Source organism: Hymenobacter duratus (assembly GCF_014698995.1).
In the GTDB taxonomy this organism is placed as follows: domain Bacteria; phylum Bacteroidota; class Bacteroidia; order Cytophagales; family Hymenobacteraceae; genus Hymenobacter; species Hymenobacter duratus.
The window spans coordinates 114,947-172,617 of the sequence record NZ_JACWZZ010000004.1 but is presented as its reverse complement, the minus strand read 5'-3'; the positions used below and the strand labels follow the sequence as shown (position 1 = coordinate 172,617).

General features: G+C 60.4%; 48 protein-coding genes and 1 riboswitch (1 of these 49 cut by a window edge). Of the genes, 26 read left to right on the top strand and 22 right to left on the bottom strand.

Translation table 11 applies throughout. The annotated features are described in order from the left end of the window. Positions 1-197 precede the first annotated feature (197 nt). The 6 genes from IC231_RS16790 to IC231_RS16765 all read right to left on the bottom strand — a co-directional run bounded on the left by IC231_RS16790 (position 198) and on the right by IC231_RS16765 (position 4,117). Positions 198-815 (bottom strand): hypothetical protein, encoded by a 618-nt coding sequence (locus tag IC231_RS16790; protein ID WP_190785653.1) that lies wholly within the window; start codon positions 813-815, stop codon positions 198-200. Positions 816-1,033: 218 nt separating this feature from the next. After that, a complete protein-coding gene (locus IC231_RS16785) occupies positions 1,034-1,825 on the bottom strand; it encodes a hypothetical protein (protein WP_190785652.1) in 792 nt (263 codons plus the stop codon). Next, on the bottom strand, positions 1,782-2,816 hold the full coding sequence (locus IC231_RS16780; protein WP_190785651.1) for a hypothetical protein: 1,035 nt from the start codon (positions 2,814-2,816) through the stop codon (positions 1,782-1,784). Before IC231_RS16780 ends, IC231_RS16785 begins: the two co-directional genes overlap by 44 nt. Beyond that, a complete protein-coding gene (locus IC231_RS16775; protein ID WP_190785650.1) occupies positions 2,813-3,415 on the bottom strand; it encodes a hypothetical protein in 603 nt (200 codons plus the stop codon). Before IC231_RS16775 ends, IC231_RS16780 begins: the two co-directional genes overlap by 4 nt. A gap of 139 nt (positions 3,416-3,554) precedes the next feature. Beyond that, complete coding sequence (locus IC231_RS16770) at positions 3,555-3,857, bottom strand: MerR family transcriptional regulator (RefSeq protein WP_190785649.1); 303 nt, start codon at positions 3,855-3,857, stop codon at positions 3,555-3,557. Positions 3,858-3,859: 2 nt separating this feature from the next. Continuing rightward, positions 3,860-4,117, bottom strand: coding sequence for a hypothetical protein (locus IC231_RS16765; protein ID WP_190785648.1), 258 nt, complete (start codon positions 4,115-4,117; stop codon positions 3,860-3,862). 166 nt (positions 4,118-4,283) lie between these two features. Here IC231_RS16765 and IC231_RS16760 point away from each other — a divergent pair, with 166 nt between their 5' ends. The 3 genes from IC231_RS16760 (at position 4,284) to IC231_RS16750 (ending at position 6,383) form a co-directional block, all read left to right on the top strand. Further along, positions 4,284-5,078 (top strand): S24 family peptidase, encoded by a 795-nt coding sequence (locus IC231_RS16760; protein WP_211539136.1) that lies wholly within the window; start codon positions 4,284-4,286, stop codon positions 5,076-5,078. Positions 5,079-5,292: 214 nt separating this feature from the next. After that, complete coding sequence (locus IC231_RS16755; RefSeq protein ID WP_190785646.1) at positions 5,293-5,763, top strand: hypothetical protein; 471 nt, start codon at positions 5,293-5,295, stop codon at positions 5,761-5,763. Between the two features lie 365 nt (positions 5,764-6,128). After that, positions 6,129-6,383, top strand: coding sequence for a hypothetical protein (locus IC231_RS16750; protein ID WP_190785645.1), 255 nt, complete (start codon positions 6,129-6,131; stop codon positions 6,381-6,383). Positions 6,384-6,452: 69 nt separating this feature from the next. Here IC231_RS16750 and IC231_RS16745 read toward each other — a convergent pair whose 3' ends face one another. From IC231_RS16745 to IC231_RS16735, 3 genes are all read right to left on the bottom strand, one after another. Then, on the bottom strand, positions 6,453-6,680 hold the full coding sequence (locus IC231_RS16745; protein WP_190785644.1) for a DUF551 domain-containing protein: 228 nt from the start codon (positions 6,678-6,680) through the stop codon (positions 6,453-6,455). Between the two features lie 126 nt (positions 6,681-6,806). After that, positions 6,807-9,227, bottom strand: a complete 2,421-nt coding sequence (locus IC231_RS16740) for a DUF349 domain-containing protein (protein ID WP_190785643.1) — start codon at positions 9,225-9,227, stop codon at positions 6,807-6,809. Positions 9,228-9,296: 69 nt separating this feature from the next. Further along, the gene (locus IC231_RS16735; protein ID WP_190785642.1) at positions 9,297-9,863 is read right to left on the bottom strand and encodes a YqgE/AlgH family protein; all 567 of its coding nucleotides are present in this window, start codon (positions 9,861-9,863) and stop codon (positions 9,297-9,299) included. Between the two features lie 307 nt (positions 9,864-10,170). Between IC231_RS16735 and pdxH the strand changes: the two genes are divergently transcribed. The 4 genes from pdxH to IC231_RS16715 all read left to right on the top strand — a co-directional run bounded on the left by pdxH (position 10,171) and on the right by IC231_RS16715 (position 14,630). Continuing rightward, positions 10,171-10,821 carry a pyridoxamine 5'-phosphate oxidase gene (gene pdxH, locus IC231_RS16730; RefSeq protein WP_190785641.1) on the top strand — a complete coding sequence of 217 codons (651 nt, stop codon included), beginning with the start codon at positions 10,171-10,173 and terminating at the stop codon, positions 10,819-10,821. Between the two features lie 93 nt (positions 10,822-10,914). Next, the gene (locus IC231_RS16725; RefSeq protein ID WP_190785640.1) at positions 10,915-12,234 is read left to right on the top strand and encodes a DUF1015 domain-containing protein; all 1,320 of its coding nucleotides are present in this window, start codon (positions 10,915-10,917) and stop codon (positions 12,232-12,234) included. 46 nt (positions 12,235-12,280) lie between these two features. Beyond that, a complete protein-coding gene (locus IC231_RS16720; protein ID WP_190785639.1) occupies positions 12,281-12,865 on the top strand; it encodes a Maf family nucleotide pyrophosphatase in 585 nt (194 codons plus the stop codon). 31 nt (positions 12,866-12,896) lie between these two features. Then, positions 12,897-14,630 (top strand): hypothetical protein, encoded by a 1,734-nt coding sequence (locus IC231_RS16715; RefSeq protein ID WP_190785638.1) that lies wholly within the window; start codon positions 12,897-12,899, stop codon positions 14,628-14,630. Between the two features lie 15 nt (positions 14,631-14,645). Here IC231_RS16715 and IC231_RS16710 read toward each other — a convergent pair whose 3' ends face one another. From IC231_RS16710 to IC231_RS20095, 7 genes are all read right to left on the bottom strand, one after another. Then, entirely contained in the window at positions 14,646-15,080 is a 435-nt protein-coding gene (locus IC231_RS16710) for an EamA family transporter (RefSeq protein WP_190785637.1), read from the bottom strand. Between the two features lie 5 nt (positions 15,081-15,085). After that, positions 15,086-15,493 (bottom strand): DUF4259 domain-containing protein, encoded by a 408-nt coding sequence (locus IC231_RS16705; RefSeq protein ID WP_190785636.1) that lies wholly within the window; start codon positions 15,491-15,493, stop codon positions 15,086-15,088. A 54-nt stretch (positions 15,494-15,547) separates the two neighbouring features. Then, complete coding sequence (locus IC231_RS16700) at positions 15,548-16,537, bottom strand: NAD(P)H-dependent glycerol-3-phosphate dehydrogenase (RefSeq protein ID WP_211539134.1); 990 nt, start codon at positions 16,535-16,537, stop codon at positions 15,548-15,550. Positions 16,538-16,742: 205 nt separating this feature from the next. After that, complete coding sequence (locus IC231_RS16695; protein WP_190785635.1) at positions 16,743-18,164, bottom strand: efflux RND transporter periplasmic adaptor subunit; 1,422 nt, start codon at positions 18,162-18,164, stop codon at positions 16,743-16,745. A 90-nt stretch (positions 18,165-18,254) separates the two neighbouring features. Next, positions 18,255-19,796 (bottom strand): TolC family protein, encoded by a 1,542-nt coding sequence (locus IC231_RS16690; RefSeq protein ID WP_190785634.1) that lies wholly within the window; start codon positions 19,794-19,796, stop codon positions 18,255-18,257. Between the two features lie 100 nt (positions 19,797-19,896). After that, entirely contained in the window at positions 19,897-20,577 is a 681-nt protein-coding gene (gene sdaAB / locus IC231_RS16685) for an L-serine ammonia-lyase, iron-sulfur-dependent subunit beta (RefSeq protein ID WP_190785633.1), read from the bottom strand. Between the two features lie 295 nt (positions 20,578-20,872). Further along, positions 20,873-23,077, bottom strand: coding sequence for a sensor histidine kinase (locus IC231_RS20095; protein WP_211539133.1), 2,205 nt, complete (start codon positions 23,075-23,077; stop codon positions 20,873-20,875). Positions 23,078-23,525: 448 nt separating this feature from the next. Between IC231_RS20095 and IC231_RS16675 the strand changes: the two genes are divergently transcribed. Both IC231_RS16675 and IC231_RS16670 read left to right on the top strand, forming a co-directional pair. After that, complete coding sequence (locus IC231_RS16675; RefSeq protein ID WP_190785632.1) at positions 23,526-24,506, top strand: tryptophan 2,3-dioxygenase family protein; 981 nt, start codon at positions 23,526-23,528, stop codon at positions 24,504-24,506. 58 nt (positions 24,507-24,564) lie between these two features. After that, complete coding sequence (locus IC231_RS16670) at positions 24,565-24,765, top strand: hypothetical protein (protein ID WP_190785631.1); 201 nt, start codon at positions 24,565-24,567, stop codon at positions 24,763-24,765. A 95-nt stretch (positions 24,766-24,860) separates the two neighbouring features. Here the strand turns inward: IC231_RS16670 and IC231_RS16665 are convergent, their stop codons facing one another. Together IC231_RS16665 and IC231_RS16660 are read right to left on the bottom strand one after the other, a co-directional pair. After that, entirely contained in the window at positions 24,861-25,430 is a 570-nt protein-coding gene (locus tag IC231_RS16665) for a DUF2911 domain-containing protein (RefSeq protein ID WP_190785630.1), read from the bottom strand. Positions 25,431-25,647: 217 nt separating this feature from the next. Next, entirely contained in the window at positions 25,648-26,985 is a 1,338-nt protein-coding gene (locus IC231_RS16660) for an MFS transporter (protein WP_190785629.1), read from the bottom strand. 96 nt (positions 26,986-27,081) lie between these two features. After that, a riboswitch (cobalamin riboswitch) is annotated at positions 27,082-27,275 on the top strand. A gap of 170 nt (positions 27,276-27,445) precedes the next feature. Between IC231_RS16660 and IC231_RS16655 the strand changes: the two genes are divergently transcribed. From IC231_RS16655 to IC231_RS16610, 10 genes are all read left to right on the top strand, one after another. Next, positions 27,446-27,838, top strand: a complete 393-nt coding sequence (locus tag IC231_RS16655; RefSeq protein ID WP_185889840.1) for an acyl-CoA thioesterase — start codon at positions 27,446-27,448, stop codon at positions 27,836-27,838. A gap of 189 nt (positions 27,839-28,027) precedes the next feature. After that, the gene (locus tag IC231_RS16650) at positions 28,028-28,306 is read left to right on the top strand and encodes a hypothetical protein (protein WP_190785628.1); all 279 of its coding nucleotides are present in this window, start codon (positions 28,028-28,030) and stop codon (positions 28,304-28,306) included. 259 nt (positions 28,307-28,565) lie between these two features. Further along, positions 28,566-30,329: a patatin-like phospholipase family protein gene (locus tag IC231_RS16645; RefSeq protein ID WP_190785627.1), complete on the top strand. Its 1,764-nt coding sequence runs from the start codon at positions 28,566-28,568 to the stop codon at positions 30,327-30,329. A 182-nt stretch (positions 30,330-30,511) separates the two neighbouring features. Next, a complete protein-coding gene (locus IC231_RS16640; protein WP_190785626.1) occupies positions 30,512-32,092 on the top strand; it encodes an NAD(P)/FAD-dependent oxidoreductase in 1,581 nt (526 codons plus the stop codon). Positions 32,093-32,178: 86 nt separating this feature from the next. After that, on the top strand, positions 32,179-32,538 hold the full coding sequence (locus IC231_RS16635; RefSeq protein ID WP_190785625.1) for a CoA-binding protein: 360 nt from the start codon (positions 32,179-32,181) through the stop codon (positions 32,536-32,538). Between the two features lie 219 nt (positions 32,539-32,757). Beyond that, positions 32,758-35,655: a caspase family protein gene (locus tag IC231_RS16630; protein WP_190785624.1), complete on the top strand. Its 2,898-nt coding sequence runs from the start codon at positions 32,758-32,760 to the stop codon at positions 35,653-35,655. A gap of 75 nt (positions 35,656-35,730) precedes the next feature. Further along, a complete protein-coding gene (locus tag IC231_RS16625; RefSeq protein WP_190785623.1) occupies positions 35,731-39,141 on the top strand; it encodes a CHAT domain-containing protein in 3,411 nt (1,136 codons plus the stop codon). 288 nt (positions 39,142-39,429) lie between these two features. Next, positions 39,430-40,011: an RNA polymerase sigma factor gene (locus IC231_RS16620; RefSeq protein ID WP_190785622.1), complete on the top strand. Its 582-nt coding sequence runs from the start codon at positions 39,430-39,432 to the stop codon at positions 40,009-40,011. Further along, on the top strand, positions 39,992-40,816 hold the full coding sequence (locus tag IC231_RS16615; RefSeq protein ID WP_190785621.1) for a hypothetical protein: 825 nt from the start codon (positions 39,992-39,994) through the stop codon (positions 40,814-40,816). The genes IC231_RS16620 and IC231_RS16615 overlap by 20 nt, the downstream gene beginning before the upstream one ends. 13 nt (positions 40,817-40,829) lie before the next feature. Next, positions 40,830-41,969 (top strand): outer membrane beta-barrel protein, encoded by a 1,140-nt coding sequence (locus IC231_RS16610; protein ID WP_190785620.1) that lies wholly within the window; start codon positions 40,830-40,832, stop codon positions 41,967-41,969. Between the two features lie 100 nt (positions 41,970-42,069). Here IC231_RS16610 and IC231_RS16605 read toward each other — a convergent pair whose 3' ends face one another. Further along, complete coding sequence (locus tag IC231_RS16605; protein ID WP_211539132.1) at positions 42,070-42,801, bottom strand: TrmH family RNA methyltransferase; 732 nt, start codon at positions 42,799-42,801, stop codon at positions 42,070-42,072. 50 nt (positions 42,802-42,851) lie between these two features. On the opposite strand from IC231_RS16605, the gene tamL reads away from it, so the two are divergent. After that, positions 42,852-45,371, top strand: coding sequence for a translocation and assembly module lipoprotein TamL (tamL, locus tag IC231_RS16600; RefSeq protein WP_190785618.1), 2,520 nt, complete (start codon positions 42,852-42,854; stop codon positions 45,369-45,371). A gap of 207 nt (positions 45,372-45,578) precedes the next feature. Beyond that, positions 45,579-49,739, top strand: a complete 4,161-nt coding sequence (locus IC231_RS16595) for a T9SS type A sorting domain-containing protein (protein ID WP_190785617.1) — start codon at positions 45,579-45,581, stop codon at positions 49,737-49,739. Between the two features lie 108 nt (positions 49,740-49,847). Here the strand turns inward: IC231_RS16595 and IC231_RS16590 are convergent, their stop codons facing one another. Then, complete coding sequence (locus tag IC231_RS16590; protein WP_190785616.1) at positions 49,848-52,046, bottom strand: alpha-ketoacid dehydrogenase subunit alpha/beta; 2,199 nt, start codon at positions 52,044-52,046, stop codon at positions 49,848-49,850. Positions 52,047-52,143: 97 nt separating this feature from the next. Between IC231_RS16590 and IC231_RS16585 the strand changes: the two genes are divergently transcribed. From IC231_RS16585 to IC231_RS16575, 3 genes are all read left to right on the top strand, one after another. Then, positions 52,144-52,665 (top strand): GNAT family N-acetyltransferase, encoded by a 522-nt coding sequence (locus IC231_RS16585; protein WP_190785615.1) that lies wholly within the window; start codon positions 52,144-52,146, stop codon positions 52,663-52,665. 454 nt (positions 52,666-53,119) lie between these two features. Beyond that, positions 53,120-54,061 carry an oxygen-dependent coproporphyrinogen oxidase gene (gene hemF, locus IC231_RS16580; protein ID WP_190785614.1) on the top strand — a complete coding sequence of 314 codons (942 nt, stop codon included), beginning with the start codon at positions 53,120-53,122 and terminating at the stop codon, positions 54,059-54,061. Continuing rightward, positions 54,058-54,639, top strand: a complete 582-nt coding sequence (locus IC231_RS16575; protein WP_190785613.1) for a phosphatase PAP2 family protein — start codon at positions 54,058-54,060, stop codon at positions 54,637-54,639. Before hemF ends, IC231_RS16575 begins: the two co-directional genes overlap by 4 nt. Positions 54,640-54,656: 17 nt before the next feature. Here IC231_RS16575 and IC231_RS16570 read toward each other — a convergent pair whose 3' ends face one another. Both IC231_RS16570 and arsS read right to left on the bottom strand, forming a co-directional pair. Next, positions 54,657-54,920: a hypothetical protein gene (locus tag IC231_RS16570; RefSeq protein WP_190785612.1), complete on the bottom strand. Its 264-nt coding sequence runs from the start codon at positions 54,918-54,920 to the stop codon at positions 54,657-54,659. A gap of 88 nt (positions 54,921-55,008) precedes the next feature. Continuing rightward, positions 55,009-56,055 carry an arsenosugar biosynthesis radical SAM (seleno)protein ArsS gene (gene arsS, locus IC231_RS16565; protein ID WP_190785984.1) on the bottom strand — a complete coding sequence of 349 codons (1,047 nt, stop codon included), beginning with the start codon at positions 56,053-56,055 and terminating at the stop codon, positions 55,009-55,011. A 285-nt stretch (positions 56,056-56,340) separates the two neighbouring features. Between arsS and IC231_RS16560 the strand changes: the two genes are divergently transcribed. Both IC231_RS16560 and IC231_RS16555 read left to right on the top strand, forming a co-directional pair. Beyond that, entirely contained in the window at positions 56,341-57,159 is an 819-nt protein-coding gene (locus tag IC231_RS16560) for a DUF547 domain-containing protein (RefSeq protein WP_190785611.1), read from the top strand. A 125-nt stretch (positions 57,160-57,284) separates the two neighbouring features. Beyond that, positions 57,285-57,671, top strand: partial view of a PAS domain-containing sensor histidine kinase gene (locus IC231_RS16555; RefSeq protein WP_190785610.1) — the 5' portion only. 1,614 nt of this gene lie beyond the right edge of the window; the window shows 387 of its 2,001 coding nt (coding positions 1-387); it begins with the start codon at positions 57,285-57,287; its stop codon lies beyond the right edge, outside the window.

The following is a 57,671-nucleotide window of genomic DNA, read 5'->3' as shown; positions in this document are numbered from 1 at the left end:
GTAGCCAGTAAGTAGAATGGCAAAGACACGAGGGTAAATCTATGCAATGCGCCAGTGTGCAGCACCACTTGAGGCGGCTGTTTGCAGTATTTTTCAGGGTATCGGATATATGTCGCTCCTTCTTCCTCTGGCAGGGAAAGGAGCCCGTCAGTGTATAGCAACGGAAAAAAACGTATAGCTGCTACAGTTATTGCCAGCTATATACGAACCCGTTTTATGTAAACTTTATTAACATCCAATGCTACAGGTGCGGTGTCTTCCAAGAGGCAAACCTCCTTGCCGAGCGCGGCTACGCTTACCTTGAAGTTGCGTGATTCCATCAGCTTCTTAATAGCGTTATCTGTTCGTTCCACTAAATCAAGTATGAAGAGGATCTTGATATAAGCGTCAGTGCCCGGAACAGACTTTTTACCGATGATCAGCTTCCTAATGTCATTTATTATAGAATCACTTTGATTTTGTCCAAACTTCATCCCGTTGCTGACGGGCACAATTGATTTAACCTCCGCCACTATGGCTGGCGTGTTAATATGGATATCGAAACCATTAGAGTTTGGCTTTGCCCCATCAACTGTGTCCATTACCTCTTGTATAGCTGTCTCATTAAGTTGAAAGTGCGTGCCTAGCCATTGGGCGGCTGCAATAGTTGCTTTGAAAGTCAAGACATTATTTATATCAGCAACTGCGCTCTTAAGCTCAAGTAGATCATCTTGCGTGAGGGCTGCATAAAAGTCCTTGTCTACCCCTGTCAACTTAGTCAGGTGATAATTTAGCTTCCTTCGCAACTCAGTTAGACGGCCATTATAGTTTTTCATATTTCACACTTTACCAGAGCCCGATACAATAGAATCTATCCATAAACAGATTAGGCTTGAAGTTAGGGCTTTGCGAGAAGATGCTATCTAAGTGTTTGGGCTCTTGAGGCAAATAATGGATAAATTCTATATTTCTTTTACTGGCTGGGAGCTGGTGAAAGGCAGTATAATCACGCGGTGAAATCTACCGCAGCTGGCATGATGGCAACAGATGGTATTCACGCGCCGAGGTGCTTCGGGTTATCAATTCCCAGCTTGTCGGCGAAGCGGTGGGTGGCCTGTTGGTGGCGGCGGGTTATGTACTGCTGGACGGCTTCGGAGGGCTGCCAGTCGGGCCGGGGGTGGCGGTGGATGGCCTGCTGCACCTCGTGGCGCTGCTGCTCGGCCTGCTCGTCGGTTAGCAAGCCACGGCGGTGCTTCTGCTTGATTAGCGTGAGCTTGTCGCGCAGGTGCTGGGCGTTAGGGTGGCTGTCGGGAATCATCAGGGCCACGTTCTGCACCAGCGCGGGGGCGGCCTGCTGCAGGTGGTGGAGGGTGACGGCCTCTTGGCTGATGGCCTGGGCTTTCTGGTCGAGGTGGTGGTTTTCGAGGTGGCGGGCCTTCTGGTCGAAGTATTTGTTGAGCAGGCCGTAGATGGTAGCCGGGTCGAGGGCGTTGTAGAACCGGGTGCCGCTGGTACGGGCTTGCTTGAAGGCCAGAATAATATCCTTTACGCTGTCGTGGGTGTAGGTCTGGGCCAGGGTGTCGGCCATTTCCAGAATGTCAGCGGCATCGGGCTTGTCGGCTACCCGCACGCTGTCGACGAAGGCGCGCAGGATGATGACCAGCAGCCGGACTACGACGTCCTCGCCCAACTGCTTCTTCAGCTGGAACAGCTTGGCGGCGGCGGCGGCCCGGGCCGGCGTGAGGCCCACCGACACCTCGGCCAGCATCAGGCGCGCGTCGGGGTTGGAGGTTCTGGCCAGCTCACCTATCCCACTTGGAGACGTAGCCAGTGCCAGCAGCGACACTTCCGGCCGGTTGCTGGTAGAGGGAGCCGTCAGGGCGGCGCTGGACGTTTGGAGCGAGTTTGAGGCGGTTATCGGCGGCGTCATTGAGCATGAAGCGTTTGGCGGTGGCAACCCAATCTTTGCGGCGGGGTTCTTCGCCGGTTTTCCGGTCGCGCCAGGTGGCAACGAGCTGGTGGTAGTGGCGCAGGTCAGCCAGCTCGTAATCGGTGCCCTGGAAAGCCTGGACGAAGGCCGACACGTCGGCAAGGGGGCTCTGGCTGAAAGGCAGATCGGGTAGCGTGGTGCGGCCCCGGCCAGCAGCGGCGCGGGGAGCGGGGGCCGGTGGGTACTGCCCTACCGCCTCCAAATGTCTGCTGCGCACTTCCTTTGGCGCGCCCGGCTTGATGCGCGGCGGCATTTTGGGTGCCAAGCCAGCACCATCAGGCGGAGCAGTGTTGTCGAGCAGCTCCGCGCCTGAAAGCCATTCGCCTTCGAGCACCTCTATTTTTTTTTGGTGCAGAGCGACGTCGCCGTTTACTACTACAAGGTTTACATCTACTGTTTTAGCATATAAGGTGTCTTGGGGCTCTTTTGCCCCCGATGAAGGCGTCATATAAGGCACATCTGCTCTAAGTGCTTTGGCCACTTCTGCCCTCGATAAAGTGGTATCAGGTGGGGCAGAACTGCCCCCGGTGCCGGCTTTCATTAGGGGCACATCTGCCCCCGATAGGTTGAGTAGAACGCACCGGCTTTCCTGGTAGCGAGACTGGCTGGGTTGGTAGGTGAGCAGCCCCCAAGCGTCAAGGTCGTAGAGCGTGGCGCGGTAGGTGCGGCGGTTGCCGATGCGAGCGGCTAGCATTAGCTGCTCGTGGTTGAGGTCGAGGCGGGCGGGAAAGCGGGCGGCGTTCCATTCAAAAAACAAGGCCCAGTAGAGGCTGACGTGCTGGGGCCGGGCCCCGGGGCAGGTGCGCAGGTGCTCGTGAGCGGCGCGGGTGTGAGCCACATAGTTCATGCATGGGATACAGTCAGGGGAATAAAGGGCTCGTCGATGGCCGTAAAGCCGGATACCGACTCGAAGAAATCGAGCTGACGGCCGGCGGTGCGGTGCTTACCACGCAGGGCGGCTTCCACTTCAGACAGGGCATCTAACACCGCCGATTCTAGCAGGCCGGCGTAGCCATACTCGGAGCCAGTTTCAGCGTCGTAGGCCACGTAGGGGCTGATGAGGTTGAGGACCCGGTTGCCGGACAGATGGCGCTGGCCAATGAGCGTGACCCCTCCCCCGTTGCGGCCGATGCTCAGGCCGGTGACGCGGAAGTTTTCGAAGTGCGCAGGCAGTTCTTGGGCCTCGTCATCGGGCCAGTAGTCGGGGGTTTCAGTTAGTTGCTCACACAGCAGGCACATATGCGGAACAAGGCGTTCAAAGCGGTGCTGCAGGTCGGGGTGAATCAGCTCTGGACTGGTGAGCGTGAAGCTGCGGGGCGGCGCGTCCTGGTCGCGCTGCTCGGTGAATTCGGCCAGTAGCTGGCAGTCTTTTATGCGGGCCTTCTGAATGCGGATGATGGACATAACGGCCGCAGGGCCAACGGTGGTGGCGAGTTGCTGGTGCATACCGGTTGGGAGGCAGGATGATGAGTGTGAAAAACAGTGGTGGAATAGCGTTGCTCTGGAGGGGTTTCTCAAGAGGCTGCGGGTGTTGACGCGGTTCCTCGAGCCGGGCACCTCGTCCGCCGTGGAGCCTTTGCCTGACTCATGCCGCAGCCACCTGCATGGTGTGACGATGGTAGCGGCGCGGGTATGCGTCGAGCACGGAGCTACGAAAGCCCCAGTCCCGTTCATTGAGCCGCACGCCCTGGATGCGGCCGGCACGGCGGGCGCGTAGCAGCGCATCAACAGAGAGGCCGATGTAGGCGGCAGCCTGGGCGGTGGACAGCACCTCATCGGGTTTAGCGGTGGTGGCCAGGAGGCGAGCTGCCTCAGCCTGTTCGAGTTTATCGAGGCGGGCCAGATGCTGCCGCCACTCCGTTTCGGGAATGATGATAACGGCTTGCATAGCTAGGCGTCGGCGAGCTGGCGGGCGCGCTCCTGGAGCTGCGCACGGCGAGTGAATTCTTCCTCGGCTACTTCCAGGAAGGTTTCGGCTACGTCGTGGCGCTGTACCTCACCATTTATCGTCTTGTAGATCAACGATACGCTGGCCTTTACGCCACGCTCCCGCAGTCGCGCCAAAGTGGTTTGCACTACTGACGATTTTTGGCCTAACCGTTCCAGCACCTTCCGCATTGGGGTGGCCTCTTTATCCGATACTTTCATGATGTTTGTAAGATTTATGTATATTGTGGTAGCAAAAGCGCTGACACCTACAGTAAACTTACAAAATCTTTACTGTAGCAGTTACAGTATAAAGTAATAAACAATGAAACACACTGAAAAACAGGCAGAAAAGACGCCAGCAGTAGTTTCCAGAATTCAGGAAGTCATGCAACATTACAGCCTCAATGCCAACAGTCTCGCCAAGCGACTGGGGTACGTGGCTACAAGTAAGCTGTATGGAATTTTACAGGGTTCAGCCCCTTCGTTCGGCACGCTTACAGATATCTTGGAGGAATTTCCGGAGGTATCGTCGGACTGGATGGTGCTGGGCCGAGGGCCAATGCTGCGCGGTGCTACGGATGCCGCGCCGATGCAGCTGCAGAAGACGCGAGGCGGTAAGGTGTCAGTAGTAACCGTAGATGATCGGGGCAACGAAAACACGGTGTTCGTGCCTATTCCCGCCCAGGCGGGCTACACCGTGCAGCACAACGAAGCGGTATATTTCGAGCAGCTGGATAACTACCGCCTGCCTGGATTCGAGCGGGGCGAGTTCCGGGCGTTTGAGGTAGCCGGCGACAGTATGGAGCCCACCATCAATCACCGGGACGTGGTCGTGTGTAGCCGGGTTGAGGAGCTGCGGCTGTTGGAACCTGGAGAGGTGTACGTGGTGGTCACGTCGGAGGCAGTGATGCTGAAGCGGATCAAAGTGCAGCTGCGGGCGGCAGACACGGAGGTTACGCTGTACTCAGATAACCCACACCGGTACCCCTACGTGCTGGAGACGCGCGACATTCAGGAGTTGTGGCGGGTGCGTGGCTACGTGTCGAGCTACATTCCCAGTGCGCCGGACGTGACAGTGGAGCGACTGTGGGAAGTCATCGAGCACCTGGGCTTTGACCGGGGCGAAGTGCGGCGCCATCTAGAGGAAAACGCTCCCTCTGACGCCCCCCCTAGAATATAGACAGCTTGTAGAAAGGCTCGTTTTCAACTGATAAACAGATAGTTACCGAGCATTCCGTAGTGCGGTAAAGAGCCCCGACAGGAGGCTCATGATCCTGAAACCGCCTTGTAAATCATTGATTTGCAAGGCGGTTTTTTTCATTTTCCTAGTGCTGCGTGTAGATGAATCCTTGCACGCTGCCTAACGCTCGATTGCGCCTGCGTATATTTAACCTATGAAACGACTCCCTATCTTCAGTTATCCGGTTGCAGCACTGCTTTGCTGCATTATATCGGCGTGCAACGAGAGTGACGCCAAGAAGCAGGACGATCCGAAGCCGACAGCTACCCAGCATACGGTGCAGGTGCGTTATAGCGGCGCCAATATCGAGGGTCTCGGGGCACGTATTTCGGGAGCCGCCATCAGTACTGACGGCCAAACGGTAGTGAACAACTTCGACACGCTGCTTCCGGAAGCAAACGTTTCGGACGTACTGAGCATAGGCCAGGTGCTAACCGTGTATGAGTTCAGCACAACCATCAGTTTTGAGAACCTGCGGACGGCCCGTGCCCCGCTAAATAGCTATCTGGAAGCGGATATTCTGGTAGATGGCCTCGTGAAACGTTCTATACGCATTGACCACGCCACTGCCCCAGGTACAACGTTTGTCACGGCTAAGGCTACAATTAAGCCTGACAGCTGGTAGGCTCTACTGGTCTTTATAAAGCAAACAGGAACAGTCTCTCCAAAACGGGGAGACTTTTTTTATGCACTACCTCATAAATGAAACCGCAGATGAATTACAATCCAGTTTCAAATCTGTAGCCGGAAATAATTAGGATAAATAGCCATTCGCTCAGCAGCAAGTATTTTTGATAGCTCTAATTCCACACAGGCAGCTTTGAATGCAGACTTGCCAGATAATACATCTGCATCAATTTCGGAGACTGTATCCTGATAATACCTAAAACAATTGGATGCTGGCAGCGTACTGAAAAAATATTTGGTAGGTTTGCGCGGTTTGCAATTAAGCCTACTGCTCTTTTTCACTCGTCACAACACCCGATAAACATGGCCCTGGACCTCAGCCAACTCGAAGAAGTACTCAAAAACGCTAAGAACAGCGACATCGTAAAAAAAGAGTTGCGCAAAGCATTGCGCACTGTTTCTACTGCCATTCGCAACCTTAACCAGGCAGTTGAGGAAATGGACACCATTCTTGCTGACGACTACCAGCCAGCTGTGAAAGAGCGTAAGCCCCGCACAGTAACGCCGGGTGGCGCCAAGCGCGGCCGTAAGCCCAAGAACGCTACTCCTGCCGCGTAGCTTTACGCACTCCAACCGATATAAAAAACGCCCTGCCATGATCTAAAGGCAGGGCGTTTTTTATATCGGTTACACTGGCGTTTCCGGCAACGGCATCCAATGCGTTACGCCCTTAATGTAGCGGTCTACACCTTGATGATCCGGCTTAACAAACATGTGCTTGGCCCCTGCATTATCTGGCTTATAAGTCGCGACGGTAATATCCTGCCAGGAGAAAGGAGCATACACCAACACTCGCTGGTTAGCCTCTGGCAGTCGTTCAGTTCGCAAAATCCATGTAGGAGAATCGGTAGCCATGTAGTTGAAGGTGTGGCAATTTAACTTTTGCTTTGAGTAGCAGGTGTAATTACCAAAAAAAGTGGGCAGCCCGCAAATTGCCGGCTGCCCACTTACATGCTACCCACGCTAAGGGTAGCCAACACATCAGCTCCGAATTACACGCAACTGCTTTTTTAAGCCTTCAATCCGGCTTTGTGCTTCGTCGATGCGGCCTTGGTATTCTTCACGAAGCTGCGCCGCATTCTTAGAGCGCGCAAAGAATTCCAGGTTTGTCTTCAGCGTCGAAATATCATTCTCCAGCTCGTTAATTTCCCGACGCAGTGCCTGCTCCTTTTTATAGAGTTGCTGCTGCGAGTCCGGGCTGGACTTGAGCCGTTCCACCTGCAGGTTGAAAAGCAGGTCTGACCGCTCCTCATAAGCCAGGCCGGGTACCATGTCGAGGTATTTGCCCATCAGGGTCTGGAACCGCTCATCGGCACGCTCGGTCGCGCCGAAGGCCTGCCAATCCTGCACGTGCTGCCGGAAGCCTTCCACCGTCCCGGGCTCATCGGCGGAAAGCGTGGCAATGCGGCCCGCCAGCTCATCCAGGAAAGTGGTTTGCTCCTGACTGAGTTGCTGAGCTTTTTCCTGGCGCTGTTTGTGCTCCTGGTTTTTACGGTCAAAGAATGAGTCACACGCTGTACGGAACCGGTTCCATACTTTGTCAGATTGCTTTTCCGGTACGCGGCCGATGGTTTTCCAGTCTTTCTGAAGCCGGATAACTACCTCGCGGCCCTGCTCCCAGTCGGGGTTGGCCAGTGCCGCCTCGGCCTGCTCTATCAGGTCCAGCTTACGCTTCAGATTGGTGTTTTTTTCTTCATCAAGCGCCTTGAAGAACTGGTTTTTGCGCTGAAAGAACCCTTTATACGCGCCCCAGAACTGCTTATTCATGGCTTCTGCCTTGTCGCGGGGAACAAGACCGGCGGCATCCCACTCCTCCTTCAGCTTCTGCAGCTCATCGGTTTTGGCCCGCCACTCGTTCACGCGCTCCGTCTGGAAGTCGCCGAACGGCTTCAGCTGCTCCAGCAGCGCTGCTTTACGGGTCAGGTTGGCATTTTCCTGCGCCGAACGGGAGTCCAGGAATTCCTTTTTGCGGTTGTGCACCTGCTCCGAGGCCTGCAGGAAGCGCTGCCACAGGGGCTCGCGCTGCTCATTTGGCACCGGGCCGATATGTTTCCACTCTTCGTGCAGCTGCCGCAGATCCGTCAGGGCCTTGTTGATGCTTGACTGCCCGGCCAGCGCCTCGGCCCGCACAATAAGGGCTTCCTTCGCCTCCAGATTCCGGCGGCGGTCCAGCTCCTTCATCTCAAAGAACAGGCCGCGGTTGTTATAAAAGATGTCGAGCAGCGCATGATAGGAGTTCCAGAGTTCCTGGGCAGCCTGCTGCGGCACGGGGCCGGTAGCCTTCCAATCGTTCTGCAGCGCCTTGATGCGGGCCGAGCTGTCCTTGGTTTCGGCCGACTCTACCAGCAGCCGTAGCTGCGACAGCAGATGCTCCTTGTGCACCAGATTGCGGGCCCGCTGCTCATCTTCTGCCTTGGCGTCGCGCACGCGGCTTTCCCGGAACTCCTGCATGGCTTTGCTGAGTTCCTGGTGGCTTTCCGGACCGTTATAGGCAAAATCGTCGCCCTCGTTGCCGGCTTCCGTGAAACGCTGGCGAGCAGCAGTCCGGTCCGCCTGAACTGCGGTATCATACTGGCGGTACAAATCCGTAATCTGCTTGCGATTCTGACGCGCATCGGGGCGGCGCAGTAAGGCGAGCAGGTACGAACTCTGTGCCGCCAGATCCAGCGAAGCAAAATCCGGCGCGGCCGTTTCGGGCACAAATTCCTCCTCGTCCTCCAGAGCATGATGCTGCGCTTCGGCAGGCATGTTGTCGGGCGTGGCCGGGGTTTCGGAAGACGTCGGTAGTGTAGCGACTCCCTCTGGCGCGGCTTCGATTTCAGCTGCGGCATGAATGTCTGCTACTGGCAGGTCGGCATCAGGGGTAGCGGCTGGCTCCGGCTCGCTGGGGCCGGTCAGGGCTTCCGGCTCGGGCGCTACGGTAGCGTCCACTGGCTGCGCCGTGGGCGCACCAGCCAGCGCTTCCGGCTCGGGCGTAAGCGGAGTGGCCGCGTGGGCCGAAGCATCCAGCGCCTCCTGAACATGTGCGCTGACTACCCCCGGATTGTCGTTGCCATAATGCGCTTCGGCGCGGGCCTGCGGCTCGGACACGTTCGGATCATGGCTGGGAGGAGCCACTTGCTGCGTCGCGGAAGCAGAAGCCGCCGGCTGAAGTACCGGTGTCTCGGCCGTACCGGCGTCGGCAGGCTGGCCGGGCTGCGGGTGTGTTTCCGTGGCCGGGCGCTCCAGGATGTCATCATCGGCCTGCACGGCCGGAGCAGGCGCAGAAACCGGCGCGGATGGAGCCGGGTCCACGCCCTGCTTCGACCGGATTTCGGCGAGCCGGCGCTCCAGAATGCTCATCGGCGACTCCTGATTGGCATCGGAGCTTGCGGGGACGGGATTATCGTTTTCGGGTAGCATAAGTTCAGATGGTATGGCCTGGCCGGTGCCAGAGTAGCGCGGCAACAGGCGACGGAGGAAGAAAACAGGTTAGTTCAGACGCGGGTCCAGCGGGTAATTGGACAGGGCGCGGTACCGGCCACCCTTCTCGCGCAGAATAGCCTGCCAGAAGGCATCATTGTCCAAAGTAAAGACTTTCCCGGCAGCATTCGGATGCACAATCCAAACATTTTCCCCTACCTCAGTAGCCAACTGACCGGCAGTCCAGCCCGAATAACCCGCATAAAAGCGTACCGATTCGGGTGCCAGCTCGCCGCTGAGCAGCAACCCCAGCAGTACCGGAAAGTCGCCGCCCCAGTACACGCCCTGGCCCAGCGCAATGGCTTCGGGAACGTCAGGGCGCTGGTGCAGATAATGCAGCGTATCGGGCTGCACGGGGCCGCCCAGCAGCAGCGGCTGCTGGGCCGGGGGGGTGTCATCGCCGCCCGGAAGCTGCAGCACGTCGCCCAGGCGCAGGCTGGAAGGCCGGTTCAGGACCAGCCCGAATGTGCCGTCCTCCTCATCGTGGCGGCAGATCAGCACCACAGTCCGTTCGAAATTAGGGTCGCCGAGAAAAGGCTGAGAAATCAGGAGGCTGCTGGAGCGAAGCTGGGGCATGGCAATAGAGCAGTTGCAGTGAAGTAGAAAACCCGGCACTGGCAAAGAGACACCGGAAGTGCCACGCGGTTGGCAGGCACCCGCCGGCGGCACGCACAAAGCACGCCACCAGCAACGAACCGGCAGGTACCTGGTTGGTTTACGTCAGAGCAGGTAGCCCAGGTTCCCGCATGCCGGCATTATGCTACCTTGCAGCGCTATTCACCCCCAACCAACCGCCGCAAGGAAGTATCCGAGCCAAGTTGCTCTGGCAACAGCTCCCGGTAGCAAGGTGGCCCCTGCGTTGGTTACTAATTACTAGCCCCCGATGATAGACCCGCATCTGGCTGACCTGCGCAAGACCTACGCGCAACGCACCCTTTCTGAAACCGACGTGCTGCCGGCCGCGGTACCGCAGTTCCGGCTCTGGCTCGACGAAGCCCTGCAGGCCCAGCTGGACGAGCCTACGGCCATGACGCTGGCCACGGCCAGTGAAACGGGACAGCCCTCGGCGCGGGTAGTGCTGCTAAAAGGTCTGCCCGATGAGGCCGGCTTTTTGTTCTATACCAACTACGAGTCGCGCAAGGGCCACGAGCTGGCGGCCCGGCCACTGGCGGCCCTCACCTTCTTCTGGCCCGGTCTCGAGCGGCAGGTACGGGTAGAAGGCCGCGTGGAAAAAGCCCCGGCCACTCTGTCTGATGAGTATTTTCAGAGCCGCCCCCGGGCCAGCCAGATTGGGGCCTGGGCTTCGCCGCAGAGCCAGAAGATAGCAAGCCGCCACGAGCTGGAGCAGCAGGAAACAGCCATGCTCGACCGGTTTGGCGACCAGGACCCGTTGCCTCGGCCAGAACATTGGGGCGGCTACATTCTGCGGCCGCACCGTGTGGAGTTCTGGCAGGGCCGCCCTAGCCGCCTCCACGACCGGATAGTGTACGAGCTGGAAGGCGAAACATGGTGCCTGAGCCGACTGGCCCCCTAAGGAGAGAAAGTAACTGGAGACCGAAGCGTTTCATATCGTTGTTACTCTTCTACTTGATTCTGTATCCCTTCATTATCTCATCTGAGAAAAGATTTGGCTGAAATTCAACCCTTACGCGGCTGGCGCTACAACCCAACCCTGGGCCAGCACATAGACGAGTATGTATCTCCCCTGTTTGACGTGGTATCGGCGCGGCAGCGAGAAGCCCTCTACCGTAACCCGCTCAACAGCATTCATCTTTCGGTGCCCCGCGGCGACGACCCGGCGGGAGAAGCCCTGCACCGGCTGCAGCAGTGGCAGCAAAGCGGCGTGCTGCGCCAGGATGAGCTGCCGGGCATCTACGCCTATTACCAGTATTTCCGGCTGCCGGGCAGTACCCGCGAGTATTGCCGCAAAGGCTTTATGTGCCACATCAGGGCCTACGACTGGGCCGATGAGGTGGTGCTGCGCCACGAAAACACGTTGCCGGCCGCCGTCAACGACCGGGCCGAGTTGCTGGCCCGCACCGAATTCCAGACCAGCGCCACGCACGGCCTCTACCGCGACGACGCCTTTGAGCTGGAGCGGTACCTTGATGAGGCTATCCGGACCCCGCTCTACCAGACGGAGGAGGATTACCAGGGAGCCCGCGACGTGCTGGCCGTAATTCAGGACGCTGCCGTTATCCGGCGGTTTCAGCAGGTACTGGCTTCGCGGCAGGTAATTCTGGCCGATGGGCACCACCGCTACGAAGGGTCGTTGGCGTACCGGCAGGCCCGTTTGGCGGCCCAGCCGGAAGCTACCGGGCGTGAAGGCTGGAACTTCCACCTTATGTACCTGACCAACGCCGCCGCCGACGACCTGCGCATTCTTCCCACGCACCGCCTGCTGCTGGAGCTGCCCCCGGGCCTGACCGACGCGGAATTCCTGACCCGGCTGGAGCCGTATTTCACGGTGCTGCCCAAAGAAGACCCCTACGACCTGCCCGAGCTGATAGCGGGCAAGCAATGGGCATTTGGGCTGTACCTGCAGGATGGACAGGCTTATAAAATCCGGCTGCGCCCGGAGGTGCACGAGCAGCTGAGCTGGCACACAACCCCCGAAGTAAAAGCGCTGGACCTGACCGTGCTACACTTTTTCGTGCTGGAAAAAGTACTGGGCATTGTCGGGCCCGATGCGCAGCGGCAGTGGCCGGGCGTAGCTTACGTGCGCAACTTCTTCGAGTGCCTGCAGCGCGTGGACCACGGCGAAGCCCGTGCCGCTTTCATTACCAATGAAGTGACCATGGACGAGGTGGAGCGGGTCTGCCATTCCGGGGCCGTGATGCCGCCCAAATCCACGTTCTTCTATCCGAAAACCATTGGGGGCTTCCTTTTCAGCAGTGTTCGGGCGGAAGAAACCACTCACCCGTTTCTAGCGGAATTTTCGCGCTGAACCAGCCAGCCAGCCTTTCCTATTAACAACCCTATTGCCTGACAAGATGAACCTCGTGCTGGCCTCCAACTCTCCGCGCCGCCGGCAGCTACTCTCCGACCTGGGGCTGCAGTACACGGTGCGGCTGCAGGAAGTCGATGAATCGTATCCGGAGCATTTGCGCCGCGCGGAAGTAGCCGAATACCTGGCGGCGCACAAAGCCGCCGCTTACCGAACCACCCTGGCCCCCGATGAGGTGCTGCTGACGGCCGATACCATTGTCTGCCTGGGTGAGGAAGTGCTCAACAAGCCCGCCGACGAGGCCGAAGCCATCCGGATGCTGAGCAGGCTGCAGGGCCAGGCCCACGACGTTTTCACCGGCGTATGCCTGCTGACCGGCGACGGGCGGCAGGTGGTTTTTTCTGATCAGACACGAGTTCATTTTCGCCACTTATCCGACTCAGAAATACGCTTCTACGTCCAGCAGTATAAACCTCTGGATAAGGCAGGTGCCTACGGCGCGCAGGACTGGATTGGGATGGTCGCGGTAACCCGGCTGGAAGGCTCTTATTTCAACGTAATGGGCCTGCCAGTACACCGCGTGTGGGAAGAGCTAAGCCTGCTGACCGGCCGGCACCTGTTGCCGTACTAGTCTACCCTTACCGTATTACGTTTCCGCCTTTATGCCTTTCCGAGCACTTCTGGCAGTGAGTCTGGTTTGCCTGCTCCTGGGCAGTCTGTTTCTGCTGCTGATTTTCGGGCTGACTCCCTACCAAAAGGTACAGGCCCTGGGCAATATCACCTACCATGAAGGCAGCTACCATCATCTGCGACTGGCCCTTACTCCGGCGCGCTATACGGTACTGCGGGGTACACTGGCCGGGGTGATGCTGCTGAGCGGCGGCCTGCTACTGGCCTTTCGGCGCTACGGGTTGCTACGGCAGCAATGGCAGCTGCTGCAACTCGAAATCAGGCAGGCAGGCGCGGCTTTGCGCCATCAGCTGCTGGCCCTCAGCCGCACGGAAAAATGGGCAGGAAGCTGCTTATTGCTGGCATTGCTGCTGGTGCGGATCTGGTATCTGGCGGTGTACCCCATCAGCACCGATGAGGCCGCCTCCTTCGACTATTTTATTCACGAAGGTCCGGTGGCTATCAGCAGCTTCTATCCTATTCCCAACAACCACCTGCTATTCAATTTCCTCTGCTGGCCCTTCAGCCTGGTTAGCGCCGACTTACGCCTGGCAATGAGGCTACCAACGCTGCTGGCCGCTACTGCAGGCACTGGTGTGGCCTACCTGCTTCTCACGCGTGCCATCGGTTTCAGGGGTGCCACGCTGGGTGTTGGCCTGTTTGGCTTTTCTCCGCTGGGCCTGTACTATGCGGTAGCAGGCCGCGGCTATTTTCTGCAGCTGGCTCTGCTGCTGGTCGCGTTTTTTGCAGCGTTAGCACTGTGGCGGCAACCGAACGGCCGGCGGCTGGCGTGGGTCGTTTTTATCGGAACCGGCATTCTGGGGCTGTATACCATTCCCACGTTCGTGTACCCGCTGGTGGCGCTGGGCGCTGGGCTGTTGCTGGGTTTCGCCAGCCAGCGACGCTGGCCGGATATAGGCCGGCTGGCACTCGCCGCCGCTACCATTGGCACCACGGCAGTACTGCTGTATTCGCCTGTTATCATAGTTTCGGGTCTTTCGCAGCTGCTTGGCAACCGCTACGTGGCGCGTCTGGCGGCGGCCACCTTCTGGCCCCATTTTGCCGGCTACCTGCACGTATTGGCCGATACGCTGGCGGGAGGAGAAAATCTTGGGCTGGCAGCAGTGGGTGCTCTGAGTGTAGCGGTGCCCCTGCTGTGGTGGCGGCAGCCGCCGCTGCGGCCCATCATAACCCTTATGGCTTTGCTATTACTCGTGCCGGTTGTGTTGATGGCATTACAGCAGGTACTGGTACCGGAGCGGGTACTGCTGTTTGCGGCATGCTTCAGCAGTATCTTACTGGGCCTGGCAGGTAGCAAGGCACTGAATTTCTGCCGAATTACAGCCGGAGCGCAACTGGCCGTTATGCTGCTCCTTATCGGCGGCTACGCGGGCTACGTCCAGTGGCGCCAGCTGCCGTCCTGGCGGGCAGAGCAGCAGCGCCAGCAGCAAATCGAGTCTTCGTATGAATGGCTTACAGGTTGGGGAGCCCAGCGGGTGTTTCTGGCGTCCCCCTGGCACGAGCTGTTCCTGCATCACTACGCCCTGCTGGAAAACCGGAATATCCTGCTCCAGACCACAGCAGCCCCTGATGTGACGTATGACTTCGTCGTGCTGGAACGCGGCGCTGCACTGCCTGCCTGGGCGGCCTCGTCCTACTCGCCGGTCTACGAAGACGCGCTGACCGTAATTTACGGCCCTGCCAACGCAGCACAGCCAGTTCGCTAACCAGGCAAAGCGTGGTCAGTGCCCCCGAGCCAGCAGTGCAATACCGCCCACTATCAGTAGCATCCCCAGGGCTTGTGGCCAGCTAAGGGCCTCACGCAGCAGCAGCACGCCCAGCACGGCCGTCAGCAGCACCGACCCGCCCACGATAAGCGGAGTCCCGACCGAAGCCGGCGCCCCTTTTCCATACACGGCAAACGTCAGAATTTCGGCCAGCCCGATGAACAGCCCGGCCAGGGCTGCCATCGAAAAGCCTCTGCTGGTGGCCAGCACGGGCGGCAATGCGCCGCGCAGATACAGCAGCAGCAGCAGCCCCGCTCCTACCAGCGCCGCTACCACCTGCAGCACAACGGCACCCACCATTTCGTGCACCTGCCCGGCCGCAGCCTTGATGAACAGGTTGTAGAGCGCCATGCAAAGCGCGGCGCAGGCCGCCAATACCAACCAATTCATCGGCGCTATTCGTCGTCGTCTTTCAGGCGCGCCAGCAGGTTCTGCTGCAGGCTCTGCCAGTTGGCGTAGTCGCTGCGGCCGGCCCATTCCTCCTGCAATTCCGATTTTTCCAGCACTACCGTCACGGCGGCTTCGGCCAGTTCGCGCAGGTCTTCGCTGTCACCGGCGTCGAGGTGCGCTACGGCGGGCAGCAGACCAGGCGGAATATCCGAGGCCGGCCGGCCCAGAATAGCCGCTACAATTTCGGCCGCAGCCAGCGCCTCACTAGCGGCACCTGCTTCCAGATGGCCTTCTTCCTCTGCCGCCGTGGCCAGCGCCTCGTAGAGCACGGCTTCATTGGGGTTTTCCAGAAATTCCTCGGCGAAGTCTGCGGCCGAGTCGTTGTCGAAATTGTAGTAGTCCCAGGTGCCCATAGTGTCAGGTTTCAGGAATGCGTCCGCCCGAAGCGGTTGAATGTAACAAGGCTTCTATCTGAATTTCTCCTTCAGCAGTTCAATTTCCACGGCCGGCGCAATCTTCTCATATAGAATATGGTAGGCTGCTGACGTAATCGGCATAGGCACCTGCAGGCGCTTGTTCATTTCGTAGATGCTCTTGACGGCGTAGTAGCCCTCGGCAATCATGTTCATTTCCAGCTGCGCTGACTTCACGCTGTAGCCGCGGCCTACCATGCTGCCGAAGGTGCGGTTGCGCGAAAACTGCGAATACGCCGTTACAAGCAGGTCGCCGAGGTAGGCGGAACCCGAAAGGTCGCGGGGCTGGGGGTTGAGGGCATGCACAAAGCGGCGCATTTCCTGCACCGCATTGCTCACCAGCACCGCCTGAAAATTGTCGCCGTAGCCGAGGCCATGCGCAATGCCGCTGGTCAGGGCAATAATGTTCTTCATGACGGCGAAATACTCGATACCGTCGAGGTCGGCGGCGGGGTTAGCCTTCACGTAGCGGTTGCGCAGCAGTCGGCAGAAGTCTTCGGCCAGCGTAGGGTCCGGCGAGCCGATGGTGAGGTAGCTCTGCTTTTCCAGGGCCACTTCCTCGGCGTGGCAGGGCCCGGCTACTACGCCCAGCCGCGAAGGCGGCAGCCGGAACCGGTCGGCTACGTAGTCAGTCACCAGCACGTTTTTGCCCGGAATCATGCCTTTAATGGCCGAAATGACCCGTTTGTTTTTCAGCGCATCCCGGTCCAGCTTGTCGAGCACGCCCTGCACGAAGGCCGCTGGCACGCCCAGCACCAGCCAGTCGGCATCCTTTACAACTTCCTCCAGGTCAGTGGAAGGAAACACACGGGTCAGGTCATGAGCTACCGACGACAGGTACCGGGGATTGTGGCGCGTGGTGCGCAGGTGCTGCACATCGTCTTTAGAGCGCAGCCACCAGCCGACACGTGCGCCGTTTTCGGATAGAATCTTGGTGAGTGCCGTGGCCCAGGAGCCACCGCCCAGCATTGCTATTTTTTCCAAGGTGGGAATGAGTAGATGAGGGTGCGGAAGAAGCGAAAACGCCGGAAACCCGGCAGCAGAGCACACGCCGAAACGGCATTTTCAGCCTTTAACGGGCAGTTTAGCTAAAAAAAACGAGAGGCGACTGTTGGAGTTCAACGGTCACCTCTCGTATGTCAGCCGCGCAGAAACCAGCTAGCTGGCTTTCTGCGAAGTCTGGACTAGCCTACTTGTTTTCCTCGGGCCCTTCTTTCAGGGCTTCCTTGTTGAGGCTCTTGGCATCTTTTATTACTACTGCCTCATTCGCTTTCAGCGTTTTGGCTACAGCCCGGAACGGGCCACTTACTACCTGGTCGCCGGCCTGCAGACCACTCAGGATTTCGATGTTCTGAAAGTCGCTGATGCCTGTTTTAACCGGCGTAATAACAGCCTTTCCATTGCGAATGACAAAAACTACTTCCTGTACGTCGCTGGTTTTTGGAGTCGTTTCAGCTTCTGCGCCGCTACGCCCTTTTCCACCTACTCCACCCACCCGCACGCGGGGACCGGTGCTGGCAGTAGCACCGCTGGCTGCCATGGCGCTGTCGGAGCGGGTTGTTACGGCGGAAAGCGGCACGCTCAGCACACCAGTTTTACGGTCGGTGATGATATCAACGGAAGCCGTCATGCCGGGCCGGAAAGGCACCACCGTGCGGCCACTTACCGTGCGCAACAGGTGGCGGTAAGAGTCGGGCAGCAGCCGGATACGCACTTCAAATTCGGTTACGGCTTCCGCCGTCAGCGCATCTTTGGCCGTGTTGGCAATGCTGGTCACGAGGCCGCGGAACTTCTCGTCCTTGCTGGCATACGAGTCCACTTCCACCTCCACCGAGTCGCCGAGGTGCACATTGATGATGTCGTTTTCGTTGACGTTCACGCGCACCTCCATCGAATTGAGGTTGGCAATCCGCATGATTTCGGTGCCGGCCATCTGGGAAGTACCCAGCACCCGCTCGCCTTTCTCCACGTTCAGCTTGCTTACGGTGCCGCTTACCGGCGCGTAAATAGTGGTTTTGTTGAGGTTTTTGCGGGCATCTTCCAGCGAAGCCTGCGCACTGGCCACGTTGCTCTGCGCCGCCCGGATGCTGGCGCGGGCGCTGTTCAGCTCTTCCTGCGAAGCGTCGTAAGCAGCTTTGGCGGCTTCAAAGTCGGCCTGCGAAATCACCTTCTGCTTATAGAGCGAGGCGTTGCGGCGGTAGGTCAGCTCCGTCTGCTTGGCATTGGCAATCAGCTGCTGCAGGCGCGCCTGGGTCTGGCCCACGTTGGCGCGCTGCGTATTCACGGCCGCGCTCTGCTGGTTTACCAGGGCCTGGTAGTTATCGGGGCGGATACGCAGCAGCAGCTGCCCTTTCTTCACCGAATCACCTTCCTGCACATAGAGCTCGATAATCTCGCCTGATACGTCGGGAGAAATTTTCACCTCTGTTTCGGGCTGCACTTTGCCCGAGGCACTCACCTTCTCCACGATGTTGACGGTGGCGGCTTTGGCAGCCGTTACTTCCGTGCCGGTGGGCTTGCCCCACCACCCCTGTTTCTTGCCCACCACGTAGCCTCCTATCAGCAAGATAATGACGGCCAGCAATATGTAGAGTAAGCGGTTGTTTTTCATTTATTCCGATGCGTGAATGAGTAGATGGGTAGATGAGGGCCGGGCAGCCGGAAGCGGGCGGTTTGCTCCGCTGCCTGGTCACTCATGAGGCTACAGGGCCAGCGGACGACCCTGGTAGAAGTCGAGGACTTTACTGCGGAAGATGAACTCGTATTTGGCCTGAATCATAGTCGACTCGGCGGCGGCAAGGTTGTTTTTGGCAATGTTGAACTCCGTACCGTTGAGCAGGCCATTGTTGAAGCGGATTTCGGCATTACGGTACGCCGTGGTCAGGGCTTCTACCTGCCGCTTCGACGAGGTGAACCGGCGTTGCGCGGCTAGGGCATCGGCGGCGGCCTGCTGGATGTTCTGGCGCAGCGTCAGACGGGTCTGCTCGGCCCGCAGCTCGGCTTGCCGGGCCGTCACCTGGGCCCGCTGCACATTGGTGCGGGCCTGGAAACCGTTCAGAATCGGAATGTTGAGGTTGAACTGCAACTGCCGGCCCAGGTTGTCCTTGAGCTGGTCGGAGAATTTGGCGGGCAGCAGCTCCGGAATAGCCTGCTTGGGCTGCAGCACGGCAAACGTGGTGGGGATAGGCTGCCCGCCCACGTATTGCACCACCGGAATGGGCACCACGGCCGTGGAGTCGCCGTTGAATACCCGCGCCAGCCGCGACGACGAGAAACCCGTGAACACGCCGGCTCCAAACGTGAGGCGGGGCAGATAGGCTCCCCGCGCCACATCAATGCCCAGCTGGCTGGAACGTACGCGCAGGTCGGCGGCCTTTATTTCCGGCATCAGGCCCTGCGCCGTTTCGAAGATGGCGGCCGGCTCGGCGTTGTAGGCGGCTTCATCGTCCGGATCCGGCAGCTGCGGCAGGTCAATCTGAAAATTAGCGGCCCCGGCGGCATCCAGGTTGAGCAGCTGAATCAGCTGCAGACGCGCAATATCCCGCTGGTTCTGCGCCGTTACCACATTCAACTCGTCGGAGGCCAACTGGGCCCGGCTGTCGAGCAGGTTGCTCTCGGCCACGGCACCGGCCTTCAGCAGCTTCTGGGTGCGGTCAATCTGCTGCTGGCTGCTGTTTACGCGCGTCTGGTTGGCCCGGATCAGCTCCTCCGACAGCACCAGCTGCAGGTACACGGAGGCCACGTTCAGCGACAAGTCGTTGCGGGCCTGCTCGATATCCACCAGCGCCGCCTGATAGTCGAGGGCATTGCGCCTGACGGTATTGCGCAGCTGAAATCCCGAAAACAGGGTAATCTGTGAGAAGGCCGAGAAGTTGTTGGACCGGATGGTCTGGCTCACGAAGTCGTTGGTGAGCGGGTCGAGGCCGGTACCGTAGTTCCAGGTCTGGCTACCGCTCAGGTTGGCCGTGGGCAGCAAGGCACCCCGCCCGGCCCGCTGCGTAACGTCGCTCAGCTCGGCGTTCAGCTGGCTTTGGCGCACACTCAGGTTGTGCTCCAAGGCATAGTTCACTGCGGATTGCAGCGTAAAAGGGGCGCCTGTGGCCGCAGACTGCGCCAATGCACCCGCCGGCGGTTGGGCGGGCGGTGTGGTCTGGGCCAGAGCGGGCCAGGTAGTAGCCAGAAGCAAGGCGGTAGTCCCGGCCAGAGCCAGAGTCCGCGGCAGCGGCGTAGCGGTTGCTTTCATAGAGAGGGTAAGGCGGCAGAGCCAGATGCAGAACGACAGACAGCAACGTCTGATTTTTCAGGAAATATATTCAGGATGACGAATAATTACCTCGAATCCTTTAATCAATGGTCGGAATGTAAGTAACCCGGTGTACCCAGCTCAGCTGGCGCAGGTAGGCCAGCGTGATGTCTTTGATACCGGAATCCATTTCGATGAACTGCCGCGCCACGTCGTTTTTTCCTTTTCTGGAAACCAGCATGGTGGCAATGTTGCAGTCGTCGTGCGCAATAACCGAGGCAATGAAGGCAATGGAGCCTTTGGCATCATCTGCGTCGAGAATAAGCGTATGCAGGCCGCCCGAAAAGTCGGACGGAAAGCCATCCACTTCCACAATCCGGATAACGCCGCCGCCCCGGCTCTGCCCCACTACTTCCACCGCGTGGCCCGTGCGCTCATCACGCAGCTGCACCCGAATAGTGTTCGGATGCATGGTAGAGGCATTGCCGACGCCCTGAAACGTGTACTGCAGCCCGGCTTCCTTGGCATGGTCGAAAGCTTCCCGGATCCGCACATCGTCGGTGTTCATGCCCAGCAGCCCGGCCACAATGGCGCGGTCGGAGCCGTGGCCTTCATAGGTGCGGGCAAAGGAGTTGTAGAACGTGACGGTGGCCTGCGTGGGCAGGCTGCCCAGAATCCGAATGGCCGCCCGGGCAATGCGCACCACCCCGGCGGTGTGCGAGGAGCTGGGCCCAATCATTACCGGACCAATCATGTCGAATATGCTGCTTTTCTCGGCCATAGGAGGCAGTAAAGGTATCGGATTCGACGACTATCACCCAATAAACCGCGTGGGTGGCTGCTACAAATTGTCGGCCGGCAGCAGCGCCCCACGGAAAGCGCAGCAACTCCCGTTGCTACCCGCAGGCCATGCCCTGACGAACCGGTAACAGTACCCGCCTTCCGGGAGACACGAATTGCTCAGGCAGCGTTGCCTGCGGCGGCGAAAGTAAAGGAATTTTACTTGTCTGATGCCGGCATACAGGAGGCCTGGCCATGGCACGCGCCGCCACGGTTGCCCGGCAGCAGCCCCGCGTTTATATCTGATACGCCATCTGGCCGTTCACCGGCTCACCGGTCGGCAGGCTCACGGTAAAGGCGGTAAACTGGCCTTCCCGGGTGTCAACGGTAAGCGTGCCTTTGTGCTGCTTCGTGACGATGTCGTAGCTAAGCGAAAGTCCCAGGCCGGTACCCTCGCCGGAGGGCTTGGTGGTAAAGAAGGGCTGGTAGATTTTATCCAGAACAGCGGCCGGAATGCCGGTACCGTTATCCCGCACCGTAATCTGAACCAAGCCGGCGCTTCTTCTGGTGCGCACTGCCACTTCGGGCCTGTAGCTGCTGCCCGCCTGTTGCTGGCGCTGCTGGGTGGCATAAAAAGCGTTGTTGAACAGATTCAGCAGCACCCGGCCCATATCCTGCGGCACCACCTCCACCAGCCCGAGCTCCTTGTCAAAATCGGTGGTAAGCTGGGCGTTGAAGTCTTTGTATTTGGCGCGCAGACCGTGGTAGCTCAGCCGCAGAAACTCGTCGGCCAGGGCGTTCAGGTCCGTGGGCTGCCGCTCGCCGGAGCTCAGGCGCGAGTGCTCCAGCATGCCCTTCACGATGGAGTCGGCCCGCTCGCCGTGCTGATGAATCTTCTGCAGCACCTGCGTCAGCTCGCTTACCAGCTCGTGGGCCGGCTCCTGCGCCGGCCCGGGCAGCGCGGGCAGGGTTTCGGTGTTCAGCTCGGCTAGCAGCTCTACGGCCACGTCGGCGAAGTTATTGACGAAGTTGAGCGGGTTCTGAATCTCGTGGGCAATGCCGGCCGTCAGCTCGCCCAGGCTCGCCATTTTCTCGCTCTGAATCAGCTGATCCTGCGTGGCCTGCAGGTTGTTCAGGGTCCGCTGCAAAGCAGCGGTGCGGAGCTGCACCTGGCGCTCCAGCGTTTCGTTCTGCTGAGCCAGCATCACCTGTTTTTCCTGCTGATGCGCCAGCATCTGCCGGGAGAGCATGCGTACCTGGGTGAGCTTGATTTCCAGCAGGCGGCTGGCCAGCGCAAACTGCCGGGCCAGGTACAGCGAAATGGCCAGCACCGGGCTCAGGAAAGCCGGGAAAGTAAGCATTGTATGGAGCGGAATGGATAGAACTTCCACCATCAGCAGCGGTCCGTGGTAGCGGGCAATGAACCCAAATACCAGCAGCAGCACTAGAGAAATGGCAAAACCGGCGGCAATAATGCCGGCGGCCTGCCGGGTCTGGCGCAACGCGCCCAGCGTGAGACGCAGCTGCTCGGCCGTAACCAGCAGCATAAACCCTACGGTAGGATACCAGCTGGCCTGGGGGCCAAAGATCAGCAGCAGCAGGCTCGCGGCGTTCAGGGCCCACAGGCTGCGGTAAATCCAGCCCAGCCGCACCCGAAACAGGCTGTACAGCGCCCGTACGGCCAGCACGCTGCCCGTCTGAAGGCATATATAGGAGAGGATATCCACTCCTAGCCGTAGATCAAGCCGTTGAATTTCATCAAGAAAGCCCGTGCAGAAAAAACTGATGGCCCCCGCCAGCGTGTACAGAGTGAAAAAGAAGTTGGCCCGTTGCGCCGAGTTGTAGAGGTAAAAGCCCAGATGGAGCATGCTCAGCAGCAGAAATGCGCCCATCAGCAGCATATCGGCCGTTTTGTAGATGGATTCCTGCTGGTTGCTCTTCACCACCTGCGCTATTCCCTCCAGCCGGGCCTGCAGAAACCCGGGCACAAAAAAGTCGCTGAACAGGGCAAACTGCGGCCAGTGGGCAAAGCGCACGGCCAGCACCTGCTCTTCCTGGTCGCGCAGCAGCAGCTCAATCGGTTCGCCGTCAGGCCAATACGGCTGCACCTGCTGCGGATCGGGGCTTAGGGTGCCGTAGCGGCGCAGCAGCTTCCCATTGAAATAGATTTCGGAGGCGGTATACTGAAATATGCGCAGCACCAGCGCCTGGCGCCGCAGCTCCGGGCTCAGCCGGAAACGCAGCCGTAGCCAGCCCGTTCCGGCCTGCGCTATCTGGGGCAGGTGGCGCAGGCTCAGGGTCGGGTTGATGGGTTGCCAGCCGCGCTCCTCAATGGTTGCCTCCGCCCAGGCCGGGTTGTCTCCCGCGTGAAACTGCCAGTCCTGGTCGAGCACGATTCCGGCGGTCGGCATCTGCCGGAAGGTGGCCACTGATTCAGGACGAATCTGTGCTGATGCTACCTCACTTGTAAGAACCAATAGAAACAGAGCGAGAATTTTCATTAGCGGGGCTTGTCTCAGCTGAACAGGCGGCACGGGGGGCGGGCAACCAGCGTATCGGACACTGCCGTGGCATACTCCGACGCTGCCCTCAACCCCGATATAAGATGCTGTAAGTATGCGTTTGTGGCTATGAAACAGATATGTAATTATAACTATATATTCAATTAATAGCATCATGCTGCTAATATCTGGCAGCTGGCTTGCAGGACGCGTTTTTTGCTGTATTCTGATGACCGATACCGCTAACCAGCGGTGCCAGACACAGTGTAGTCTGCCCGAAGCCATCCGCACCAAACAGAAAATTTTCGCCTGAAATTGAGTTGCACAGGCCCAGCCAATCCCTAGTAGCGGCTGGCCTGGTATAGGGTAGTTTGCGGCTAGCAGTTCCGGCCGCTTTTTCGTTCCTTGTACCCAGATTACCCCTCCATCCCACCCACCCCACCCCTTTATGCCCACCCCACAGGACGAATTTTCGCCCGCCGTCTTCGAGCAGCTCCGCCGACTACAGGGAAAGTATTCCGCTGATAGTCAGGACCTGGCTGCTTACCTTGAAGGCCTCTACTATGCTGACTACGTCAACTATTGGGACTACATCGGCCTCGACACGCTGCTGAGCCTGCAGCGCCCGCTCACCAAGATTCCCGACGAGCGAATCTTTATCATGTACCACCAGATTACGGAGCTGTATTTCAAGCTCTGTCTCTGCGAGTACGAGCAGATCGGGCAGCTGCGGGAGCCTACCGTGCAGGAGCTGGTTCTGCGCCTGGGCCGCATCAACCGCTACTTCGAAAACCTCATCGACTCGTTTGATGTGATGGTAGACGGCATGGACAAGCAGCAGTTCCTGAAATTCCGGATGTCGCTGATGCCGGCTTCCGGTTTCCAGAGCGTGCAGTACCGCATGATTGAAATAGCCAGCACCAACATCGACAACCTGCTCGACAAAGAGAAGCGCCGTCTGCTGGGCGAAGCCGCCGCCCACGATGAGCTGATGGGCTGCATCTACTGGAAAGCGGGTGCCACCATAGAAGAAACTGGCGCAAAGGCGCTTACCCTGGTTCAGTTCGAGGAAAAATATACCCAGCAGCTGGTAGCACACGCCGCCGAATACCACGAGCGGAACGTGTGGAGTGTAATTCAGCGCCTGCCGGCGGAGGAGCGAGAAAACCCGCGGCTGCTGCGTCAGCTTAAGCAGCTGGACGTGAACGTAAACGTCAACTGGCCGCTGATGCACTTCAAGTCGGCGGTGCGCTACTTGGAGCGCCACCCCACCTCCCTGGCCGCTACCGGCGGCACCAACTGGAAGAAGTACCTGCCTCCCAAGTTCCAGCGCCGCATCTTCTACCCCCAGATCTGGACCGAGCAGGAGCTGGAGGACTGGGGCAAAAGCTGGGTGGAAAGCATCCTGGAAGAAGCCGTGCGGGCGTAGAGGCCGCTGCCAATGCCCGTGTCATTTGATATTCTGATACTCTGAACTAGCTTCTCGTATGGCTCCGGATAAAGAAAGCAGCGTTGGCTGGGGTAGCCTGGCCCTTATCAATGCTGCCATTGCGCAGAGCAAGCAGCGCAGTGGCGTCAATTGGTTTCTCATATCCTTGCTCATCGGGCCAATTGCCACGTTGCTGCTGGTTTCGGCCTACCGCCATCCACCTTCCCATCCTTCTTCTCCCGATACCAGGCAGCAATAGAACAACTGCCCGTGCTGGCGCCGAAACAGTCCGGCCGCCGCTCCTGCCACCTGGGCGAGGAACGGCGGCCGGGCCGTTTCTGGTGCGTCTGGCGTCTACTTGGCCGGGCCGCTGACTACGAACTCCGCCTGCGTGTTTTCCCACATCATCCGGACGGGGCCGCTGGCGTCGGCGGTGATGGTGAACTGCTCGACGGGCTGCGCCAGCTTGGTAGGTTTCACCTTGATACGCAGCGCGTCTTCGCCTGACTTATATTCGTATGCGCCCCACTGCTTAAACTCCCGGTTGAAGATGATGGTCCACTCGTCGGGGCCGGGAATGGTGAAGAGGGCGTACATGCCCGCGGGCAGCGTCTGACCATTGATGACGGCCGCTTTTTCTATTTTGAACGTGGTAGCCTCATTGGCGCCCGTACGCCAGACCTCGCTGTAGGGCACCAGCTTGCCGAATACCTGCCGCCCCTTGGAATGTGGGCGGCTGTAGTCGATGGTGACGGGCACGCCGTTGATGGTAGCGGAAACGGTAGCCGGCGGGCTCGGCCGCTTCGACTTATCCTCGGGTTTCTTGCCGGCCATCTGGTCTTGGGCGAAAGCCGAGCCGGACAGCAATACCAGAATCAGTAGCCAGCAGGCGGAAAACAGGCGGTAATACGAGGGCTTTTTCATGAGTGGGGAGAGAAAGGTTGGTGAAAGAAGAGTACGCGCACTAGTCAGACTGCCTGGAATCATTCCACCGCTTTCAACCACCTCACCCGTCCACGCGGCAGCACCATCTGGCAATCATCCAATATACAGATTCCGCTACACTAGCGCCAGATCCTTGTACGCAACCTCTAGCCGGACAGTAACTCTACGCCGCCCTTCCAGCTACTGTACGCTGGCCCTACTGCTCCTCATTGTTCATCCGGGATGTATCGCGCGTGTCGGCCATGCGCAGGTACACCACCAGCGAAATAGCCGCGCAGGCCGTCACGTACCAGTAAAACCAGCTTTCCACGCCTTTACTCTTGGCCAGCAACGCCACATACTCGGCCGAGCCGCCGAAAATAGCCACCGTAAGCGCATACGGCAGCCCTACGCCCAGCGCCCGTATTTCCGTCGGAAACAGCTCGGCCTTCACCACGGCGTTGATGGAGGTATAGCCGCTCACAATCACCAGGGCCACTACCAGCAGCCCGAATGCCGCGCCCGGGCTACTGGCCTGCCCCAGCCACGTCATCAGGGGCACGGTGCCCAGCGTGGCCCCGATGCCAAAGAACAGCAGCACCGGCCGCCGCCCCACCCTATCCGACAGCGCCCCCAGCAGCGGCTGCAGCAGCATGGCCATGCCCAGCGCCCCAAACGAGACGAGCGTTGCCTGGTCTTTGCTGAAGCCGGCGGTATTCACCAGAAACTTCTGGGTGTACGTCGTGAAGGTGTAGAACACCACCGTACCGCCCAGCGTGAGGCCTACCACCGTCAGCACCTCGCGCGGGTAGCGCAGCAGCACGGTGAGCTTACCGGGCTGGGCCGGTTGGGGCCCACTGGCTTCTGTTTTGGCTTCGGCAGCAGTCTGGCGTGTGAAGGCATCGGTTTCTTCCATGGTCCGGCGCAGGTACAGGGCCACCAGGGCCGCGCCCGCCCCGATGGCGAAGGGCACGCGCCAGCCCCAGGCCTGCAATTCAGCTGGGGTCAGGAGCTGCTGCAGCCCAATCTGCACAAGCAGCGCCAGCAGCTGACCGGCAATCAGGGTTACGTACTGAAAACTGGAGAAAAAGCCCCGGTTGCGCTGGTCGGCCATTTCGCTCAGGTAGGTGGCTGAGGTGCCATATTCGCCGCCCACGCTCAAGCCCTGTAGCAGCCGTGCCAGCACCAGCAGCACCGGCGCCGCCACCCCAATCTGGCGGTAAGTGGGCGTAACGGCAATCAGCAGGGAGCCGCCGCACATGAGCAGCACCGAGGCCAGCAGTGCCGCTTTACGGCCGGCGCGGTCGGCATAGAGGCCCATTAGCCAGCCACCGAGCGGCCGCATCAGAAACCCCACCGCAAAAATGGCCGCCGAATTGAGCAACTGGGCGGTCTGATTGCCTTCAGGAAAGAACGACGGCGCGAAATACAGCGCGAAAGCCGAGTACACGTACCAGTCGTACCACTCGACTAGGTTGCCGACGGAGCCGCTGAAGATGGAGCGGATACGGGATGCCATGCTGCGGCCGGCGGGCGCGGAAGTAGTCGTCTGCATGGCGGCAAAGTAACACCTGGCCGCTTCAGAACAGGCCGTGAGCCCGGCGCATTTGGTTTAGTGGGTTACCTTCGCGGCCGTATTCTTTGTTTGATTTCCAGTCAGACGGCGGAAGGTTGCTGGGTACTACCAGCATGAAAAGGGAACCGGGTGCAAATCCCGGACAGACGCGCTACTGTAAGTCCCGCGCAGTTTTCACCAAATACAATTCCATTGGCAGGCCCTGGCCCGCTGAGAAGGACGGTGAAAATGGGACAAGTCAGGAGACCTGCTTTCCGCTGCATTGATGAGGCTGCCTTCGCGAAAAAGGGTCTTGTCGGGTACTGACGCGCCCTTGGGGCCGGGTTTGCGCGAGCAGGCCGGGGCCGGCGCGTGTGCGGTAGCCGGTGGGCATTTTTCAGGGGAGGCAGGTTCCGGATATCGGGCAAGGGAGTTTCTTTTCCTCTTTTCCCTCTATTCTATGCCTTCTCTCGAAGCCAAAATTGCCGCTGCCGAAACGCGCATCTTCAAAGCCGTTTTCCCCAATACCACCAACCACTACGACACGCTGTTCGGGGGCACCACCCTGCACATGATGGACGAGGTGGCTTTCATCACGGCTACCCGCTTCAGCCGCCTCAAGATGGTCACGGTATCCTCCGACAAGGTAGATTTCACGCACCCCATTCCCGGCGGCACGCTCGTCGAGCTGATCGGCAACGTCGTCCGCGTGGGCAATACCAGCCTGCAGGTGCGCGTGGAGCTGTTTGTGGAGCAGATGTATTCCGAGGAGCGCATTAAAGCCGTATCGGGCCTGTTCACCTTCGTCGCCATCGACCAAGACAAGCGGCCGGTGCGCATCATGCCCGTATAATTTTTTGGCATCCTCAATGGCCAAAGCCAATACAATAGTGGTTTAGGCAGGCTGTATCGTTCCGCTCTGGTTTTTCGTATATCCGAGCTGAACTTTACAGTACTGGTTTTCAGTTCAGGGGCCACCTGTCACCTGTCTTCTCCTCTGTAGTATATGGATCAGCAGCAGAATAACCTTATCAGCGCGCGTTTGGAACAATCGTTTAAAGAGGCCGACCAGGCCCGGGAAGAACTGACGGAGTCAGTCTCAAATTCCATTGCTGCAAACTGCGACCTGCTGCACCACGGCCTCGTGAGTGCCAAAGGACTGGAGGCTACCACTGAAATGTACCGGCACATGCTGGGCGAGTTGCTGCGCCACAGCTCCGGCGAAGTACGCGCCCAGGTGCTTACCTCCTTCAATCAGTCGATGGAGAAGTTCTGGCCCCGCAAGACCAACCACGACGGCCCAGCCCGCCCCTTGGATTAGCCAACGTAGTTCTCCTATTACAAGCCCGCTGCAGCCTCCAATGGTTGTAGCGGGCTTGTTTTGTGTTCGGCTACTTGAGAGAAACGGCTAAGTAAGTAGAACCAGTAGCAGGCTGATGCTAAGGCAGCACCACGACTTATGTTCTCCAGAGGCCGACTCTGACCCGTCAAAGCTCAGCCGTAAGGAAAGGGCGTACTTCTTTAGTATAGATATCTTCTCCAATATTGCTTGGCAGTTCCGCTATTGTTTACCTCCCGCTATGATTTCGCCACAGCCGCTGGCCGGCAGTTCCAATGATTCTGTTTTTGACCGTATTGCACTGAGCCTGTCCGGCGGCGGCTTTCGGGCTTCGGCCTACAGCTTGGGCACCCTGAAAGCCCTGTACCAACTGGGGCTGCTGGAGCAGGTACACATGCTCTCTACTGCGTCCGGCGGCACTATCACAGGGGCCTATTATGCCATGCGCCGCAAGTCCGGCCATACCTTCCCCGACATCTACCACGACTTCTACAAGCTGCTGGAGCAGGACGCTATATTGCCCCAGGCACTAGCCCAGTGGGAAGCCGGCATGCGGGCGGGTGGCACCCAGTACAAGCTCATCCAGGCTTTTGCGGAGACCTACAACCAGCACCTATATGGTGAAGCGCGACTGGGCATGTTCTGGGAGCCCGACGCGTCGGCGCAGGCTCCTTTCCATTTGCAAAGCCTCATCTTCGGTGCCACGGAAATGTATTCGGGCCTAGCATTCCGCTTCCAGCATAGCGCCTATCTACCAGCCCCTAAAGGCAAAACCCGCGAAACCTATGCCATCGGCAACGGCAACGTGAGCCTTCCCGCCGAACACGCCCGCAAGCTGCGCCTCGGAGATGTAGTGGCTGCTTCCTCGTGCTTTCCCGGCGGGTTTGAGCCGCTGGTGCTGCCCGATGACTTCTTTCCCGGCAGCCCACCCACTCAGCTGCTGACCAAGGGCGGCCGGCGCACTTCCGACCGGGTGGCGCTACTCGATGGCGGCATTTATGACAACCAGGGAATCGACAGCCTGCTGGTGGCTAATGAGCGCAACAGCCGCCACTTAGAGCAGGTGCAGCTTAGCCACTCGGCCCAGCAGGCGGCACTGCTGCAGCCGACCACGCTGTTTCTGGTGGCCGATGTCGGGGGCGCTGACAAGGATATCTACCAACCACCCCTGCCACTATCTCACGCTGCCTGGGCCCCTAAACTGTGGCAACTGGCTTTGCTGCTGGTCGTGCTGGTGGCTGGGTTGGGGCTAGGTGCCTGGCAGCTACATGGGGCCGGCACTTCCCCGTTTTTCAGTGGTGTGCTGGCTGGCCTGGGAACGGTGGGCGCCCTCGGGCTGCTGGTAGCGGGCTGGGGAATTGGCAAGCTCCGCCGGCTGCTGCACAGCCAGAGCCCAAACCTCCCGGACTGGGTATTGCCGCGGCTGGCCCGCTTATCCGTGCCGCAGCTCAGGCAGCTGTTGGTCCTGCGGCTCGGCAGTACCCTCAAGCTCCTGACCTCGGTATTTATGCGCCGGGTACGCAGCCAGAACTACGAGCAGCTGTATCGGCAGCCCGGCGGGAGCAAGCCGGCTTATCAGATTGTGAGCAGCATCATCGGCGCCATTGCCAACGACTTCGAGCTTCAGACGGATAGGATAAGCAAGAAGCAAAAGAAGGAGGTTCCGAAAAAGCCTCGGGTCAGACAGCAGCTGGCCGCCGTATTTCCCACCATCGACAGCGCGCGGAAGATGGGCACGACGCTCTGGTGGCAGCAGGACAAGTGGCGCCTGCCGGCTATTGTAGCCAGCGCCGAAATTACGCTTTGCTACCAGCTGTTGCGGCGGTTCGAGAAATACCCGCCCCGGCCCGACTCCCGTGAGGCAGAAGTGCAGCGCCGGGCTCAACTGCTCTGGGACGTCTACCAGCGCGGTGGCCCCAACTATCTGGTTCCGCTGGCGGCTATGCCGGTGCTGCAGGATGCCAGTGGTACGGTAGAACAGGTTCTTTCCACTTCGGAATGTTAATCAGACCGATGCGCGTCTGGCTTCCACTGCCGGGCATCTTCCCTGCTGCTGCCCGGTAAGTTTCCGGTCGGCACTTGGCGGCACCTGCGTCTTTCTGCGTAATTTTGAGCTTTTTCCAGTTTCTGCTCCTTCCGGAGCGGCTCATGTTGTGGTCCAAAGGATAGCCACCTTTCACCTGTTCTATGTCTGATTTACTTCGTGAGATTGAGGTACTGCTGCCTCCTTCTGTCGCCTACGACGAGTTTGCCCGCTACCGGGCCCTGCTGGAAGCGGCCGGCCTGCATCCCGGCCAGGCCGATTTCGTACACCTGCGCAAACGCTCCATTGATGCGCGCGGCCGCCAGCCGCTGGTTCGCCTGCGCGCCGACATCTACCAGACGCCCCCGCCCGCCGACCTGTTCGGCCCGTGGTTTCAGTACCCGGATGTCAGCCGGGCGCGCCGCTCGGTTATTATCGTCGGGGCCGGCTCGGCGGGGCTCTTCGCCGCGTTGCGCTGCATCGAGCTGGGCCTGAAGCCGATTGTATTGGAGCGCGGCAAAGATGTGCGCACCCGCCGCCGCGACCTGGCCGCGCTTAATAAGGAGCACCTCGTCAACCCCGACTCCAACTATTGCTTCGGCGAAGGCGGCGCGGGCACCTATTCCGACGGTAAGCTCTATACTCGCGCCACCAAGCGCGGCGACGTCGGCCGCATTCTGCGCCTGTTGGTGCAGCACGGCGCCACCCCCGATATTCTGGTGGATGCCCACCCGCACATCGGCACCAACAAGCTGCCCTACGTGGTGGCCGCACTGCGCGAAAGTATCCGGCAGGCCGGCGGCGAAGTGCGCTTCGAAACCCGCGTCGACGACCTGATTCTGGAAAACAACCACCTGCGCGGCGTCGTGACGGCCAGCGGCGAAGCCCTGGAAGCCGATGCTGTGATTCTGGCCACCGGCCACTCGGCCCGCGACATTTACGAGCTGCTGCACCGGCGCGGCGTGCTTATTGAGGCCAAGCCGTTTGCGCTGGGCGTGCGCGTCGAGCACCAGCAGGAGTTGATTGACCGCGCCCAGTACCGCCTGAGTGAGCGGGGTGATTTGCCGGCCGCGTCCTACGCGCTGGTGCACCAGACGCAGGTGCAGGGCCGGCAGCGGGGCGTGTTTTCGTTCTGCATGTGCCCCGGCGGCTTTATCGTGCCCTCGGCTACGGCGCCCGGCGAGGTGGTGGTGAACGGCATGAGCCCCAGCCGCCGCGACTCCCGCTTTGCCAACTCGGGCATTGTGGCCGCCGTTGAGCTCGAAGACATGGACCTGCGCCAGTACGGGTCCCTGGCAGGGCTGCGGCTGCAGCAGCAAATAGAGCAGCGCGCCTGCCGCTTGGCCGGCAACACCCAGTTGGCCCCCGCCCAGCGTCTCGGCGACTTCCTGAAAGGCAGCGTGTCGGCGGAGCTACTGGAAACCAGCTACCAGCCCGGTTTGGTGCCCGTGGCCATGGATGAGGTGCTGGGCACTGGCTTGGCCGAGCGGCTGCGCCAAGGCTTCCGCAATTTCGGGCAGAAGATACCGGGCTACGCCACCAATGCCGCTCAGATTGTGGGCGTGGAAAGCCGCACCTCCTCTCCCGTGCGTATTCCGCGCGACCGGGACACGCTGCAGCACCCCGAGGTGCGCGGCCTGTTTCCGTGCGGCGAGGGCGCGGGCTACGCCGGCGGCATTGTGTCGGCCGCCATGGACGGCGAGCGGTGCGCAGAGGCAGCGTTGGCAGCCATTGCGGCGAAATAACCGTTAAAAGGCGACGAACCGCGTCGTCCGGCAGCGCAGCAAACCTGCTTGGCAGTCTTTAGGACGATGCTCTTACTGCAACTCCCATGAAAAAGACCTTAGTTCTCGGCGCGAGTGACAACCCGTCCCGCTATTCCTACCAAGCAGTGCACCGGCTGCAGCGCCACGGCCACGAAGTAGTGCCGGTCGGCATCCGCAAAGGCCAGGTTGGCGGGCTCGATATCCGCCTCGACCGGCCCGCCGCCAACGATGTGGACACGGTGACGCTCTACGTAGGCCCCCAGAACCAGCCCGCCTGGTACGACTACATTCTGGACCTCAAGCCCAAGCGCATCATCTTCAACCCCGGCACCGAAAACCCGGAACTGGAGCGGATGGCCCAGGAGCGCGGCATCCGGACAGAAGAAGGCTGCACGCTGGTTATGCTCTCGGTAGGCCAGTATTAGACACCAACTAGGTATGCATTGCCAAAGGAAAAGCGGACCTCTAGCGGGGGCCGCTTTTCTTTTGAGTTGAAACCACAAAGCAACACTCAATCAAAAATATAAGTTATTTTTAATATTACTTAAGTACATATTTTTAGTTGAATTATTTTAATTATATATTTCTATTCGCTACGTGAGCTTGCAGTAGCTCGATTCTCCACTATCCCACTCCTTTTCGTTATGGCTGGCCGTTTCAAAAAGTTGACGCTGGCCGAGTTTACCGCGCTGGTAAACCGGTTCCCGTTCACCCGCCGCATCAATGCCGTGCACATGCACCATACCTGGCGGCCCAACCACGCCCAGTACCAGGGCGAAGCCAGCATCGAGGCCATGTGGCGCTACCACACCCAGACCAACGGCTGGAGCGACATTGCCCAGCACGTCACCATCGGGAAGGACGGCTCCATCTGGACGGGGCGCAACTGGAACCAAGCCCCGGCCAGCGCCTCCGGCCACAACGGCAACAGCCAGCTCGGGCCTTTCATGTTTGAGATGGTCGGCGACTTCGACAAAGGCAAGGACCCGTTTGGGGGTGCCCAGCGGGAGGCCGCGCTGCACGTGGTAGCGCACATTCTACACCGCTTCGGGCTGCCGGCCAAGGCCCTGCACTTCCACCGCGAAATGTCGACCAAAACCTGCCCCGGCTCCGGCATCGACTACGACAAAACCCTGGCCGATGTAAAAGTCATCATGGCAAAGCTAGGCCGCCGGGAAGCGCCGATACTGGCCGAAGCGGACGGCGTGGCCGAAGGGCTGCTGGCATTGCTCCAGGAACCAGATACGCTGCCACCCACTGCTACCCGCAGTCTGCTGCGGATGCCTGAGGAAGGCGAGCTGGAAGAGGAAACCATGGACGCCCGCGAAATTGCGCTTCTTACCCAGCCTGAGGGCAGCCGGGGCCTGTTCGGGCCGCCGCCGCTGCCGGCCGCTACCGTGGAGCTGCTTCGCTCCCACGTCATCAATCTGGAGCAGGGCGGCTTTTCCGATAAGGGCGAGTTCAGCACCACACCAGCCGATGTGGATGCCATTTTTGGATGGCGGCTGGAGCAGGCCCTGCGCGAGGCCCAGCAGGCCGGCCGCCCGCTGCAGCTACTCTTTTATGCCCACGGCGGGCTGGTAGCTGAGCGTACCGGCCTCGACAGCGCGGCCCGCTATATTCCATGGTGGACGCAGAACCACATCTACCCCATCTATTTCGTGTGGGAAACGGGCCTGATGGGCACACTAGGCGCCTTGTTGCGCGGGCAACGCCGTCGGGCCGCCGCCACGCGCGGCGTCACGGACTGGACCGACACGCTGGTGGAAAACGCCGTGCGTGCCCCCGGCCGACCCATTTGGAAAAACATGAAAGACAGCGCTGAGTGGGCCGCCACGCCCGGTGGCGGCAGCCACTATGTAGCTCAGCAGTTGCTGGCGTTCTGCCGGCGCCACACGGCCGCCCTGGCCGAGGGCAGCATCCGGCTGCACGCCGTGGGCCACAGTGCCGGCTCTATTTTCCATGCGCATTTCCTGCCGCTGGCCTGGCACATGGGCGTGCCGGCCTTCCGGACACTGCACCTACTGGCTCCCGCCATTCGGGTAGACGAGTTCCGGAAGCGGCTGGCCGGGCAGGTGGGCGGTAACGCTGGCCACCTGACGCTGTACACGATGCGCGACACGCTGGAGCGCGACGACCAGTGCGGCGGCGTGTACCGCAAGTCGCTGCTGTATCTGCTCTACTACGCCCTCGAATCGGAGCGGGACACGCCCATTCTGGGGCTGGACAGCTCGCTGCGCAACGATGAGGAAATGCGCCGCCTGCTGGGCCTCAACGGGCAGCCGAACCAGGCGGCCCGGGTAGTCTGGTCGCAGACCAAGGAAGCGTCGGGGCGCAGTTCCAGCACCAGCACCACCCACGGCGGCTTCGACGACGACGCGGCCACGATGGAAAGCGTAGCGCGCCGGGTGCTGGAGCAGGATACCATTGTGCCCTTCCCCAAACCCCGTGCCCTCCCCGACCCCTGGACCGAACCAGTGGCGCTGCCGGAAGCGCTGCTTCTGCTGGCTCAGGAGCAACTGCTTCAACAGGCGGCCAGCGCGGCAGGTACCGTCTCGGGTGTTGCTGCTGAAACGGCCGCCGTTCAGACACCTGTAGTGCCCTTGGCTTCGCCCAACGGCCACAGCCATAACGGCCATCATGCCAATGGCCACAGCACCAGCAGCCCCGATACCGAGCCTGCGGCGGCAGATGACAAAGCGCCTACTAACCGGCGGCGTGCCCTGTGCATTGGCATCGATAATTACCCCGATGCACCGCTGATGGGATGCGTGGCCGACGCCCGGCAATGGGAAGGCACGCTGGCAAAAATGGGCTTCCGCACGCAGCTGCTGGTGAATGCCCAGGCGACTCGCGCCGCCATTCTGGAGCGCCTCACCGACCTGGTAACCACCAGCAAAGCCGGCGACATTGTGGTGGTGCAGTACGCCGGCCACGGCACGCAGGTACCCGACCAGGACGGCGACGAGCGAACCGACGAAAACCAGCTCGACACGCAGGACGAGGCCCTGTGCGCCTACGACTACAACGACGGCGGCCTGATTCTGGACGACGACCTGCGGGACGTGTTCCGGCTGATTCCGGATGGCGTGAACGTGACCTGCTTTATGGATTGCTGCCACTCGGAAAGCAACACCCGCAAAGCGGTATTTGGGCGGCAGCCGGCCAACGCCCGCAAACGCTACATGCGCCTGCCTGACAAGGCCCGCCAGAACTTTCTGAGCAAGCACCCTAAAGCTGCGGCCCGCTCCCGGGCAGCCACCGGCAAGCCGGAAGGCGGCCGGGAGCTGCTGCGGGCCGTAAATTTCACGGCCTGCAAGGCCACGGAGTATGCCTACGAGGTGAACGGCCAGGGCTTGTTCACAAGTATTGCGCTGCCGCTACTGCAGACGCCCGCCGAAAGCCGCACCCACCGGCAGTTCATGAGTCAGATTGAGGCGGCCTTCGCCAACGTCGGCTACGAGCAGCACCCCACCATCGACTGCACCGACGAGGCCCAGAACTTTCTGCTGCTGCAGGCCCTCCGCCCGGAACACGCGTAACCGCACCAGGCCACCATCCAGAGCCATAGCCGGCTCCGGATGGTGGTGCCTGTCGTCACCCGCCCTACCCTGCCGATGAGCACCTCTCCCATCCATCCGCTGTGGCCGCAGCCGCTGCTCGACCTGTGCCAGGTGGTGGCCCACAACCAAGCCCAGACCAGCCCGCCACTTCCCCAGGAATACCAGTTGCGGCAGTATTTCGGCGACGAGGAGTTTCAGTACCTGAGCGGCCTCATCCTGAAAAACGAGCTGCTGAAGCCCAACGGCCAGGACACGCCCACCAGCCAGCCACCCCGGGAGGCCGTGGTGGTGCTGCCCGATTTTATGGGCTCCGAGCTGCATATCGATGGCAAGCCGTTCTGGCTTAACCTGGATGCTATTACGGGCGGGCTCAACAAGCTGAAAGTCTACCACGAAGTAGACCGGAGCAAGGAGAAGTGGCCGGACCCGATGCCGCAGGTGACAGTGGGCGGACCCGACCTGCGCCTCTACGCCCGCGCCATTCTCACGCTGGCCCGCTACTGGGAAGTACACGTATTTGCCTATGACTGGCGCCTGAGCCTGGAGCACAGCGCCAAAGAGCTATCAGCTTTCCTGCAGCAGCGTGGCCTGGCCGAACGCCCGCTGCGGCTGGTAGCGCACGGCTCCGGTGGGCTGCTGGCCCGCTGCTTTGTGCGCCGGAATGCCAGCCAGTGGTACCCAGCCCACGGCAACGCCCAGGACAACCGCCTCGTGATGGTGGGCACGCCCAACGAAGGCACTTACTGGGCCGTGCAGCTCCTGACCGGCGCCGACAAGCTGGTGCGCTGGCTCGATAAGCTGGACCTGCACAACAGCCTGCCCGATGTGCTGCGCATCTTCAACTCGTTTCCGGCAACGTATGAGCTGCTGCCGCCCCGCGACCAGCTGGAGGGCGTGGCCAAGGAGCTTTACCAGCGCGGTACCTGGGTGCCGCTGCCCGTGCGCAAGCACCTGCTGGAAAGCGCCTGCCACCTGCACGAGAAGCTGGCCGGCCAGCCCAATTCCCTCGACCGGGGCAGCATGGTGGCCATTATGGGTTGCAACCAGCCCACTATCCACCGGCTGGATGTGGTATCGACGGGCGAGTTCCGGTTTCATGAGACGCTGCACGGCGACGGCCGGGTGGCGTTTCGGGTGGCAGCGGCAGCGACGGATGAAACAGACGAAGCACCAGCCAGTAATGCGCTGGCTGACATTCCTACGTACTATGTAGATGAGAGCCACGGCAGCCTGCTGCGCAACCCGCTGGTGCTGAAATCGGTGGGCGAAATCCTGTATAACCAGCGCACGTCCACCCTCCCGACCCGGCCCATCATTACGCGCACCCTCACGCAGCGCGAGAAGCATTGGCACCGCCCCATTGGCGAAGACCTGGCCGGCACCGGACTCGAAGCCATTGCTGAGCGCCTGGCCCCTTCCCGCAACAAGCAGAAAAAAGAGGAGTTGCCCGCCGAATATCTGGCCGCCGAAGAAGCCTTAGTGCGTGCCGCAGCCGGCGAGGCCAACCCAACCCTGCGTCTCGATAACCTGCCTTCGGATGCCACCCGCACCATCGAGCTCCACAAAAAAGTAACGATACGGGTGCTGCAGCAGGATATCCGGCAGGTAGATACGGACCTGCTGCTGGTGGGCCGCTACGTGGGTGCGCCGCTCACCAACCGCCTCCTGGACCTGGACCGGGCGCTGGATTCCTGGATTCGGCGGGCCGTAGATCAGGGCCTGCTCAGCGCTGAGCTGGGCAAGGTGTTTTACCTGCCCCGTCCTGCCGGCGCGGCCGGATCGGTGGGCGTGAAGGCCCGCGCGCTGCTGCTGCTGGGCATGGGCGAGGAAGGCTATTATTCCCACCACGACCTACGTTTTCTGATGAGCAACGCCAGTTTCACGGCGGCCTCCCTGGGAATACTGCGGTTCGCGGCCGTAGTGCTGGGCACCCGTGGGCGCGAAGGGCGTGGTGGCCTGAGTGAGGAAGGCGCGCTGGTGAGCTTTCTGCAGGGTGTGGCGGAAGGGCTGGACCGCTGCGGCCCCACCAACGGCTCGGGGCCGCTGGCCCTCGACATTACCCTTATTGCGCGCGACAAAGCCCAATTCGACCGGCAGGTGGAGTTTTTCAGCCGGACGGCCGCCACCAACCGCGACCTAGTGGATGGGCTGGACCTGCTGTTTCGGAAAGACGAATGCCGCGCCGACAACTTCACCACCCCGCCCCCGGATGCACCCAAACCGAGCCTGCCCGGCGACCTGCCCAAGCCTGACCGGGGCCCGCGCATCACCATTGAGCGGGACGGCACGCGCTACCGCTTCACGGCCCTGATAGACGGCGCCGTGATACCGGTGCGGGAGCTGGACGTGCAGCCTTACTTCCCGAGCACGCTGCCCGGCCGGCTCATGGATGCCGTGATGCTGCGGGAGCAGGAAACCTACGGCGAGCTGATGTCGACGCTGCTGTTTCCGCTGGACTTTCAGGACTATTTTGCCGAGCCGCTCACGTTTGTGCTGGACCGCAGCACAGCCAGCCTGCCCTGGGAAATGGCCTGTTTCGCGCAGTTGCAGAACCGCATGGCCAACGAGGGCCGGACGCCCGGCGCCCGCCGCTCCCTGAGCCGGCAGTTACAGCTGGCCCGCCAGTTCCGGACCATGCTTTCACCCAAGCCCGGCATTCCGCCGCCCCGCAACCGCAGCCTGCGCGTGCTCGTCATTGCGGATCCTGCGCCGGAGCCGGAGCTACAGCTACCTGGAGCCCGCCGCGAAGGCCGGGCCGTAGTGGAAATGCTCAGCACCATCAAAGCATTTCTGAACCGGCTACAACCGGCCCACGCGGCCACCATTAAGCTGGATGTGGTGGAGCGAATTGGCGAGGCCGAGTGTGATTTCCTGGAAATCATGGCGCTGATTCTCAACGGTAGCTTCGACGTGATTCACTTCGCCGGCCACGGTATTTTTACTCCCGACGACCCCAACCGCCAGGGCTGGGTGTTCGGGCGCGACCGGGTGCTGACGGCCCGCGAGATATTCCGGGCCCGGCACGTACCGCGGCTGGTTTTTGCCAACGCCTGTTTCTCATCGGTGATTCGGGAAGGTACCCCGTTTGCGGCCGAAGAGCTGAACGGTAGCCTGGCGGGCATTGCAGAAGCATTTTTCGAGCGGGGCGTGCGCAACTACCTCGGCACCGGCTGGCCTGTGAATGACGACCTAGCCCTGGCCTTTGCCCGTGAATTCTATGCGCAGGTGCTGGTGGGCCAGTCGGCAGGCACATTGCTTAATTACTCCAGCTTTAGTCCGCAGGAAATGAACGGCAGCACCACTCCTGACGGCACCCAACCGGAGGCGAGTGGCAGTCAGCCTTCAACTCTAGGCAAAGCCATTGCCTCGGCCCGCAACTGCATTTATAGCAGCGGTGGCTCTACCTGGGGCGCCTATCAGCACTACGGCCAGGCCACCGACTACCTGCTCAACTGGCGCCCCTGATATTTTTGGCGCGGCATCCGGCCACTTTCTTTTCGGCAACTATCTGCATTCTGGCGGAATGTGCTGAAAAGTGAGTGGTCTTTTTATGCATTTATATTGGTTCATTCACTTTGGCTTACCATATACCACCAAGTGTAAATACTTGGTGTACAATTACATGAAGAACACATTCAGAAAGCGCATAAAAAATTCAGCAGGAAAGTCAGCCGCTGAGGCAACCGCCCCCGGAAAGGTTGCATCTACCCCATCAAACGCTCTGCTCCTGACGCAAACCTTACCTTCGAACCTGTGACTGACGCTGACCTCATCACTGCCTGCCGCCAAGGCAGCGGCCGTGCCCAGAAGCTGCTCTATGAGCGGTTCGCAGGCCTGATGCTGGGGGTGTGCCTGCGCTACCTGCGCCGCCGCGAGGATGCCGAAGAGGCCATGCTTGGAGGTTTTGCAAAGGTATTTCGGGCCCTCGACCAGTACCGGCACGAAGGCTCGTTTGAGGGCTGGATTCGCCGGATCATGGTGAACGAGGCACTGGGGCAGCTCCGCCGCAAGGAGCCGCTGCACCTGTCCATCGACGACCTCACCTACGACGTGCCGGCCACGGCGGCCACCGCCGAAAGCCAGCTCAACGCCGACGATATGCTGGCCCTGCTCTCGGAGCTGCCGGCCGGCTACCGCACGGTATTCAACCTGTACGCCCTGGAGGGCTACACCCACCCCGAAATCGGCGAGCTGCTCGGTATTTCGGAGGGCACCAGCAAGTCGCAGCTCAGTAAGGCACGGGCCATGCTCCAGCGCCGCCTCGCGGCGGCCAGCCAGCAGGCCGTATCCTCCATCTCCTCACCGAAAGAACTGTATGCAACCGGAAGATATTGATAAGCTGTTTCGCGACCGTCTCGCGGAGCACGCGCCCACCCCGCCTGCCTACCTCTGGAACCAGCTGGAAGAAGAGCTGCAGCCCGAAAAGAAACGCCCCGTGCTCTGGCTGTGGGCGGCCGCGGCCAGCGTGGCACTGCTGCTGGTAAGTGGTGTGCTCTGGCTGCACCTGGGCTCCTCGGTGCCTTCCGGCGAAGGGGCGCTGGCCACTGCGCCTCAACAGAAGACCGCGCAGCCCGCAGCCGCCGCCCAACCCGAAAAAAAATCGGCTGATGCCACGGAAACCCAGGCAACCCCACCTCAGGCGCTTGCATCTACCACCTCGAAAGAAGCCTCTGCTGAAGCCCCCGCTCCTTCCGCCCGCCAGCCCCAGGATGCGCACCTGCCGGCCCGGCAATTGGCCGCCGAGCCGGTTTCGGCAAACCGCTCCAAGCGTACTGCTGCTTCCAAAGCCCTAGACAATGCGCCGGCTCCTGAAGCCCTAGCTACTGCCCTCCCAAAAACGCAACCGGAGCGTATTTCGGAGCCAGTGGAAGCCCCTTCAGTACCGCGTCAGGCTACGGCGCTGGCTGCTACCGGCCCGATTGAGGTGGAAGTCCGCCGCAGTGATGCGGAAACGGCCGTGGCCACGGCCGCTCACCAGGCAGACTCCGGCCCGCGGCCCCGGTTGGGCCAGCTGCTGCGCCTGGGCCGCAGCGCAGTGCGCGGCGACCGGGTGACTCTGGCTGATGCCGGACTGCCCGAAACCGTGACGGTGCAGGCCCGCGTGGCCGGCCGCACGCTTACCAAAGTGATACAACTCTAATTTTTTTCCTGTCATGAAACGCCTCTCCGCCCTGCTGGCCGCCTTCCTGCTGCTGGTTCTGGCCGCGCCTTGCTCGGCCCACGCTACTGCCCCTGCTCACCTCGACGATACCATTCTGGTGAAACTGCCCAACCAGGCCACCATGACGCTGTTCGTCAAAAACAAGCAGCAGCTCCGCGAGCTGCGCAACTACAAGCTCGACTCGCTGATGATTCTGCTGGATAAGTACATCACCCAAGCAGAAGCCGCCGGCAAGTCGTCGAAGTCGGAGCAGGTGACGATGGAGTTTTACCCTGCCAAAGACCAGCCCGGCAAGCAGGTACCCGAGCAGATCCGCATCACGCTGCACAACGACAATGCCCCGCGCAAAGGCGGCGACAAGGTAGAAGTGAGCATGGGCCGCCTGTTTGGGGTGAAAGTGGAAGAAAATGCCGCCGAAGATGGCAGCGACCGGGTATCGGTGCATCTGGGCAGCACTACCAAAGACGACTCGCTGGCCGCAGCCAAGCGCCAGGCCAAAGCCGACCGGTCGGGCCGTAGCGACTTCAGCATCGACCTGGGCCTGAACGCCCTGGTAAACAAGCAGAATCTGGTAAACGAGCCCAACCTGGACCTGCGCACCATGGGTTCCCGCTACGTCAGCCTGAACTGGCATTACATCCAGCGAATAGGCAGCCGCCGCAGTCCGCTCTACATCATGACCGGTCCGGAGCTGTCGTTCAACAACTACATGCTCGATAACAACAACCGGTTTTTGGCGGCCAACAACACGACGTATGTAGTAAATGACCGGGACCTGAATCTGGAGAAAAGCAAGCTGGCTACGACGGTTATCAACCTGCCCCTGATGCCTGTGCTCAACTTCCGCGACGACAAGCACAACAGTGCGTTCCGCATCGGAGCCGGCGGGTTTGTTGGCTACCGTCTGGCGTCGCACACCAAGATTAAATACGAGCAGGAAGGCAGCACCCGCAAAGACAAAGACCGGGGGTCATACAACCTCGAAGACTTCCAGTACGGTGTGCAGGGCCTGATCGGGCTGCGCAGCGTGACGCTCTTCGCCAAATACAACCTGAATGAGATGTTCAAAGACAACCGCGGCCCGCAGGCCAACGTCCTGAGCTTCGGCATCTCCCTGTCGGACTTCGACTAAGCAACTGTAGCTCCGCAAAGCAAAGAAGCCCTTGACGTTTGCATGTCGAGGGCTTCTTTGCTTTGCGGATCTTCGGCGTGCAGGCCTAATTCACAACCATTTACCCGTTTCGGTGAAAATTATCAAGCAGGATGGCGGCGGAAATGGCCACGTTCAGGCTTTCGGCCTGGCCCCGGCCCGGAATATGCAGCCGCTGGGTCAGGCAGGCTTCCACTTCCGGCGTGAGGCCATGGCTTTCACTACCCATCACCAGCACGCCCTGGGGCTGCAGCGTGAGACCGTGCACATTGTCGCCGTGCAGGTCGGCGCCATACACGGGCAGGCCAGCGGGCAGACTGCTGAGCCAGCCAGGCAACTCGCGCTGCCATACCGGCACCCGTGTAAACGAACCCATGGTAGCGGCCACCGTTTTGGGCGCCCACGGGTCGGCACAGGTTTCGGAGAGCACCACGCCGGGCAGGCCGTACCAGTCGGCCAGGCGAATGAGGGTGCCCAAGTTGCCAGGGTCGCGCACCTGGTCCAGGGCCAGAAACAGGCCACTGGTGGCGCCAGGCAGCAGCGGGGGCTCGGCGGGCAGGCGCGCAATAGCCAGGGCGGTGTTGTTGGTGGCCAGGGTTCCGAGGCGAGTCAGTTCGTCCTCACTGACTACTTCCACAAGGCTTTGCGCAAGCTGAGCAGGTAATTTTAGCGCAAATTCAGCCGTTACAAACACGCGTTCCGTTTGAAGTCCGGAACTTAGCAGCTCCAGCACGCTTTTGCCGCCTTCCACCAGAAAAGCGCCGTGCCGGAGCCGATACTTTTTCAGGTGCAGCGCGTGTACGTATTTTGTCACTGCTTTTGAGACCATATATTGTGCTGAACAGACGCCCCAAAGGGCCTCAGATGATACATAAAACGGGCCGCTACGCCCTGCCGGCCCTGGCTGGCTTTCTACTACTGGCAGCGGGCTGCTCGCCATTGCGCCTGCTGGGGCCCAAGCAGCAGCTGCTGAGCAAGGTGCAGCTTGAGGGAGTAAAGCAGGCTGATGCCGAACGGATTCAGGCCTTGTACCGCCAGAAACCCAACAGCCGCTTTCCGCTGCCAAAACTAGCAATCTATCAGCTAGGACGCGGCTTCTACAACCCCGACCGGCTGCAGCGCAAGCTTGATGACACCCGCGCCCTCTTTGATCAGCGCATTCTGGATGCCCGCCCCGACTCGTCGCAGGTAGGCAAGCTGCTGACCAAGCGCGAGCGGCGCACCCGTCGCCTGCAGCTGGCCCTCGACAAGGGCAATGCCATTATGCGGCTGGGCGAGCCCCCAGTCATCTACGACTCGGCCCTGACGCGCCAGACGGCGGAGCAGATTGCCATCTTCCTTAAATCGAAAGGCTTTTTCCGTAGCCACATGCGCTACACCGACACGCTGGCCGACCGGCGCTTCTCGCTGGGCCGCCTGCTGGGCGGCCCCGACAGCCTGCACCGCCGCCGCGTAACGGTTACGTATACCGTCACGGAAAATGCGCCTTTCCATTACTCGCAGCTCGACTACGACATTGCCGATACGGCCGTGGCACGGCGGGTGCTGGCGTCGCAGCCCGCCACGCTGCTGCACGTCGGCGACCAGTACGACGAGGAAGTAATCGGGCAGGAGCGCGCCCGGATTGAGGCTTTGCTCAAGGACGACGGCTACTTTGATTTTCGCCAGCAGTACATCACGCTGGAGGCCGATACGAGCTACGCCCCCACCACGGTGCGGCTCCGCACCATGGTGGCCAGTCCGGCCACCGAGCTGGCGCACCCGCGCTACACTATTCGGCGGGTGCGCTTCATTACGGATGCCGGCACAGTCCGCTTCGGGCAGAAGCGGGATACCATCGTGCAGGACTCGACTTATTTCCTGGCCTTCCGGCACCGCATCAGCACGCGGCTGCTCAACCGCAAACTGGCCATTCATGCCGGCGACTACTACAACCTGACCAACACGCAGACCACGCAGCGCCAGATCAGCCAGCTCGACGTTTTTCGCTTCACCACAGTGAACTACGTTCGGGTACGCCCCCGCACCGCCGAGGACAGTCTGCGCCATGAGCTGGATGCCGTGGTTTCGGCTTCTCCGGCCAAGCGCTACCAGGAAACCGTGGAATTTGGCGGGACGTACGTGGCAAACCTGCCGGGCCCGTTCGGCAACCTGCGCCTGAAAGCCCGCAACCCGTTCGGCGGGGCCGAAGTGCTGGAACTGGGCCTTCGGGCCGGCTTTGAAGGCCAGTACGAGCTGGCCAGCAACGACGATGAGCAGCAGCTTAAGAGCCAGCTGACTACGCAGCTCGGCGCCAACATCAACCTGGTGCTGCCGCAGTTTCTGGTGCCGTGGCGGAACAGCGGGTTTCTTACCCGCTACAACCCGCGCACCCGCATCAGCATCGGCTACAACTTCGTAAGCCGGCCGGAGTACACCCGCACCAACCTGGAAGGCACTTTTGACTATATCTGGCAGCGGTCGGCTTTTCATCAATACGTTTTCACTCCTGTTGATCTGAGCCTAGTAAACACACCTTATTTAGACCAAGCTTTCTTTAATGAATTAGTTAGCCGGTTTCCCAACCGCCAGGCCGCAGAATTTACATTTAATCGTCAATTTGTCCCAAGCCTAAGTTTCACCTCATTATACAATTCCAACGATTTCAACCAGACTCGTGACGCGCGGTACTTTCGGGTTTTCGCGGAGGTGGGTGGTATCACACGCCCCTTGTACCAGGACCTGCTCAACAAGGATGGCAATGGTATTCGGGTGACGGATTTCTACCGCCTGAATACGGATTACCGACGCTACCATAAACTCGGGCCCAAGTCGTTTTTCGTGTATCGCCTGAACGGAGGCATCGTCCAGCCGCTGCGGCCCAGCAACAGTGTTATTCCTTATGACAAGTACTTCTTCGCGGGCGGCAGCACCAGCGTCCGGGCCTGGAAGCCGCGCCGTCTGGGGCCAGGCACGTTCACGTCGTACGTGCTCGACACCGATGGCGTCACGCCCAAGCGCGACGAGAGTGGCAATCTGATCCGCAACTACAACATCGAGCAGCCAGGCGAACTATTGCTGGAAGGCAGCGTAGAATACCGCTTTCCGCTCTTCGACTTCATCAACGGGGCGGTGTTCACTGACTTCGGCAACGTGTGGGCCCTGCAACCCGACGACCAGCGGCCAGGCGCTCAGTTCAACTTCAACCGCTTCTATCAGGAGTTTGCGGTAGGGTCCGGGTTCGGCCTGCGCTTCGACTTTACGTTCCTCATCCTGCGCCTCGATGTAGCCACCAAAGTCTACGACCCCACGGCGCCCGGCAGCAAGTGGGCTATCCGCAACGCCGGCCTGTTCAAGAGCCAGGACCAGACGGCGTTTAACCTGGGAATCGGGTATCCTTTCTAGGCCTTCGGTCTTCTTCTTTCCCCCTGCAGACTTGCGGCTTACCTACTATCGGTAACGGCTTGGCTGCAGGGGGTTATGCATTATTTTTTGAATTTATTTTGAAAAAAAGCAAGCTAACATCCTGATTGATTACTACTTTTGCCGAATTACCAGCCGTTGTATTTTCCTGGTAATCCACAATTTGAACTTCTTTTTTTCTTTAAATAAATGAAAAAACACTTACGATTGTGTAGTGCAGCTTTCGTTGCGCTGGGTGCCGGGCTGTTCGGGCTGCATGATGGTCATGCGGAGGGTTCCCGGGAACTCACGCCGAATAGCCAATCATTTGCCATGACGGATGTGCGCAACGACCGGTCGGGCTTTCTTATCCACGACTCGAACAACCCGAATCTAGTATCAAAGGGGTTTCTGAAGCCGAGCACCTGGGCCGATGGCGGTACGTTCTCGCCCGACCACCGGCTGTACGTGCGCCTCAATCCCGGCGAAACGCTCAACTACGGCGTGCACCGCATCTACAACGGACAAGGTGTATCAGGTAACAACGCCGGCCGACAGCGCAACCTGATTCTGACGCTGCGCTACGGTGCCAATGCGGGCACCATTGTAAAACAGAGCAAATTGTACCGCGACTCGACCAACAACGCGGCCAACAACAACCTCAACCGTTCCCCACTACTCACCACGGTGAACGGGCTGCCCCAGGCCGGTGTGATTGTCGACGCTCAGCAGAACCAGTTGGGCCCGCAGTCCTTGCTCAACCCACTGGGCTACGTGCCCCTGACCTATACGAACAACACGGGCCAGGCGCAGGATTTCTATATTGAGTTTACCCAGCAGAACGAAGACGCCCTTACCGATAACGGCCGTTTATCGCACTACGATTTCTGGGACTTCACGGTGAAGGATGCCGGAGGAGTTGAAAAGAAAGGCCGGCTGTTCAGCAAATACTGGGCTTTTTCCTCGTACGCGTCTACGGGCAGTGCCGGAGCATTCCAGAACCGGCTGTCGGCTAACTTCAAGATGTACACGCTGATTGAAAGCGCCCAGACGCCCAACCGCTACTACGTGAAGCAGCTGGAGCTGGCCGGTATGCGGCCGCTTGACTTCTTCTTCGTAGCCAATGAGTTTGGTGCTACCTCGGGCACGGGCCGGACTACGGTAGCGCAGCGCCGTCGCAGCCAGACCTCTGACCTAGCCTATCCGCAGTACGCCAACTTTGTGAACGACCCGGACGCCGCTATCTGGCCCAGTGCCCCTGTACCAACGTTCGCCCGGACCTACCAGTCGTTCTGCAACTCTATCCTCAGCCGGGGCTCGGCCGCTTTCACCACTGTCAGCAGTGAAACCGGCAGCGTCAATATCCTCGTTGACCTGAACAACAACGGAGTGAAAGATGGCGACGACGTTCTGATTGAGCAGGTTGTGACGACGGCAGGTGTGCCCGTTACCTCTTCCTGGAATGGCCTGAATGCGTCTAACGCCGCAGTGGCCACCGGCGCCACCGTACGTCTCTCATTCACCAGCACGGGTGCGGCGGTCAACTTCCCCATTTTCGACGCCGAAGGCAACCCCGATGGCTTCCGGGTGCAGAACATCCGGCCTTCCTCGGGTGGCGATGCCTACTACGACCGACTGTACTGGGATGATACGAATCTGACGGCTAACAGCACGACCAACTTCCCGGCATCTCCGGCAGCTCCCGACAACAGCAACCAGCGCCTAGATGGCGTGATATCCGACAACGGCGTACACCGCTGGGGAGATGCCACGAACCAGGCCGGCAATGCCTATATGGTCAATACCTGGACGTATGGCTTTATTTCCGCCGCTAGCGAGCAGGTATACAGCTATAACTACAACTGCGACTTCGACGGCGACGGTGTTGATGATGCGGTTGATGTGGACGACGACAACGACGGTATCAAGGATGTGGATGAGAGCTACGGAGTTAATCCACAGACCTACACGCTCAATGGTGTGGTCAAGACCGATGGTACCGGCGTTCCGATTTATCTGGATGGCGGCTACGTGACCCCGCAGGGCCGTGGCGCATGGCGCGACACGAATGCCGATGGTATGAACGACTACTTCGACATCGACCAGGACGGCATTCCCAATCACCTGGATACCGATTCCGATGGCGACGGCCTGCCGGATGCTATTGAGGCTAACAACGGTAAGCCCGTGGCCAACTACGACCCACGCACCGGGCGCATTACGGGTGCGGTTAGTAATTCTGCCGGTGCCCGCGGTATGCCACAGAACGCCCAGACCAGCAGCAACAGCGGTATTTCCATCTTTGCCAACCTGGACCACGACGGTGACGGCGTACTGGACATCATGGACCGTGACTCGGATAATGATGGCATTGCCGACTTGTTCGAGGTGCAGTCTTCCATCACTGCTCCCGCCGGGCGGGCTGCCGCCGGCAACGGTCTGGCGTTCCGTGCTCCGCTCGGGGCTGATGCCGATGGCGACGGTATCGATAACCGCTTCGACCCCGACTTCAGCGGCTCAACGGCCCTGCTCTACGCCTGGAACTCGTCAACCAATTCCCTGACGAACCCCGGCGCTATAGCCACCCTGCCCGACTACATTGATATGGACGCGGATAACGACGGCTTGCCCGACGGTATTGAGCGCTGGGGAGGCCTGGTTCCGTCCGACTCCGACATTCAGGGTCGTATTCTGGCCGCCATCATTACGGCTGGTGATGCCAACCGTGATGGAATTTTGGATAACCGCCCGCTACAGCCCGGAGCCGGCAATGATGCGTTCCGTGACTCTGACGCCGATGGTATGCCCGACTACCGCGACCTGGATGCCGATAACGACGGCATTCCGGATCAGCTGGAGGCTTCCCGTGGCGTCCTGCTGCCCAATGCAACTTATAACGGCAACTACCCGGCTGCTTATGCCTCCGCCAACGACTCGGATGCCGATGGCATCGTTAATGCCGTTGACCCGGACTCAGGAGCCGGCTACACCTCTATGTTCCTGATCAACTTGGACGGGGACGCGCTGCCGAACTATCTGGATCTGGATTCAGACAACGATGGCATCTCCGACATGCGCGAAGCCAACAGCGGGTCTCTGTTCAACTCGCAGTCGGACCAGGAAGGCCGCATCTATTTCGTTGCCGGCAGCGCCAACGACTCGGACGGCGACGGCCAGCACAACGATGCTGACCCGGACACAACGCCCGCATTCGGTGGCCCAAGCCTAGATACCGACGGTGATGGACGTCCTGACTACCAGGATCTGGATTCGGACAACGACGGTATTCTCGACATTCGGGAAGGACAGTCGACGGCCGGCTACCGCGCCGTAAGCGGCAATGATGCGGATGGCGACGGTATCGACGACAGCTTCGATGCAAGCGGCGGCGGCGTAGTTGTTCCTTACGATGCGCACTACGACGTCACGGGGGTTGTCGATTACATCGACGCCAATGCTGACGACGACCGGTTCCCGGACTGGGTAGAAGGCTTTGACGACAACCACAACGGCCAGTCGGTGGACGACTACAGAAGCCGCGCTGCTGCCTGGACCACTGCGAATCCTGCCCGGGCGGGCTACTACACGCTTTCGGGCATCGGAGCTACGCAGGCGCCTCTATGGATGCTGGATGCCGACAAAGACGGCGTTCCTAACTTCCTGGACTCCTCGGATAACAACGGCTGGTTCCACGATGATAACCGGAACGGTTTGGTTGACCTCTATGACCCGGCCTACGGCGGCTCTCCCTCGTCGTTGCCTAAGCGGGTTGCCACGCAGAGCGACGCCGACTTCCGCCTGCTGACCGTCGTGACCCCCCTGCCCGTGGAACTGATCAGCTTCCAGGCCAAGGCGGCCGGCCGCGACGCGCTGGTAACCTGGGCTACTGCTTCGGAGAAAGACAACGCCCATTTCCTGGTGGAGCGCTCCGCCGACGCCAGCACGTTTGTGGTGGCTGGCACGGTGGAAGGTAAAGGCACCACCAGCCGCCGTTCCGACTACTCGTTCACAGACAAAAACGTGGGCGCTTCCGCGGGCACGCGCTACTACCGCCTCCGCCAGGTAGACCAGGACGGCAAGGAATCCGTGAGTGAGGTGCGGGTGGTCAGCTTCGATGGCAAAGCCACCGTAGCCGCCATTTCGGTGTACCCTTCGCCAACGGTCGACAACGCTACGCTGGATCTGCTGGCCCTGCCAGCGGCCACGTATGCGGTGGAAATCATGGCCGCTGATGGCCGACTGATGACCCGCTTCGAGGCCCAGGGCGGCCGCGAAGTGGCACTCCCGGTGGCTGGCTATGCCAAAGGCACCTACCTGGTGCGCGTAAGCGGCCAGGGCCAGAACTATCTGGTGAAGCTGCTGAAGAACTAGCAGCTCAGTTTTCACAGCCAAACAAAAAGGGCTTCCGATTCATCGGAAGCCCTTTTTGTTTGTGCCGGCCATAGTAGACCAGTTGGCAGGCGCGTTTGTTCTCTGCGGCTAATAGCCCAGCAGCTCATTCAGCGCTGCCGCTACTTTATCAGGGTTGGGCAGCATCTGGCGCTCCAGCTCTACGTTGAGGGCAATGGCGGGCAGGTTGGCGGCGCCCAGCGTGAATACCGGCGCATCGAGCTGGCGGAAACAGGTGCGCTGGATGCGGCCGGCCAGGCTCTCGGCGAAGGAGTTCATAAGCGGCTCTTCCGTCAACACCAGGGCCTTGCCGTGGCGGCGCACGGCAGCTTCCACGGCTTCGTAGTCGAGCGGGTTGAGGGTGCGCAGGTCCAGGATTTCCACCTGGCCCGGAAACTGCCGGCTGGCAGTTTTGGCCCAGTACACGCCCATTCCGTAGGTGACGACCACGCAGGTTTCGCCGTTGCGGAGCTTGTCGGCGGCGGCTTCCTGCGCAATGGCGGCCCTGCCGAGCGGAATGACGTAGCCAGTGGCGGGCTCCACGGTTTTGGCCTCTTCGGTGCCGGGCACCTTGCTCCAGTACAAGCCTTTGTGCTCCAGCATCACCACCGGGTTGGGGTCGAGGAAAGCCGCGCGCATCAGGCCTTTCATATCGGCGGCGTTACTCGGATAGACCACCTTGATGCCCCGGATGGTGAGCAGCGTACTTTCGATGGAACCCGAATGATAGGGCCCGCCGCCGCCATAGGCCCCAATCGGCACCCGAATCAGGCTCTGCACCGGAAACTTGCCATTGGAGAGGTAGCACGATTTGCTAAGCTCTTCCACGAGTTGGTTCAGGGCCGGCCAGATGTAGTCGGCAAACTGAATTTCGACAATGGCTTTGGCCCCCACGGCGCTCATACCGGCCGTACTGCCCACAATGTAGGCTTCCTGGATGGGCGTATTGAACACGCGGGCGTCGCCGTACTTTTTGGCCAGCAGCGCCGCCTCGCGGAACACGCCGCCCAGCTCGCCGCCCACGTCCTGGCCATAGAACAGCGCCTCCGGAAACTCGCGCAGCATGTCGTCCACGGTGTGCAGGGCCGCGTCTACCATCAGGGCCTTTTCGGCGCCGGCGGGAGTACGCTCCCCCGCTTCCTCGGTCACGACGGGCGGGGCAAACTCATGGTCGGCGAAGGTGGCGGGCTCGGGGGCAGGCGCGGCCAGGGCCCGCTGATAGTCAGCCAGCACGGTGGCGCGGGCCTCAGCGCCCAGCTTGCTTAACTCTTCTTCGGCGAAACCCAGCTCCAGCAGCTGCTGATGAAAGCGGGGCAGCGGGTCGTTAAGCGTGTGCGTGGCCAGGTCGTCGCCGCGGTACCACTCGCGGCGCACGCCGCTGGTGTGGTGGCCCAGCAACGGGCATTTAGCGTGCACCAGTACCGGGCCGCGGGTGCGGCGCACGTAGTCGGCGGCCTGCTGCATGCCGGTGTAGCTGGCCAGAAAATCGGCCCCATCAAACTGCAAACGGTGCAGGCCTTTGAAGCCGGCCGCAAACTCGTAGGCGTCCATGGCCCGCATTTCGCGGCCCGTGGCCGAAATGCCCCAGTCGTTGTCCTGCACCAGATAGATGATGGGCAGCTGGTGCAGCACGGCCATCTGCAGCGCTTCCGCTACTTCGCCTTCCGTCATGGCTCCATCCCCGATGGAACACAGCACCAGCGGCTTCTTTTGGGAATTAGTAATTAGTAATGAAGAATTAAGAATTGGCTGTTCCGCCTCTTCCGAATCTGGAACAGTTGGCGAATCACTAATTACTAATTGCTCCTTACTAATTGTCGCCAGCCCCTGGCTTTCCAGATACTTGATGCCATGCGCCATCCCGGTGGCCGGAATGGCCTGCATGCCGGTAGCGGAGCTTTGGTGCGGAATAACGGGGAAACCGGCCCGCCGCAGCGACGGGTGGCTGTAGTAGGTGCGGCCGCCCGAAAACGGGTCGTCGCGCTTGGCCATGAGCTGCAGCATCAGCTCGTAAGGCGTCAGGCCCATACCCAGCAGCAGAGCATCGTCGCGGTAGTAGGGCGCGGCATAGTCCTGCGCACCGAGCTGGCAGGCGGCGGCCAGCTGAATGGCTTCGTGGCCGCGGGCCGTAGCGTGCACGTATTTGGCCGTTACGGCCTTGTTTTCTTCGTAGAGGCGGGCCATTTCGTCGGCCGTGCGCATCAGGCGGTAGGCCCGGCGCAGCGTGGTACGGTCGGGCTGAGCGGTGATAAAGTCAGGTTCCAGGAGTGGGGCAGCGTGCGTGGGCATGGATGGGGAATGGGTTGGCCGGCGAAATTACGGCTTCCCGAACGAATGCCCGGCTTGGGTGGTACGAGGCGCCGGTTTGAAGCCCTAACTTTGCGGCATGTTGCCTGCCCTACGCATTTCTTTCGCCGCCGAATCTGATATTCCGGCCATGGCAGCGCTGGTAAACCGCGCCTACCGCGGCGAGGCCAGCCGCCAGGGCTGGACCACCGAAGCCGACCTGCTCGACGGCCCCCGCACCGATGAAGCCGACCTGCGCCAGCTCTCGGCCGCGCCCGGCGCCACCTTCCTGCTGGCCCGCACCGCCGCCGGCGAGCTGGTAGGCAGCGTCTATACCAAGCCCGAGGCGCCCGACCTGTACGTGGGCATGCTATCCGTGGACCCCACGCGGCAGGCCGCGGGAATCGGACGGCAGCTGCTGGCCGCCGCCGAGGCCCAGGCCCGGCAGGCAGGTTTCACCGACGTACTGATGTCCGTCATTTCGGTGCGCGCCGAGCTGATTGCCTGGTACGAGCGGCTGGGCTTCCAACGCACCGGCGAGGTGCAGCCGTTTCCGCTGCACGCCAGCCCCAGCATCCCGAAGCAGCCGCTGGAGCTGCTGCTGCTGCGCAAGATGGTGTAGGCGTTTCGGTCCATGAGGAAATACCGGTTTTCAACTTGGAGAGTGGTTGGAAATTGTCAGGCTGAGCTGGTCGAAGCATCACGTAAACAAGACTTCTACCAGTTCAGGTAGAAGTCTTGTTTACGGCCTGGAATCTTTGGCAGCCCTGGCAGCCAGTTCATTATCATCCAACCGGCACAGACAGGGTTAGGAGAGTCGGATAGGATGCCAACCCCGGCAACGTTCTTCAATAAAGCCCCAGCCGGCTGATTGCTGCAACTATTTTCAGTTACGCCCTTCTCTCACCCAGTGCCCGGCCAGTGCCGGGCACCCCTGGAAATTTCTACCTTTACCGGCAGCAAAAAAGCCGGCTTCCTGACTTTGTCAGTTTTCGAGTTGCCTTTACCCTTCACGGCCGACGTTTGCCCTGAACCAACGCCCTGCTGCCATGTACGCTACACTTTCCGCTTCTGCTATGCCTTTTCCCGCGCCGGTTGCCGCCGCTTCCTTCCGCGAAACGGTGGCCGACTGGATGCGCCGGTTTCAGGACTGGCTCTGCCAGCAGCTGGAAACCACCGATGGCACGGGCCGCTTTCAGGAAGATGCCTGGCAGCACCACGGCGGTGGCGGCGGCCGCAGCCGGGTCCTCACGCACGGCAGCATCATCGAGAAAGGCGGCGTGAATTTTTCGGCAGTGCAGGGCACCATGAGCGAACAGGCGGCCCGTGTGCTGCTGATGCCAAACCCTGAGTATTTTGCCACCGGCGTGAGCGTGGTGCAGCACCCGCGCAGCCCGCAGGTGCCCATTGCCCACATGAACGTGCGCTACTTCGAGGCCGGCAACGGCGAAGTGTGGTTTGGCGGCGGCCTCGACCTGACCCCGATTTATGTGGACGAAGCGCAGGCCCGCTGGTTTCACGAGCAGATTGCCGCGGCCTGCGCGCCCCACGACCCCACCTACTACGCCCGCTTCAAAACCTGGGCCGACGACTACTTCTTCCTGCCGCACCGCCAGGAAACCCGCGGCATCGGCGGTATATTCTTCGACCGCCTCACGGTGGGCAAGGACGGTGACCGGGACGCACTGTTTGCCTTTATTCAGGCCGTGGGGCGGGTGTTTGGCGAAGCCTACTGTGCGCTGCTGCGCCTGAACGCCGACCGTCCTTACACCGAGCGGGAGAAGCGCTGGCAGCTGGTGCGCCGCGGCCGCTACGCTGAGTTCAACCTGGCCTTCGACCGGGGCACGCGCTTCGGCCTGGAAACCGGTGGCCGCACCGAAAGCATCCTCATGAGCCTGCCGCCACAGTGCGAATGGCACTATAATTTTCCCATCGAACCAGGCTCGCCCGAAGCCGCCACCCAGGCTTGGCTGCGTAAAGGCGTCGATTGGTTCACCGAAACGTCGCGCCCCGCTTGATCGAGACCCTACAAGCCTTCGACAACTGGCTGCTGCTGACAGCCAACCGCAACCACACGGCCAAGATGGACACGCTGATGGTGTTTTTCACGGAGCGTTTCGTGTGGTTTCCGGCGTATTTCGTGCTGCTCGTGCTGCTGGCGTATCTGTTTGGGCGCCGGGCCTATCTGCTGCTGCCGCTGCTGGGCCTGAGCGTTGCGTTGGCCGACAGTATCTCCAGCCGGCTGTTCAAGCCGTATTTCGCCCGCCTGCGCCCCTGCCACAACCCCGACCTGTCGGCTACGCTGAACCTGGTGAACGGCTGCGGCGGGCAGTTCGGGTTCATGTCGTCGCACGCGGCCAATGCCTTTGCCCTCACCGTATTCATGGCCCTGGTGCTGCCGCGGCGCTTCCGGATTGCCAAATGGCTGCTGCTGGCCTGGGCCGTGGTGGTGAGCTACAGCCGGATTTATCTGGCAGCCCACTTCCCGTCTGATGTGCTGGCCGGTGCGCTGCTCGGCAGCGTGCTGGCCTGGCTGTGCGCCATGCTCTACAAGCGGCAGGCCGCGAAGTGGTGGCCGGAAAACCAGCCGTTGTAGCCCAACCTCACGGCCTCCTATACTGAAAGGCCGGGGTCCTGAGTGTGAGCCTCTGGCCCCAGCACTCGCCGCAGCACCTGTTCCAGCGCCTGCAGCGTTACCACGTCGCCTTGCAGCAGTACCCGCTGGGGTTGCCACAGCAGCAGCTTGCGCGGCCGGTCATCTTCCTGCGTGCTGCAATAAAGCGTGCCGCCGGCCTTCGGGCCGACTGGCCGGGTGTAAAACCCCTCCCTGATCTGGGTGAAGCCGAACGAGAGCAGTGTGTGGTGGAAGTAGCTCATGGCAAATGGCAAATCAGCTGCCCGGGGTACGAAAAGTGTATTTCTCTAGCTGCCTAGTGGCCTTGCCACACAAGGCGGCAAGAAGCCGCTACGCCACAGTACCGCCGCAGCTGGACCCGGCGCCGGCCGTGCAGCCGTAGCAGTGCTGGTTCACGACGATGCCACGCCGGGACAGGGCCGCCGCGTCGAAGTCGTGGATGTGCTGCACCGGGCTGGCTACATGCAGGTCGAGCATCTGGTTGAAGTCGCAGTCGTAGAGCCCTCCGTCCCAGCCCACCGAAATGGTATTGCGGCACATCACGCCGGCCGCCGCCACGGGGTTGAAGGCGTTAACCAGCTTTTCCATGTAGCCCGCATAGTTGCCGGATTCTATCAGGTAGTCCAGGTAGCGGCTCACGGGCAGGTTGGTGATGGCAAACAGCTCGTTAAAAACGATGCCGTGGTCTTTGAGCAGCACCCGCTTAAACTGGTCCTGCAACCCTTTCTGGCCTCCAGGCAGGAAAGCACCGGCCGGATTATACACCAGATTCAGTACCAGCCCCGAGCCCTCCTGCCCGTAGCCGACGGCATTCAGCATTTTCAACGCTCGGATGGAATCCTCAAACACGCCGTTACCACGCTGCCGGTCGGTTTTTTCGGCTGTGTAGAAAGGCAGCGAGCTTACGACTTCCACCCCGTGCTGCTTGAAAAAATCCGGCAAGTCATGGTACTTCCGGTTGGCTACGATGATAGTCAGGTTGCAGCGCACCAGCACTTTGCGCCCCAGCCGGCTGATTTCCTCCACAAACCAGCGGAAGTCGGGGTTCATTTCGGGCGCCCCGCCGGTCAGGTCTACTACCGGAATATCCGTCTGCGCCAGCGCATCCAGGCAATACTGCATGGTCTGGCGGGTCATGATTTCCTTGCGGTCAGGGCCGGCATCTACGTGGCAGTGTCGGCACACCTGATTGCACATCTTGCCCACGTTGATTTGCAGCACGGCCGGCTCTACCGGAGTAAGCGGAAACAGGCCGGCACCCCGGAGCTGCTCATGAAACAGCGGCAGGTGCAGCGTATCGGCTACTTCCTGACGAAGCACCGTGAGCTGAAAGGCCGAATCAGCGAGTTGATGGTTGGTGGCCTGAAGGGATTTTATCATCAGTAAGCGTGGCAGCAGCGGGAAGAAGTCGGGAAAGCCGGACTAATTGGCTTCCAATATCGGGGAAACGGAGCGGCCGCCGATGTACGAAAAGCAGCGGCAGACCGATTTAGTTGCCGGAACCTTAATAAAAATGCCAGCAACAACTATTCCGCTCGGGTTGCCGGATGAGCGTGGCCGTGCCATACTCCGGCAAGAACAAGGGCCTGGCGCCACGAAAAAGCAACCCAAAAAACCGGGCGCTAAACCTTTTCCGCTGTTGCCGCACGTATATGCCCGGCCATGCAACTACTCCTGCTTTCTTTTCGCAACACGGCGCGCCTGGTAGCGGCCAGCTCCCTACTGATTCTCAGCGCCTTCGTCAGCCTGCCACCCATACCGCGCCTTCCCGCGGCTCCTGTGCCCGCAGCCCCGGCAGCGGCCGGAGTCGACCACAGTGGGTTCGATAAGCTCCTGAAAAAGTACGTCAACGAAAAGGGGCTGGTCAACTACAAAGCCTGGAAAACCGACCAGGGGGCCTTCAACCAGTACCTGCAGCTGCTGAGCCGGAATCCGCCGGCGGCCAGTTGGAGCAAAGCGGAGCAAATGGCTTACTGGATCAATGCCTACAATGCCTACACCATCCGGCTGGTGCTGGACCACTACCCGGTGCGCAGTATCAAGGACATCGGCACGAAAATCCAGATTCCGCTTGTGACCACGCCCTGGGCCAGCAAATTCTTTTCCATCGGGGGCGAGAAGATGAGCCTGGACAATATTGAGCACAGCATCATACGCAAGCGGTACAACGATCCGCGCATTCACTTCGCGCTGGTCTGCGCCGCCGTCAGTTGCCCGCGCCTGCGGCCCGAAGCCTACACGGCGGCCCGGCTGGAAAGCCAGCTCGATGAGCAGGGCCGCGACTTTCTGAACAATCCGGATAAAAACAAGCCCGGCAAGTCTTCGGCCCAATTGTCCAGGTACTTCGACTGGTACAAGAGCGACTGGACCGACAACGGGCAAACGGTAGCCGGCTGGGTGAACCGATACGCCGCCGCCAAAATGGACAGCAACGCCAAAATCAGCTACCTCGACTACAACTGGCAGCTGAACCAGCAGTAGGCGCGGCCGCCGCGCAGCAGCTATAGCGGATGCGGTGCTTATCTTGGTGGCAAAATGCACTACGGCTCGTCAGGTAGTCTGCCTGTGCTCCGCTCCGATTTCCCGTCCCTCCTTCTCTGCGTATTATGACCGTCTCGCCGGTTCCGGGTCCCCTCCGCTCCCTGCCGCCCGCTACCGCGCTGGCAGACCTGCTGGCTGTGTCGATGACGGGTATTATCTACTATACGCCCATTTATAGTCCGGCTGGCACAGGCGAGATTGTGGATTTCACCTTTGTGTACCTGAACCCGGCGGCCCAGCGCATGATGCGCATGCCGGAGGTGCCCACCGTGACGCACAACCAGCAGTGGCCCCATAGTATCGCGCACGGCACGTTCGACTTTCATGTGGATGCCTTTGTGAGCGGCGAGCCTCGCGAATACAACATCAACTACCAGGCCGACGGCTACGACAACTACTACCGCCTGGCCGCCCGCCGCTCCGGCGACGGGCTGTGGGTGAGCTTCACCGAC

What these genes read in the sequence shown, in the direction of transcription:
- IC231_RS16790 (WP_190785653.1), bottom strand. Translation starts at nt 815, where the DNA reads ATGAAAAACTATAATGGCCGTCTAACTGAGTTGCGAAGGAAGCTAAAT.
- IC231_RS16780 (WP_190785651.1), bottom strand. Translation starts at nt 2,816, where the DNA reads ATGAACTATGTGGCTCACACCCGCGCCGCTCACGAGCACCTGCGCACC.
- IC231_RS16775 (WP_190785650.1), bottom strand. Translation starts at nt 3,415, where the DNA reads ATGCACCAGCAACTCGCCACCACCGTTGGCCCTGCGGCCGTTATGTCC.
- IC231_RS16770 (WP_190785649.1), bottom strand. Translation starts at nt 3,857, where the DNA reads ATGCAAGCCGTTATCATCATTCCCGAAACGGAGTGGCGGCAGCATCTG.
- IC231_RS16765 (WP_190785648.1), bottom strand. Translation starts at nt 4,117, where the DNA reads ATGAAAGTATCGGATAAAGAGGCCACCCCAATGCGGAAGGTGCTGGAA.
- IC231_RS16760 (WP_211539136.1), top strand. Translation starts at nt 4,284, where the DNA reads ATGCAACATTACAGCCTCAATGCCAACAGTCTCGCCAAGCGACTGGGG.
- IC231_RS16755 (WP_190785646.1), top strand. Translation starts at nt 5,293, where the DNA reads ATGAAACGACTCCCTATCTTCAGTTATCCGGTTGCAGCACTGCTTTGC.
- IC231_RS16750 (WP_190785645.1), top strand. Translation starts at nt 6,129, where the DNA reads ATGGCCCTGGACCTCAGCCAACTCGAAGAAGTACTCAAAAACGCTAAG.
- IC231_RS16745 (WP_190785644.1), bottom strand. Translation starts at nt 6,680, where the DNA reads ATGGCTACCGATTCTCCTACATGGATTTTGCGAACTGAACGACTGCCA.
- IC231_RS16740 (WP_190785643.1), bottom strand. Translation starts at nt 9,227, where the DNA reads ATGCTACCCGAAAACGATAATCCCGTCCCCGCAAGCTCCGATGCCAAT.
- IC231_RS16735 (WP_190785642.1), bottom strand. Translation starts at nt 9,863, where the DNA reads ATGCCCCAGCTTCGCTCCAGCAGCCTCCTGATTTCTCAGCCTTTTCTC.
- pdxH (WP_190785641.1), top strand. Translation starts at nt 10,171, where the DNA reads ATGATAGACCCGCATCTGGCTGACCTGCGCAAGACCTACGCGCAACGC.
- IC231_RS16720 (WP_190785639.1), top strand. Translation starts at nt 12,281, where the DNA reads ATGAACCTCGTGCTGGCCTCCAACTCTCCGCGCCGCCGGCAGCTACTC.
- IC231_RS16715 (WP_190785638.1), top strand. Translation starts at nt 12,897, where the DNA reads ATGCCTTTCCGAGCACTTCTGGCAGTGAGTCTGGTTTGCCTGCTCCTG.
- IC231_RS16710 (WP_190785637.1), bottom strand. Translation starts at nt 15,080, where the DNA reads ATGAATTGGTTGGTATTGGCGGCCTGCGCCGCGCTTTGCATGGCGCTC.
- IC231_RS16705 (WP_190785636.1), bottom strand. Translation starts at nt 15,493, where the DNA reads ATGGGCACCTGGGACTACTACAATTTCGACAACGACTCGGCCGCAGAC.
- IC231_RS16695 (WP_190785635.1), bottom strand. Translation starts at nt 18,164, where the DNA reads ATGAAAAACAACCGCTTACTCTACATATTGCTGGCCGTCATTATCTTG.
- IC231_RS16690 (WP_190785634.1), bottom strand. Translation starts at nt 19,796, where the DNA reads ATGAAAGCAACCGCTACGCCGCTGCCGCGGACTCTGGCTCTGGCCGGG.
- sdaAB (WP_190785633.1), bottom strand. Translation starts at nt 20,577, where the DNA reads ATGGCCGAGAAAAGCAGCATATTCGACATGATTGGTCCGGTAATGATT.
- IC231_RS20095 (WP_211539133.1), bottom strand. Translation starts at nt 23,077, where the DNA reads ATGAAAATTCTCGCTCTGTTTCTATTGGTTCTTACAAGTGAGGTAGCA.
- IC231_RS16675 (WP_190785632.1), top strand. Translation starts at nt 23,526, where the DNA reads ATGCCCACCCCACAGGACGAATTTTCGCCCGCCGTCTTCGAGCAGCTC.
- IC231_RS16670 (WP_190785631.1), top strand. Translation starts at nt 24,565, where the DNA reads ATGGCTCCGGATAAAGAAAGCAGCGTTGGCTGGGGTAGCCTGGCCCTT.
- IC231_RS16665 (WP_190785630.1), bottom strand. Translation starts at nt 25,430, where the DNA reads ATGAAAAAGCCCTCGTATTACCGCCTGTTTTCCGCCTGCTGGCTACTG.
- IC231_RS16660 (WP_190785629.1), bottom strand. Translation starts at nt 26,985, where the DNA reads ATGCAGACGACTACTTCCGCGCCCGCCGGCCGCAGCATGGCATCCCGT.
- IC231_RS16655 (WP_185889840.1), top strand. Translation starts at nt 27,446, where the DNA reads ATGCCTTCTCTCGAAGCCAAAATTGCCGCTGCCGAAACGCGCATCTTC.
- IC231_RS16645 (WP_190785627.1), top strand. Translation starts at nt 28,566, where the DNA reads ATGATTTCGCCACAGCCGCTGGCCGGCAGTTCCAATGATTCTGTTTTT.
- IC231_RS16640 (WP_190785626.1), top strand. Translation starts at nt 30,512, where the DNA reads ATGTCTGATTTACTTCGTGAGATTGAGGTACTGCTGCCTCCTTCTGTC.
- IC231_RS16635 (WP_190785625.1), top strand. Translation starts at nt 32,179, where the DNA reads ATGAAAAAGACCTTAGTTCTCGGCGCGAGTGACAACCCGTCCCGCTAT.
- IC231_RS16630 (WP_190785624.1), top strand. Translation starts at nt 32,758, where the DNA reads ATGGCTGGCCGTTTCAAAAAGTTGACGCTGGCCGAGTTTACCGCGCTG.
- IC231_RS16625 (WP_190785623.1), top strand. Translation starts at nt 35,731, where the DNA reads ATGAGCACCTCTCCCATCCATCCGCTGTGGCCGCAGCCGCTGCTCGAC.
- IC231_RS16615 (WP_190785621.1), top strand. Translation starts at nt 39,992, where the DNA reads ATGCAACCGGAAGATATTGATAAGCTGTTTCGCGACCGTCTCGCGGAG.
- IC231_RS16610 (WP_190785620.1), top strand. Translation starts at nt 40,830, where the DNA reads ATGAAACGCCTCTCCGCCCTGCTGGCCGCCTTCCTGCTGCTGGTTCTG.
- tamL (WP_190785618.1), top strand. Translation starts at nt 42,852, where the DNA reads ATGATACATAAAACGGGCCGCTACGCCCTGCCGGCCCTGGCTGGCTTT.
- IC231_RS16595 (WP_190785617.1), top strand. Translation starts at nt 45,579, where the DNA reads ATGAAAAAACACTTACGATTGTGTAGTGCAGCTTTCGTTGCGCTGGGT.
- IC231_RS16590 (WP_190785616.1), bottom strand. Translation starts at nt 52,046, where the DNA reads ATGCCCACGCACGCTGCCCCACTCCTGGAACCTGACTTTATCACCGCT.
- IC231_RS16585 (WP_190785615.1), top strand. Translation starts at nt 52,144, where the DNA reads ATGTTGCCTGCCCTACGCATTTCTTTCGCCGCCGAATCTGATATTCCG.
- hemF (WP_190785614.1), top strand. Translation starts at nt 53,120, where the DNA reads ATGCCTTTTCCCGCGCCGGTTGCCGCCGCTTCCTTCCGCGAAACGGTG.
- IC231_RS16570 (WP_190785612.1), bottom strand. Translation starts at nt 54,920, where the DNA reads ATGAGCTACTTCCACCACACACTGCTCTCGTTCGGCTTCACCCAGATC.
- IC231_RS16560 (WP_190785611.1), top strand. Translation starts at nt 56,341, where the DNA reads ATGCAACTACTCCTGCTTTCTTTTCGCAACACGGCGCGCCTGGTAGCG.